The sequence below is a fragment of the Alteromonas infernus genome (genome assembly GCF_902705815.1).
This window is the reverse complement of sequence record NZ_CACSIG010000075.1, coordinates 57,672-115,342: the sequence shown is the minus strand read 5'-3', so window position 1 is coordinate 115,342 and position 57,671 is coordinate 57,672. Positions and strand designations below refer to the sequence as shown.

General features: G+C 41.4%; 52 protein-coding genes (2 of these 52 cut by a window edge). 14 read left to right on the top strand and 38 right to left on the bottom strand.

The genetic code is table 11. The annotated features are described in order from the left end of the window. A protein-coding gene (locus tag ACX5J7_RS17580) for a glycosyltransferase (protein WP_498707705.1) crosses the window boundary here: on the bottom strand, window positions 1-530 show its 5' portion. The gene continues 475 nt to the left of window position 1, outside the view; 530 of the gene's 1,005 nt are visible here — the first part of the coding sequence; its start codon is at window positions 528-530; its stop codon lies off the left edge, out of view. 114 nt (window positions 531-644) lie between these two features. Here ACX5J7_RS17580 and ACX5J7_RS17575 point away from each other — a divergent pair, with 114 nt between their 5' ends. Both ACX5J7_RS17575 and ACX5J7_RS17570 read left to right on the top strand, forming a co-directional pair. After that, window positions 645-1,532: an O-fucosyltransferase family protein gene (locus ACX5J7_RS17575; RefSeq protein ID WP_498707704.1), complete on the top strand. Its 888-nt coding sequence runs from the start codon at window positions 645-647 to the stop codon at window positions 1,530-1,532. Between the two features lie 4 nt (window positions 1,533-1,536). After that, the gene (locus ACX5J7_RS17570; protein WP_498707702.1) at window positions 1,537-2,778 is read left to right on the top strand and encodes a glycosyltransferase; all 1,242 of its coding nucleotides are present in this window, start codon (window positions 1,537-1,539) and stop codon (window positions 2,776-2,778) included. A 38-nt stretch (window positions 2,779-2,816) separates the two neighbouring features. Here the strand turns inward: ACX5J7_RS17570 and ACX5J7_RS17565 are convergent, their stop codons facing one another. The 16 genes from ACX5J7_RS17565 to ACX5J7_RS17490 all read right to left on the bottom strand — a co-directional run bounded on the left by ACX5J7_RS17565 (window position 2,817) and on the right by ACX5J7_RS17490 (window position 19,916). Beyond that, the gene (locus tag ACX5J7_RS17565; protein WP_498707701.1) at window positions 2,817-3,815 is read right to left on the bottom strand and encodes a glycosyltransferase family 2 protein; all 999 of its coding nucleotides are present in this window, start codon (window positions 3,813-3,815) and stop codon (window positions 2,817-2,819) included. Further along, on the bottom strand, window positions 3,808-4,293 hold the full coding sequence (locus ACX5J7_RS17560; RefSeq protein WP_498707699.1) for a serine O-acetyltransferase: 486 nt from the start codon (window positions 4,291-4,293) through the stop codon (window positions 3,808-3,810). Before ACX5J7_RS17560 ends, ACX5J7_RS17565 begins: the two co-directional genes overlap by 8 nt. 69 nt (window positions 4,294-4,362) lie before the next feature. After that, window positions 4,363-5,577: an oligosaccharide flippase family protein gene (locus ACX5J7_RS17555; protein WP_498707698.1), complete on the bottom strand. Its 1,215-nt coding sequence runs from the start codon at window positions 5,575-5,577 to the stop codon at window positions 4,363-4,365. Then, window positions 5,570-6,544, bottom strand: coding sequence for a UDP-N-acetylmuramate dehydrogenase (murB, locus tag ACX5J7_RS17550; RefSeq protein ID WP_498707697.1), 975 nt, complete (start codon window positions 6,542-6,544; stop codon window positions 5,570-5,572). Before murB ends, ACX5J7_RS17555 begins: the two co-directional genes overlap by 8 nt. After that, window positions 6,541-7,815, bottom strand: a complete 1,275-nt coding sequence (locus tag ACX5J7_RS17545; protein WP_498707696.1) for a UDP-N-acetylglucosamine 1-carboxyvinyltransferase — start codon at window positions 7,813-7,815, stop codon at window positions 6,541-6,543. The genes murB and ACX5J7_RS17545 overlap by 4 nt, the downstream gene beginning before the upstream one ends. A 68-nt stretch (window positions 7,816-7,883) precedes the next feature. Next, window positions 7,884-8,645, bottom strand: coding sequence for a glycosyltransferase family 2 protein (locus ACX5J7_RS17540; protein WP_498707694.1), 762 nt, complete (start codon window positions 8,643-8,645; stop codon window positions 7,884-7,886). 17 nt (window positions 8,646-8,662) lie between these two features. Then, a complete protein-coding gene (locus tag ACX5J7_RS17535; protein ID WP_498707693.1) occupies window positions 8,663-9,697 on the bottom strand; it encodes a glycosyltransferase family 4 protein in 1,035 nt (344 codons plus the stop codon). An 8-nt stretch (window positions 9,698-9,705) separates the two neighbouring features. Then, window positions 9,706-10,914 carry a glycosyltransferase gene (locus tag ACX5J7_RS17530; protein WP_498707692.1) on the bottom strand — a complete coding sequence of 403 codons (1,209 nt, stop codon included), beginning with the start codon at window positions 10,912-10,914 and terminating at the stop codon, window positions 9,706-9,708. After that, window positions 10,914-11,900, bottom strand: coding sequence for a glycosyltransferase family 2 protein (locus ACX5J7_RS17525; RefSeq protein ID WP_498707691.1), 987 nt, complete (start codon window positions 11,898-11,900; stop codon window positions 10,914-10,916). Before ACX5J7_RS17525 ends, ACX5J7_RS17530 begins: the two co-directional genes overlap by 1 nt. Before the next feature lie 9 nt (window positions 11,901-11,909). Then, entirely contained in the window at window positions 11,910-12,905 is a 996-nt protein-coding gene (locus ACX5J7_RS17520) for a glycosyltransferase family 2 protein (RefSeq protein ID WP_498707690.1), read from the bottom strand. Further along, entirely contained in the window at window positions 12,902-13,882 is a 981-nt protein-coding gene (locus ACX5J7_RS17515) for a polysaccharide deacetylase family protein (RefSeq protein ID WP_498707689.1), read from the bottom strand. Before ACX5J7_RS17515 ends, ACX5J7_RS17520 begins: the two co-directional genes overlap by 4 nt. Window positions 13,883-13,969: 87 nt before the next feature. After that, window positions 13,970-14,971 carry a glycosyltransferase gene (locus ACX5J7_RS17510; protein ID WP_483380691.1) on the bottom strand — a complete coding sequence of 334 codons (1,002 nt, stop codon included), beginning with the start codon at window positions 14,969-14,971 and terminating at the stop codon, window positions 13,970-13,972. Between the two features lie 71 nt (window positions 14,972-15,042). After that, a complete protein-coding gene (locus tag ACX5J7_RS17505) occupies window positions 15,043-16,776 on the bottom strand; it encodes an arsenate reductase/protein-tyrosine-phosphatase family protein (protein WP_498707688.1) in 1,734 nt (577 codons plus the stop codon). Then, entirely contained in the window at window positions 16,773-17,342 is a 570-nt protein-coding gene (gene gmhB / locus ACX5J7_RS17500) for a D-glycero-beta-D-manno-heptose 1,7-bisphosphate 7-phosphatase (protein ID WP_498707687.1), read from the bottom strand. The genes ACX5J7_RS17505 and gmhB overlap by 4 nt, the downstream gene beginning before the upstream one ends. Further along, entirely contained in the window at window positions 17,339-18,811 is a 1,473-nt protein-coding gene (locus ACX5J7_RS17495) for an oligosaccharide flippase family protein (protein WP_498707686.1), read from the bottom strand. The genes gmhB and ACX5J7_RS17495 overlap by 4 nt, the downstream gene beginning before the upstream one ends. Then, window positions 18,798-19,916: a GNAT family N-acetyltransferase gene (locus ACX5J7_RS17490; protein ID WP_498707685.1), complete on the bottom strand. Its 1,119-nt coding sequence runs from the start codon at window positions 19,914-19,916 to the stop codon at window positions 18,798-18,800. The genes ACX5J7_RS17495 and ACX5J7_RS17490 overlap by 14 nt, the downstream gene beginning before the upstream one ends. A 119-nt stretch (window positions 19,917-20,035) precedes the next feature. Between ACX5J7_RS17490 and ACX5J7_RS17485 the strand changes: the two genes are divergently transcribed. Next, on the top strand, window positions 20,036-21,289 hold the full coding sequence (locus ACX5J7_RS17485) for a hypothetical protein (protein WP_483380716.1): 1,254 nt from the start codon (window positions 20,036-20,038) through the stop codon (window positions 21,287-21,289). Between the two features lie 90 nt (window positions 21,290-21,379). Continuing rightward, window positions 21,380-22,249, top strand: a complete 870-nt coding sequence (locus ACX5J7_RS17480; protein WP_498707684.1) for a ThiF family adenylyltransferase — start codon at window positions 21,380-21,382, stop codon at window positions 22,247-22,249. Window positions 22,250-22,372: 123 nt separating this feature from the next. On the opposite strand, the gene ACX5J7_RS17475 is transcribed toward ACX5J7_RS17480, so the two are convergent. The 5 genes from ACX5J7_RS17475 to ACX5J7_RS17455 form a co-directional block, all read right to left on the bottom strand. Beyond that, window positions 22,373-23,236: a PEP-CTERM sorting domain-containing protein gene (locus ACX5J7_RS17475; RefSeq protein WP_483380715.1), complete on the bottom strand. Its 864-nt coding sequence runs from the start codon at window positions 23,234-23,236 to the stop codon at window positions 22,373-22,375. A 197-nt stretch (window positions 23,237-23,433) separates the two neighbouring features. Further along, window positions 23,434-26,091 carry an XrtA/PEP-CTERM system TPR-repeat protein PrsT gene (prsT, locus tag ACX5J7_RS17470; protein WP_498707683.1) on the bottom strand — a complete coding sequence of 886 codons (2,658 nt, stop codon included), beginning with the start codon at window positions 26,089-26,091 and terminating at the stop codon, window positions 23,434-23,436. Between the two features lie 118 nt (window positions 26,092-26,209). Continuing rightward, window positions 26,210-27,079, bottom strand: coding sequence for a hypothetical protein (locus tag ACX5J7_RS17465; protein ID WP_498707681.1), 870 nt, complete (start codon window positions 27,077-27,079; stop codon window positions 26,210-26,212). Between the two features lie 150 nt (window positions 27,080-27,229). Continuing rightward, a complete protein-coding gene (locus tag ACX5J7_RS17460; RefSeq protein WP_498707680.1) occupies window positions 27,230-28,015 on the bottom strand; it encodes a PEP-CTERM/exosortase system-associated acyltransferase in 786 nt (261 codons plus the stop codon). Window positions 28,016-28,071: 56 nt separating this feature from the next. Beyond that, a complete protein-coding gene (locus ACX5J7_RS17455) occupies window positions 28,072-28,779 on the bottom strand; it encodes a YdcF family protein (RefSeq protein ID WP_498707678.1) in 708 nt (235 codons plus the stop codon). 135 nt (window positions 28,780-28,914) lie between these two features. Between ACX5J7_RS17455 and ACX5J7_RS17450 the strand changes: the two genes are divergently transcribed. From ACX5J7_RS17450 to ACX5J7_RS17430, 5 genes are all read left to right on the top strand, one after another. Beyond that, window positions 28,915-29,703: a S1 family peptidase gene (locus ACX5J7_RS17450; protein ID WP_498707677.1), complete on the top strand. Its 789-nt coding sequence runs from the start codon at window positions 28,915-28,917 to the stop codon at window positions 29,701-29,703. A gap of 172 nt (window positions 29,704-29,875) precedes the next feature. Beyond that, window positions 29,876-30,688: a hypothetical protein gene (locus tag ACX5J7_RS17445; protein ID WP_498707676.1), complete on the top strand. Its 813-nt coding sequence runs from the start codon at window positions 29,876-29,878 to the stop codon at window positions 30,686-30,688. 232 nt (window positions 30,689-30,920) lie between these two features. After that, the gene (locus tag ACX5J7_RS17440) at window positions 30,921-31,793 is read left to right on the top strand and encodes an HprK-related kinase A (protein ID WP_483380706.1); all 873 of its coding nucleotides are present in this window, start codon (window positions 30,921-30,923) and stop codon (window positions 31,791-31,793) included. Further along, window positions 31,777-32,874, top strand: a complete 1,098-nt coding sequence (locus tag ACX5J7_RS17435; protein WP_498707675.1) for a nucleotidyltransferase family protein — start codon at window positions 31,777-31,779, stop codon at window positions 32,872-32,874. Before ACX5J7_RS17440 ends, ACX5J7_RS17435 begins: the two co-directional genes overlap by 17 nt. After that, the gene (locus tag ACX5J7_RS17430; RefSeq protein ID WP_498707673.1) at window positions 32,871-33,887 is read left to right on the top strand and encodes an NAD-dependent epimerase; all 1,017 of its coding nucleotides are present in this window, start codon (window positions 32,871-32,873) and stop codon (window positions 33,885-33,887) included. The genes ACX5J7_RS17435 and ACX5J7_RS17430 overlap by 4 nt, the downstream gene beginning before the upstream one ends. Before the next feature lie 22 nt (window positions 33,888-33,909). Here ACX5J7_RS17430 and ACX5J7_RS17425 read toward each other — a convergent pair whose 3' ends face one another. The 4 genes from ACX5J7_RS17425 to ACX5J7_RS17410 all read right to left on the bottom strand — a co-directional run bounded on the left by ACX5J7_RS17425 (window position 33,910) and on the right by ACX5J7_RS17410 (window position 40,231). Beyond that, window positions 33,910-34,803, bottom strand: coding sequence for a patatin-like phospholipase family protein (locus tag ACX5J7_RS17425; protein WP_498707672.1), 894 nt, complete (start codon window positions 34,801-34,803; stop codon window positions 33,910-33,912). Between the two features lie 311 nt (window positions 34,804-35,114). Then, window positions 35,115-37,310 carry a malate synthase G gene (locus ACX5J7_RS17420; protein ID WP_498707670.1) on the bottom strand — a complete coding sequence of 732 codons (2,196 nt, stop codon included), beginning with the start codon at window positions 37,308-37,310 and terminating at the stop codon, window positions 35,115-35,117. Between the two features lie 98 nt (window positions 37,311-37,408). After that, a complete protein-coding gene (locus tag ACX5J7_RS17415; RefSeq protein WP_012519038.1) occupies window positions 37,409-38,353 on the bottom strand; it encodes a LysR family transcriptional regulator in 945 nt (314 codons plus the stop codon). Window positions 38,354-38,635: 282 nt separating this feature from the next. Further along, the gene (locus tag ACX5J7_RS17410; protein WP_015067634.1) at window positions 38,636-40,231 is read right to left on the bottom strand and encodes an isocitrate lyase; all 1,596 of its coding nucleotides are present in this window, start codon (window positions 40,229-40,231) and stop codon (window positions 38,636-38,638) included. Between the two features lie 359 nt (window positions 40,232-40,590). Between ACX5J7_RS17410 and ACX5J7_RS17405 the strand changes: the two genes are divergently transcribed. The 3 genes from ACX5J7_RS17405 to glsB all read left to right on the top strand — a co-directional run bounded on the left by ACX5J7_RS17405 (window position 40,591) and on the right by glsB (window position 44,310). Then, a complete protein-coding gene (locus ACX5J7_RS17405; RefSeq protein ID WP_012519036.1) occupies window positions 40,591-41,550 on the top strand; it encodes a chemotaxis protein CheV in 960 nt (319 codons plus the stop codon). 224 nt (window positions 41,551-41,774) lie between these two features. Next, window positions 41,775-43,241 carry an alkaline phosphatase gene (locus ACX5J7_RS17400; protein WP_020743958.1) on the top strand — a complete coding sequence of 489 codons (1,467 nt, stop codon included), beginning with the start codon at window positions 41,775-41,777 and terminating at the stop codon, window positions 43,239-43,241. Between the two features lie 160 nt (window positions 43,242-43,401). After that, window positions 43,402-44,310: a glutaminase B gene (gene glsB / locus ACX5J7_RS17395; protein WP_498707767.1), complete on the top strand. Its 909-nt coding sequence runs from the start codon at window positions 43,402-43,404 to the stop codon at window positions 44,308-44,310. A 47-nt stretch (window positions 44,311-44,357) separates the two neighbouring features. Here the strand turns inward: glsB and ACX5J7_RS17390 are convergent, their stop codons facing one another. From ACX5J7_RS17390 to ACX5J7_RS17335, 12 genes are all read right to left on the bottom strand, one after another. Then, window positions 44,358-45,710 (bottom strand): lipocalin-like domain-containing protein, encoded by a 1,353-nt coding sequence (locus ACX5J7_RS17390; RefSeq protein ID WP_024016635.1) that lies wholly within the window; start codon window positions 45,708-45,710, stop codon window positions 44,358-44,360. Further along, window positions 45,707-48,496, bottom strand: coding sequence for an FtsX-like permease family protein (locus tag ACX5J7_RS17385; protein WP_498707669.1), 2,790 nt, complete (start codon window positions 48,494-48,496; stop codon window positions 45,707-45,709). The genes ACX5J7_RS17390 and ACX5J7_RS17385 overlap by 4 nt, the downstream gene beginning before the upstream one ends. 55 nt (window positions 48,497-48,551) lie before the next feature. Next, window positions 48,552-49,244 (bottom strand): ABC transporter ATP-binding protein, encoded by a 693-nt coding sequence (locus tag ACX5J7_RS17380; RefSeq protein WP_043960661.1) that lies wholly within the window; start codon window positions 49,242-49,244, stop codon window positions 48,552-48,554. A 163-nt stretch (window positions 49,245-49,407) separates the two neighbouring features. Continuing rightward, complete coding sequence (locus ACX5J7_RS17375; RefSeq protein WP_024016632.1) at window positions 49,408-50,109, bottom strand: VC0807 family protein; 702 nt, start codon at window positions 50,107-50,109, stop codon at window positions 49,408-49,410. Between the two features lie 46 nt (window positions 50,110-50,155). Beyond that, window positions 50,156-50,695: a rhomboid family intramembrane serine protease gene (locus tag ACX5J7_RS17370; protein ID WP_012519029.1), complete on the bottom strand. Its 540-nt coding sequence runs from the start codon at window positions 50,693-50,695 to the stop codon at window positions 50,156-50,158. 20 nt (window positions 50,696-50,715) lie between these two features. Next, window positions 50,716-51,882, bottom strand: coding sequence for a glutathionylspermidine synthase family protein (locus ACX5J7_RS17365; protein ID WP_024016631.1), 1,167 nt, complete (start codon window positions 51,880-51,882; stop codon window positions 50,716-50,718). A 2-nt stretch (window positions 51,883-51,884) separates the two neighbouring features. Next, a complete protein-coding gene (locus ACX5J7_RS17360; protein ID WP_081365749.1) occupies window positions 51,885-52,553 on the bottom strand; it encodes a DUF1190 family protein in 669 nt (222 codons plus the stop codon). A gap of 10 nt (window positions 52,554-52,563) precedes the next feature. Further along, window positions 52,564-52,980: a DUF350 domain-containing protein gene (locus ACX5J7_RS17355; RefSeq protein ID WP_012519026.1), complete on the bottom strand. Its 417-nt coding sequence runs from the start codon at window positions 52,978-52,980 to the stop codon at window positions 52,564-52,566. Between the two features lie 16 nt (window positions 52,981-52,996). Continuing rightward, a complete protein-coding gene (locus ACX5J7_RS17350; protein WP_012519025.1) occupies window positions 52,997-53,641 on the bottom strand; it encodes a YjfK family protein in 645 nt (214 codons plus the stop codon). 12 nt (window positions 53,642-53,653) lie between these two features. Further along, entirely contained in the window at window positions 53,654-54,709 is a 1,056-nt protein-coding gene (locus ACX5J7_RS17345) for a potassium channel family protein (RefSeq protein WP_012519024.1), read from the bottom strand. Window positions 54,710-54,856: 147 nt separating this feature from the next. Further along, window positions 54,857-55,537: a PspA/IM30 family protein gene (locus tag ACX5J7_RS17340; protein WP_278383973.1), complete on the bottom strand. Its 681-nt coding sequence runs from the start codon at window positions 55,535-55,537 to the stop codon at window positions 54,857-54,859. Between the two features lie 23 nt (window positions 55,538-55,560). Then, entirely contained in the window at window positions 55,561-55,950 is a 390-nt protein-coding gene (locus tag ACX5J7_RS17335; protein ID WP_012519022.1) for a DUF2170 family protein, read from the bottom strand. 271 nt (window positions 55,951-56,221) lie between these two features. Between ACX5J7_RS17335 and ACX5J7_RS17330 the strand changes: the two genes are divergently transcribed. Together ACX5J7_RS17330 and queA are read left to right on the top strand one after the other, a co-directional pair. Then, window positions 56,222-56,488 (top strand): DUF6471 domain-containing protein, encoded by a 267-nt coding sequence (locus tag ACX5J7_RS17330; RefSeq protein ID WP_041703408.1) that lies wholly within the window; start codon window positions 56,222-56,224, stop codon window positions 56,486-56,488. A gap of 411 nt (window positions 56,489-56,899) precedes the next feature. Next, on the top strand, window positions 56,900-57,671 hold the 5' portion of the coding sequence (gene queA, locus ACX5J7_RS17325) for a tRNA preQ1(34) S-adenosylmethionine ribosyltransferase-isomerase QueA (protein ID WP_278383974.1). It continues 275 nt past the right edge of the window; only the first 772 of its 1,047 coding nucleotides appear in the window; its start codon is at window positions 56,900-56,902; its stop codon lies beyond the right edge, outside the window.

The window sequence follows — 57,671 nt, the reverse complement described above, 5'->3', positions numbered from 1 at the left end:
GGCCACTCTGGGTGCTTAGACCAACATTCTAGCACTGCCAAAGTACCTTTTTGAGGGCTTTTGCCTCCTACATGCAAAAACTTGCTGTAGTCTGGCTTTACATTGGGAAGGTTTATATCTTTAGAGGAAAAGCCTAAATAATAGAGTTCAGAAGCTGTACTTTGTACTTTTGTAAGCGCGTACTTACTTTTTACAAAAGTTATTACATCGCTTTTAGCCATTTCCGTAGCACTTAAACTTCGTAGCCATTCTTGATTTGGAATAAAAATGTTCAAATCGTTAAATCGTTTAAAGCCACTTTGCACCTCTTCGAGATGAAATGCGACTTGTTTTCTAAAGGTAAACTTTCGAAAGACGATTCCAATAAGTTGAAAGAAAACGAAGGCAATACCTTTGTTTTTGGATATTATATGGATATTGGTATTAGGGAGGCATGAACACCATGCAGAGGAAAGTATCTCTGCGTCGTTTAACAGCCCTTTCGAAGCGACTGGTAGAAAAATGTTAAGGTGTACTTTAAGGTTTTTCATAAAGCGTTTATTATTTTTGTAGCTATGTTATAACTTGGCGTTCTTTGGAATTAAATGTAAAACTCGTCTTAATATTACACACTTTACTAAGAAAAGGGAGTTTTATGGAGAGTTGTGAATGCCGCAAGTGGCGGTCATAGGTGGGCGATAATGAAAAAAATTATAATTTTTGCACATATTTTTTTGAGGAGATATGTTTTAAGAAGCAGTAGATTACCTGTCCATATAGATTCCTCACACGGTTTGTTTGCACAACTAAATTGGTGTTTGTATATTGCTTACTACTGTGAAAAAAAAGGGCTCAGACCTACTTTTAAACTCACTAATGCCAATTACTTTGATGACAGTTCATGCTTTCTCGGGTGCGTTTTCAAACACGAGGGTTGCTGTGATTCCCGGTTTTTAAAAATTAAACATATTTCTGAATTTCCTATTTCCCCAAGGCTATACCAAGAAATAAGCATTGCAAAAGCCCACTTACTTTTTTTTGATTTATTTTCATTGCAAGAAAAAATAAAAAAGTATACAGACGAGTTTGTATCTAAAAATTTTGGGAAGTCTGTTTTAGGTCTTCATTTAAGAGGTACTGATAAAAAAGCTGAAGCTCCACCACTCACTGAAGAAATGATTTGTCAAAAAGTTGATGCTTACTTGGAAAAAAACAAAGTTGATACAATATTTGTGGCATCAGATGAAGCAAGATTTATATCATTAATCAAAGAGAGTTATGAATCTAATGAAATTCATGTCTGCTTTCATGAGGACCTAATCAAAAGTCAAGGCGGTTTACCTATACACCTCAACAATAATTATGGGGATAAGGAGCAAAAACTGTTTGAAGCTTTGGTCAATAGCCTGTTATTGTCAAGAACTGATTATTTAATAAAGGGCGCATCTTTTCTTTCTGCTTGGTCCTGCATTTTTAATCCTAACCTTTCAGTCGAGTTGATTAATATCCCTTACAAAGAGAGCCTTTGGTTTCCTGATTCTAAATTGATTTGATAATATGAAAATATTGCATGTTTGTACCAGCGACTTAGCTGGAGGGGCTGCTCGGGCGGCATTTAGATTACACCGAGCGCAACGAAAAGCTGGGATGGAAAGCTTTATTCTTGTAGTAAATAAGGCTTCCGACGATCCATTTGTTCTATCCGTCTCAAAAGCGAGATATATCTTTATTACTATAGCCAACGCGTTTCAACGAGTTATAGTGCGCAAGCAAAAGACAAAAAATACCACATTGCACTCAATAAATTTGTTCTCTTGTGGCCTACACAGGGTGATCAACAGTTTCAAACCCGACATAGTAAACTTACATTGGATTTGCGGAGAGATGCTTGCAATCCAAGATGTGAAAAAAATAAAGTCGCCAATAGTGTGGACTATGCACGATATGTGGTCATTTTGTGGAAGTGAACATTATGCTGATGAAGGGCACTTTTTAAGATTTGAAAACGGGTATTCACCTTCAAACCGCTCTGAAGACCACGTTGGTTTTGATATAGATCGCTGGACTTATTCTAGAAAGGTCAAACATTGGAAAAACCTCAAAGTCAACATAGTCACTCCAAGTAAATGGCTTTCTCAATGTATATCAAAAAGCAAATTACTATCAAAACAAAAAATAGAAACGATCAGTAACTGTATTGATCACGGTGTTTTCAAGCCTTTTGATAAATGCGCTGCACGAACTCTATTGAATTTACCGTTAGATAAAAAATTGATACTTTTTGGAGCGTTTAATAGCACTTCAGACCCCCGTAAAGGTGTACATATCTTAAGAGATTCCTTGAAGACCATTGTTAGAGAAGATGTCGAATTGGTCGTATATGGCGCAAGTCGAGGAGATATTGAGACCCAGACTGGTATTAAGACTCATTATCTAGGGGTTTTACATGACGATTTTTCGCTTGCTGCAGCATACAGTGCGGCCGATGTATTCGTAGCTCCTTCATTACAAGATAATTTACCCAATACTCTCGTTGAGTCATTAGCATGCGGGACTCGCTGTATTGCTTTTGATATTGGAGGAATGAGCGACTTAATTCCTAACGACAAATTTGGTCGGTTAGTTTCACGAATTAACTCGGAGGATCTTACAGAAGCTATTTCTCAAGAATTATCGGTCCAATATTCACCTTCCATCGTCGCAAGTCTTTCCGCGGACCTAAGAGACGAAAAACTAATTGTCAAGAAATATATTAAAATATATGAAAAAGCAATAACTAGTTCCACAGATAGAGGTTGACGTTGTTCTACATCTTTTAATATGTAAAACAATTTATGCTAAGAACGGATCCACGTAGTTCGTTTTGGGTGTTTAGAAAGAATCTGCATCAAAAAGTGACCTAGGAAGGGTAAGGATACTAATCGAGTGAGGATATCTACCAGGAACCGTCGCAATGTGTTTTTTTCTTTTCTAGCGAGACACATGAAGTGATATGCGGCTTTTTTGTCACCTTTCACGAGCAATTCCAATACTTGACCTGAAAGAAAGTTAGCCATTGACGCAGTGGGAAGCCTGTAAAATGCAGCTGCATTTCCCTTGGTAGATATTAAGTCTTCATTTAGCGTATTGGATTGCATGAAGCACTGTTTTGCAAGTTCAGCATAGTATGCCTGATCTAATGCTTTCAGTCTGTTTGCTGACACCCCTTCTTTTCCAAAAATTCCCCTCTCATAAAGAAATTCAGGAATTACATAAAAACACCCAAGCCGAGATAGGCGCAACCACAAATCGATATCTTGTGAATACTTAAAAAATTCTCGATAACCACCTACTTCATTGTATGCGGTCTTTCTGAACATAACTTCGCCGTGGCTGAAAGGATTGTTCCCTGATAAAAAGTCTTTCGCTTCTGGACTTAACTTTGGAAAAGTAACTGGGGTTTTTAACTCATTTTCGCAAAGCGCGTGGACATTGTGGTAAAAGCAGCCTACCGCGACTTGTTTGGGATTAGTCGACAATATCTTATGCTGCTTATAAATTCGTTCAGGCAGTGATACATCCCCATTTCCTTGAATTGCAATGAACTCCCCTTGCGAATTATTAATAGCTAACTTGATTGCACCCGTAAAGCCTCTATTCTCTGAAGTTATAATGCGAAAGCGTCTGTCATCAATACTCTGAAGTATGTTACTTACTTTGCTGTCTGTGCTGCCATCATTAACTATGACTACTTCAAATGAGCAAAAGGTTTGGGTTTTTAGTGACTCAATAGTCTTTTCGAGAAATTCGCTTCTGTTAAAAACAGCCATACAAATGGAAACTGTTGGATTACTCATATTTAGCCTCCTTGCTTCTGCCTGGAATTCCAACTATTACGCTATTAGGTTGTACTGAACTCGTGACCACGCTATTAGCACCAAGTGTCGAGCCTTTCCCGATAATTACATCTCCAATGACGACGACGCCAGCAAAAATAGTTACATCATCTTCTATATTAGGATATCTGCCTTCTTTACCCTCACCTAACCTTGCAGCGCCCAAGGTTACGTTTTGGAAAATCGTAACGTTATTTCCTATATTGCACCCTTCACCAATTACGATACCTACAGGGTGAGGAAAACGAATATCTTTCCCGTATTTGGCTTTAGGGTTTATATAGCAACTAAACTTATTCCTTATTTTCTTTTCAAAGTACCTTTCTCGAATGTCATTAATAAAAGAATAACGTCCAACAACTAGCATTTTTCGAAGATAATCTTCTAAGCTCGAATCATTAAATATATAGTTAATAAGGCGTCGTTTAATATTCTTCATATTTTTATGCTTTTTATATCATTAGACTGGATAATAATGAATTCCCCAATAGGTATGCGTCCAGTTTTTTTAAAAAAAATAAATGGTTATTAGTGCTGAAACGATGTAACTGGAACTAGTTGAAATTGCTGCTCCAATTGCGCCTAGTGATGGTATTAATAGGATATTTAACCCGATATTGACTAATACCGAAGTGAGCATTATGTATATTCCATACTGAGGCTCTCCCTGACCCGCGTAAAATGCATTGATAACTTTAAAGTAAACACCAAACGCAATACCGGGAATGAGCCAAAGCATTACATCAGGAACATGCTTGAATGATTCTCCAAATATCGGCACCGTTAGCCAGAAGGCCCCAATGTATACAGATAGGCTGCAGATTAACGTAGCCCAAAATGTTAGTCTTGCAGATTTTGCTACGGTTGAATAAAGGTCTTGAGTTGTACTGGAAGAACTTGCTGACATTAATGCAAAAACAACGGCGGTGACGAGTTGCCAATTCAATTCCGAGAGTTGTACGCTAAGAGCATATAGTCCTAATTCATGTTCTGACGACAAGTAAGTCATGAGCAAAATGTCAGCTTTGTAATTAGCATCAATCAGAAACAATGCTACAGCATACACGATACCTTTTTTAAACATCTCACTAAAGACATGCCGTGAAACTTTGAGAGATTTCTTTTCGCTTTTAGCAAAATATAAGTACAAGGTTAAACTGAAGTTCAGTAATGAAGAGACAAGTGTGCTCAGCACTGCGAGAAATACTGATAAACCAAAGACGACTTCAAACAAAATAAGTAAGAGTAAGTTCAAAGCTTTCTGCCACCAAACTACTCTGTTAAAGGCTGAAATTGCGCCTTTCCCTAGGAATACACCACGAAAAGCATTTACTGAGAGAGTTAAAGGTAGTGTACTCGCAGCCGCGACTATCAGGGAAAGTGTGAGGTACTCAGGTCCGAACAAGTACATTGTCATAATAACTAAGCCAGTACCGAGAGAGCCAGCCATCACTATGTAAACGAATAGGCACCCTAAAATGGTGTCATCCTCAGCTAATTTTTTACCAGTAAAGTACATAGCTGCCTGACGCATGCCGCCTTCGACCAGAGCGCTGAAAAGCTGTGGGTAAACAAATACAGCCGCTAGCATACCTCTACCTTCTGTACCCAAAAAACGTGCGACGATTATTGTTGAGAGCAGGCCAACAAGAAGTGATAGCATTTGGGTTGAAAAGATAGAGGTTATATTTTTAAAAAGGGGCGATGAGCGGTTCTTATCCATATTTAAGTTCGGCAATTATATGGGCTGGAGTTAATCCACCAAAAGAGTCAACGTAATGGGCTTCTGCATCCATTAGATAACCTGTTTTTTGGAAAACGGCTTTGCGCGACAAATGGATTAGGTAAAGAATATCGTCGCTTGAAGCTTGCCCATTGTTAACTATGAAATTAGCGTGAACCTCAGAGATTTGCGCCCCGCCTCTGCTAAACCCTTTTAAGCCTGCCTTTTCAATCATCATGCCTGGAGGTCCGAATTCTTCGTACATCTTTGGATTACTTATGAATACTGAGCCACAACTTGGTAGCTTTCTTGGAAATTTAGCTGAACGAGCCCTCAAAATTGCTAGCATATCTCTTTTAATTTGTTTTGAAACGCCCGATTTAAGCTGCATCTTCGCCGAAACAATAATCTCACTATTCTTTTGAAAGAGGGATTGGCGATAAGAAAAATTACAATCTTTGACATCTCGCTCAATTGTATCGCCTCTGGGGGTGAGTGATTTTACTGACAAAAGAGTTTCAGATATCGATCTTCTCAGGCTTCCTCCGTTCATGTAAATTAATCCGCCAAAAGTCCCGGGAATCCCACAAATATGTTCAACACCTTTAAGGCCTTTTTCCGCCAAGTTACGTGCAAGTTTAGGTACCCAAACACTACTACCAACTAAAACTAAATTCGGCTCTAACAAACTAATCACGTTTAAAGCTTTAGTCATCACGATGATAGGAACCTTTATCATGTCATCCGTAAACAAAAGGTTCGAAGTGCAGCCCACTAGAAGGTAGGGCAGGCCCTCCTCATCACACTTTATCAGCGCACATTTAAGTTGCTCGATGTTCTGTGGAACAATTACTAACTCAGCTTTTCCGCCAGCTTTCCAGTAACTATATTCGCTTAAATTAACATTGCAAAACGACTCTCCGATATTAGAGCTGCTTTTTAAAAATAGATTCTGGAGAGGTGTCATTTTATGATTTCTATTTTTGCGCCCAGTGAACGCATTTTTTCGTAGAAACGGTCATAGCCTCTTCCAATTTGCCAGGCGTCGTCAATCAAAGTCGTACCATCAGCAATAAGACCTCCAAGGCTTAGTGCGATACCTGCTCTCAAGTCTAATGCTTTGACCTCAGCAGCAGACAGTGATTCACCGCCGTTAACCACAAGCATATTGCCATTTTCAAAAGAGTTTAATCCCATTTTATTTAGCTCTTTTGCGTACGCATAACGACCGGGAAATCGGAGGTCTACGAATTTAGATTGACCTTTTGCCTTTGCTGCATACACAGCTAATATTGGTTGCATATCAGAATTAATGCCGGGGTAGGGGCCAGTACTCAACTCAAGGGGAAAACAGCGAGAGCCCTTTACGATCATCGAATTTTTGTGCTTATAAATTTTCGCCCCCGATTCTCTCAGGTAAATCAAGGGAACCTCAAGGTGCTCATATGGAAAATCAAGAATCTCAACTTCTCCATTTGTAATCGATGCGCCTACAAGCCAAGTCAACGCTTCGACATTATCAGGGATAACCTCATGAGTAGCACCTCTTAGATAGGGTTTTCCTCTAACTTCGATGTGCTCTTGTCCATGGACTATAATTTCGGCACCCATAGAATTTAGAAGCGAAATTAAGTCTAAGATTTCGGGTCGCACATGAGGATTCCAAATTCTTGATGTACCCTCAGCCAAGCTACTTATCAAAATCGCATTCTCTGTAGCACCTGTCGAGCGCATAGGTAATTTTACCTCACAGGCCTTTGTCCGTCCTTTGTATTTTTTCTCTGCAATTAAAAAACCATTAACTTCGGACACACTCGCGCCGAAGGCTTCAAGTACCGTAATATGTATGTCATAAGCTCTGGATGATCCTTTCTCACCAATACTACATCCCCCAGGCAATGGAACCGCACCATAACCGAACCGAGTAAAAAGAGTACCTAAAATCAGTAATGTATTTCTAATAGAGCGACCATCCCAGTCTAGCGTTGTCTTACACTCTTTCTGCTCCGACACAATAAGCGTATCACCGAGTACATGAGTAGTTTTACCTAGCTCATTAAGCATTTCTTTATGGACTTGTGCATCCAATAATGACGCTGGGTAGTTGCTTATTGAAACATCTTCATTAGTCAGTAACGTTGCAGCCATCAACCTAAGGACAGAGTTTTTTGCACCACTAACTTTTACAGTTCCTTGTAGTGTAGAATTTTGGATCGCAATTTTATTGAACGTTTTCATCTTCTTCCGTTTATAGTATTTGAATTTTTTATCAAACTAACCAAAAAATTGTCATTACGTTAGTGCATTCAACGTGGGGGTTGTTGGTATTGGAAAATGTGTCTAATTTTTCTGTATGGAAAATAAAGGCACCAGTATAGTCCGTAAAGGAACTTCATTGGAACTGAATTGGCGTGAATACTGTGGATTTTTTTCTCATCATTAAATCGTTTTTTTAGTGTTTCCCAGTCATTTCTAGAACTAATGCCTGTATCACGCATCACGGCTAGAATATGTGGGCAAAAAGCCACACGAACATCCTTTAAGTACAATCTCAAAAAAAACTCGTAGTCCATTGCTATCGGAATGTCTTTGTTGAAACTACCATGCTTTGTAAAAACACTTCTAGCGCATAGGCAGCCCTGATGCCATATACCAGTTTTGAATCTTGTTAGCCAATCTAAACCGCGAGAGGTCTTACGTAAAAGACTCTTGCCGTACAAAATGTCACAGAGTAACAAGTCATTTCCATTCTCAATATAAGGAGCTACTTTCTCAAGTGCGTATTTATCATGCATATAGTCATCTGCATGGATAAAAGCTATATATTCCCCGGTAGCTAGGTTTATTGCTTTGTTCATAGCGTCAGCGATACCGTCGTCTTTTTCAGATACTACGATGTCCACTTTCTCCTTATATCTTTCAATGATCGCTGGGGTAGAGTCTGTGGAATTTCCATCAATAATGATGTACTCAAAATTCGTGTACGTTTGCGATATTACACTTTTAATGCAGCATTCTAAATGCGATTCATTGTTATAAACAACTGTTACTATTGATATTTTTTTCATTCGGCATTCTTCTGCTACTATTTGAATCGCTTTGAAACACTGTGGTAGAGCTCTATGTAACGCTGAGTCATATTATCGATAAGGAAGTTTTCAGAAGCGAAATTAAAGTTTTGTCTGCCAATCTTATCTCGAAGCTCTGAATTTAAACTGAGCTTTTCAATTTTTTCTACGAAACTATTAACACAATTTAAGTCGCACAGTAGCTCTCGTTGCGGCACTATTTCCGGCAGTGAAGAAATATTATGTGTTACGACAGGTTTAGCGCATAACATTGCTTCGACTGCCGTCAAGCCAAACCCTTCCATGCGAGAGGGAAATAAAAATATGTCACAGTAATTATAAAAGTCATTCAGTTGTTTTTGACTAAGTTTTCCAATAGATACAATCTTAGGAGAGACACGTTTTCTTGCTTTTGTTCTGAGCCCAGCAGTAGTTAATAAAATGAATCTATCATCTAGCTTTTCAATAATTTTCTCTAATAAATCGAAGCCTTTTCTTTCCGTTTGATTGCCGACGTATAGCAGTTTTATCTTATCACTTATATTTGGAACTAGTTCACTATCAATTTTTTTTCTGTAAAAAACGTCGGCACTTACACCGTTGTGAATTGGCACACATTTCTTTTGAAAAATACTATAAACCTCTCTCGCTGCATAATGACTAACGGCCGTGATAGCGTCAGCACTATTGAATGATGATTTTTCAAAATTTTTAACAAGAAATTTGTGGAAAGTCTTTTGTGGTAAGCTTTTATATTTATCAAGCTCTTTATTATGAACTACAAGATGCTCAGTAACAATTAACGGCTTATTTCTTTGTTTGAATGCAAATCCGTTCCAACTATTAGTGTGGATTATGTCTGCATCTGTTTTAAAGTTTCTTTTTATCAGCCAAGGTACATATTGATAAAAGTGTGGGTATTTTCTTATTTCCACCTTTAAACCGTTTTCAGTCAAAGACTTTGCTATGTTATATGTCCAAACGTCGCTTCCAGAGCCACATTCGACTAGAGGAAAACATATTTTGAGATTGTTATTTTTGTCAGAACGCATGATCAAACTTAAAAGTTATTTAGATTAATATTAAATTTCTTTACAGTGTTCTTGACAAGATAGTGCTTAGTAGCGAATTCAAAAGCTTCAGAAGTCACATATTTGCCCTTGTAAGAAAGAGCTAGCGCCAGCGCATTTTTAAGGCTTTCGGAGTTTCCTGGCTCAGCTAACCAGCCAGTTTTCTCATGAATTACCGCATCAGGTATACCACCGCTATTTGTCCCAACTACCTTGCACCCGGCAAGCATTGCTTCTACAAATGTTAAACCTTGTGCTTCTATCCAGCCATCGTCAGATTGTTTCGAAGGTCCAGCAAATACATCTGCCGCAGCGTAATAGTAATAAATTTCCGAACTGTCGATCCATCCAATAAATGTTACTTCTTTCTCAACGCCAAGGTTTTTAGCTAACTCTTTGAAGCGGTCTTCATCATGCCCGCTTCCTACGATAGCTAAATGTACTGCCTTTTCATTATCACGAAGCTTTTTCGTTGCTTCAATTAACTCTCCAACGCCTTTCTCTTCGTTTACGCGCCCCACAAAGAGAATTAAGTGTTCAGCCCCTTTAGGCAGCAACGATGCTCTTAAGCTTTCTATTTTATCACTGTTCAGATGAGGTAAAGGTAAAATGCCAGTGGGAAGTAACAACAAGTTGTCTGAAGAACATGGTGATAGTTCTTCAGCTTTGGCTCTAGTTACTGAACTATTGACTGTCACTATATTTGAGTGCTTGAGAGTGAATGCTTTAAATTTTCTAAGAATATTGCTATCTAGGGCTAGTACGTCGCCACCGTGAATTGTTGCAACGTGCTTTGTTTTTGTCAGTAACGCGACAAGCGCACATACAAAACCTTGTGGTACAAGCCAGTGAGAATTTATCCAAGTGGGTTTCCAAACTAATGTTTGAAGTAGGGTATAGAAAAATTCGCAGGTCACTAAAACAGGTAACTTAATTTTATTAAGCCAGCTTTTTTGCAAGTTACCCAGTGCGCCACCTTGGTAGCATACTGTTTGGCCTGATTCAGGTAGCCAATATCGAAAGCGGCGTATTTCAACACCATCCATTTCTTCTTTGGTTTTGGCGCCTGTATAGTGCGGTGCTAAAACTCTTACTTTAATCCCCTGCGTAACAAGTTCTTTTGCGAAATTATGAACAAAAGGGGTTGTGCTATCACCTTCCCAGCGAGGGTAATTGGAGGTAACAATAAGAATTTTCATCAAGAACGATTCTTCAAGTTATCGTCACGTGCTTTTTTTTCATCAAGCATTTGTAACTCCATTCGTCTCACTTTTTCTAGTGTTTGTTCAATGAGTTGACGATTAAAGTTAATGAGGTCGGCTATGATCGCAATTAAGAATGTGATTATACCTAGTAAAGTAAGCACTCCACCTAATATTAAAGACTGTATGTGACCATCTCCATCCCCCATTATGTAGAAGATGAGGAAACGGACTATAGGAATAAGGCCAATTAAAGTGATCAATGCACCAAGTAACACAAATACCCTGAGTGGTTGGTACATGGTGTACATTCGTAAAATCGTAGTTACCTGACGCTCGATGAATTTAGGAATACTTGTGAAAAGGCGAGACTCTCGCGTTTTAGCGTTAGTTTCAACTGGCACATGAGTTACAGCCATATGCTTTTTACCTGATTGAATCAGTGCCTCAATGGTATAGCTAAACGGACTTATAATGTTCAGTTGCAACGCAGCTTCTCTGCTGTAGGCGCGAAATCCACTCACAGCATCCGGAACCTTTACACCAGATACTTTTTTGACGACATAACTGCCTACACGTTGCAGTAGTTTTTTCAATGGCGAAAAGTGTTCAATATCGTTTGTTTTTCTATCCCCAACTACAACATCAGCTTTCCCTTCAAGAATAGGAACAACTAGTTTTGCAACGTTCCATCCTGCATACTGGTTATCACCATCGGTGTTAACGATTATGTCGGCACCACGTTTTAAGCATTCATCCAAGCCTTTTCTGAATGTTCTTGCTAGCCCTTTGTTATTCTTATTAACGACAATATGGTGCACACCAAGAGATCTTGCTACTTCAATCGTTTTATCAGTGGAGCCATCATCAATAATCATATACTCGATTTCATCGATCCCCTCTATTTGATTAGGTAAATCATTAACCGTTTGGGGTAATGTGTGCTCTTCGTTGTAGCAAGGTATTTGAATAATTAGTTTCATAGTATCCACTTAGCTAAGCAGTGCTTTTGTTTTCAACCAATATGTAAATACAAGCCATTTGATGCTAAATCGACAGGCAAGTGCTTTTGATGCGTATGATGAAGCTTCTTTTACACGATTGGTAGAAAGTAATTCGTGAGTAATGTGTTGATAAATAAATCCTAAATACGCCAGGCAATAGGTACGCAGTGAAGAACGTTTTAACAGTAAGGTTCCTTTTTGAAATACCGTTACCTGATACAAGCGTTTTTCCAGCATATTTACCATGGTTGTCATATTTTCTTTTTTACTTGTATCAGGGATGAGATGTCGAGACACTACGCAGGGGTTGTATAGTATTTTATCTGCTCGGTCTAAAGTTCGAAGATATAGGTCTCGGTCGCATTCCCAACGGATGTTTTCATCCATACCGTTTATGCACAAATAAAGCTCGCGCCTTATAATAGAGCAATTCAAATGGGCAAAGCCATGGCTTTCGAGCAGTTCAGAAACGCTCACGTCCATCGTTCCCCGTACGTCAGATTGCTTATATTGAAGTTTTTCAGCTAAATCTTCTAGCCATATCGGTCCCTGCTTTACTACACCGTCTACAAATACTGCTGTTTGATTCGTGTAATAAGCATCTACCGTACTATCACTATTTGATATGCTTTCATATGCTCGTGCTAGGTGTTCAGAGTCAATCCATTCATCGTCATCATCGAGGAAACATAGGTATTTACCAGCACCAACAAGAGCGCCAGTATTCATAGAGTAACTTTGGCCATGCCCATTTGGGCGTTTTATTTGATATCTAAAATAAACGTTTGAAGGCGTTTCCTTTTCAAATTGCTTGTAAGCTTCAAGAGACTCTTTATCAGAACCATCATTTACAACAATTACTTCAAAGTTAGTGAATGTCTGAGATAAAACAGAGTTTAGGGCTTTTTTAAACAAGTCGACCCTATTTCGAGTGGGGATTACGACACTAAAAAATGGGGTGTTTTTTACATCAGTGTTGGTCATAGTTTACGTACCAATAGGTGTTCGTTGATAGTAATAAATTCACCATTCATTGATTCTTCAAACCAATTAACGAAAGACAATATTTTTTCTATAAACTCGCCACGTTCCCTATCATTTTTGACATAGGGAGTAAGCCCAGCTTTCACGCTAGGTGAGTGAAAAGATAAAATAAAATAGGTTTGTCCGAGAGTATTTTGAAATTTTGTGAGGTTCTTCATGTCAGTAAGCGAAAAGCCCTCTGGAGAGAGTCTATGTAGCTTGGCTCGAAAAATTTTCTTCAATACTTTTATAAACAAACTTTCACTTGAATAAGAAGTTGGCGAAGAGTTGAAATAGTTGCGAACAAAAGAGAAGGGCGAAACAATAGCACTCGAATGTGGCCAGCTTAAGATGTTGTTTTCAAGTGATATATCGTTATTAAAGTTTCTAAAGTCAGGGCCATGTTGATGACGGTAATCAGCGAAAGGGCTAATACTTACGTCAATCTTGTAGTCCAATTCATTTAAAACCTGATGCGTGTTATCGCCGATACCGTATCTACCCGCGAGGTAAGTTACGGGGCGAGTTCCAGTTTGCTCGGTGATTTTATTGGTTAGTTCTGCTAGTTTTGCGCGTTCTTGTTCGTAATCTAAATTACCTGGATAAGATAGATGCTCCGGAACGAAGCCACCACTTTTTTTAAACGGAGGGTTGACCCATGGATGCAGGTGAGCTCCAAACTCAACTTTCTTCGATATCTCTTTACTTGCCTTAATATTGGCAATGCAATGCTGGCCTTGCACACTACTTACAAATGGATAGTCCATTGCGAGCGTTGTTTTAGCGCCCATTGAAGAAAGAGACTGAACTAGCCCAAATAACTCTTCGCCATGAGTCACAGAAGTAGCGTCCACGTTAAAGCCGCCTCCCCAGTCAAACTCTTCTTCCGTGTGAATGACTACCGCTAACTTAGGAGGGCATACATCGCCATCAGTCACTATAACTTTATTCCGTGTTTTAAGGTAAAAAGTAATCGTATCTATTCTTCAAATAGGAGTAAAGTGCAAGCTATAACAACTGAGCGTTTATTTTAGCTTTACTAGGTTTGCCGAACTCGTATCGACGCATTCTTTTAAGAGTTTTATAAAATTTCTATCGAATGCTAGCTTTTGCTCTTCGTATTGAATTCTATTTTTTCTACCAATATCTTTTAGCTTATCTAAGCCTGTTGATTGTATAAGTTCAATTGTATTCTCTATATCTTCGATAGAGCATTTGTTGACGCTACTGAAATAGCGAGTACTCTTACGTGAAACGTTGAAAAGAAACAGGTCTTCACCAAACTCATTCATAGGAGCTGCATTAGTTACAGCTACAACCGCATTGGTAGACATTGCCTCGTTGATGCTGTGACCGAACCCTTCAGCTTCAGATGGGCACAAATGAACGCCGCATTTATTCATCAAAAACTCCAGTTCATCTTGAGGCAAATATGAGCTTATAAACCTCACATTTTTTGCCTTATACTTCTGGTGCTCACTTAGTCGACTTACCACAGTAAGAGTCGGCCACTCAGGGTGTTTTTGCCAAGCCTGCAATAGTGGGATGGTGCCTTTTTGTTCGCTTTTCCCTGCAACGTGAAGATATTTGCAGTAATCTTTCTCAATAGTTTTATCTTGAAGGTTTTTAGAAGTGAACCCCGTGAACTCGCAATGTAGCCACTTGGCACTGAGTTGTTTTAATGCGTACTGTGTTTTACAAAATACATGCACATTGTCGTTTATTCTTTGCTGAGTTTTACTGCGTAACCATTCTTGATTGGGAAAAAATATATTAACGTGAGAGTTAACCATTATCTCGCTATAGATTTCTTCAAAATGAATGGTAAGTTGTTTTTTTCCTAGGAAAAAAGAAGAGAAAAGCTTTTTAGAAAGATTCCAGCAGTTTATAGAAAGGTGTTTGGCGCCATCAAACTCTCTTATTGTACTATTTGGAAAATGTTCCTTTATTACTTTACTTATGATTAAAGCATCATTTTTGAGCCCTTGTGAGGAACCGAATACAACATTTATTTGCCAGTCGTCCATGAACTAAATCCAAACCATTGGTTGTTTTTTGTTCGATTTAGATTAACTTAAGTTGCGTCAAAATTTATATATTATTTTGTTATAGAACCTGCTGCAGTTAGAGTGATTAAAAGTTCGTCCAGTGCACTATTTATATTTAAATAGCATTGCTCAAGAGCATCGGGAGATCCGTCATAGGGGTCAACGATTTCTTTTAATGGCCCAGCGGGAGGCGGTACGAAGTGAGCTAAATTTAAAGCTCTGTAATTATTATAATAACTGTCTAATAAATACTCATGCTTCAAGTCAAAGTATATAATCAATTGTCCATGACTTTTTATCATGGACTGTGACAACCATCTAGAACGATGGTCGTTCAGGTCTACATCCCACTTATTAGCTTCCAATATACATCGTTCGGGAGAAGGACGGTTTTCTAGTTGATGAAATCCTGCACCGTTTACAGCTACATGAGTTCCAAGCTGCTGAAGCTTTTTCTTTAATAGGTTTACTGCAAACGGAGAACGCATAATATTCCCATAGCAGATAACTAAAATCTCATTGATTGGTTCAGCTAGTAAATTAGCGTATTGCTCTAGATTGTTAGAATATTTTGAAATCTTAAGTCCGCGTTTTAGTTTTTTCCCTATAAGATCATTAATCTCACTGAAAAACGGTTGTGTATCGCCCCATTGGAAGGTATCAATAGTATCGTTCCCAGTCAGCAGCCTGAAAAAGCCGAACAAGCGTGGAAAAGTTTTAGACAAAGCTTTAGCAGTTCCGTTTTTTGTCCTGCTGCGTTCAAAGCTCGCTTTTATATCGTATAGATCAGAAGTTAAACTTCTGGCGTGCGCTTTTAAATTGTACGTAAGCTTATGGTTTTTTTCTTTAGTTAACAAATAAGTAGCGAGAATTTTTGGGAAATCAACGCCCGCGAAAATAGCGAGCGGAAGGCTGCCCCAGAAGCGTGCATTAATTTCGATGAGTATCCATTCATTTGAGCTATTGTTATGTTTAAACTCAAACATAGCTACACCGCTATAGTTCAAGTGAATACAAATTTTTTGACAGGCATCAAGCATATCTGGCGGTAATAGGCATGCCTTCCTATATGAACTTCCACCACCGTGTTCAGGCTCAGACACTCGTTTATGAGCAAATGCTGCCCGTATTTTACCTTTCCAAGAAAAGACAGATACTCCCATGCCTGTTCCTTCAAAATACTGCTCGACCAAGCACTGATCATTTTGCTGTTTAAATAGTTCAATATCAGAGGTTGAGCGGGCTATAAGCACCGTGTTTCTTCTATTGAGTTGTTCACTTTCGTATGATTTGGTAGGTTTCAAAACAAGAGGGAGTGAATATTTAGAAATTAAGGCTTCCGTAGAAGTCTCATTAAACTCACAGTGTTCTCCAGAGGCGACACTAATTCCCAGTTCTTCGGCTAATTTTCTAGTTTCTTCTTTGTCAAATAGGGGGCCGAGAATACTCCGGTCAGGGATAGCAAAAATCGCTCGTGTTATTTTAGATGCTTGAATGTCTAATAGTGGATACAACGATCTTTCATCACAAGGAATAATTAAATCATAATCCCCATCCTCTATAATTGCAGTTACTTTCTCCGACCATTCAATTTGAGTAAATGCCTGATAATTAAGCTTATAAGCCTTGTTAACATACTTCGAGCTGAGGGCCGGGGTAGTATTTATAAGCGTAACTATATCTACTTCCATTCCGGCTGCCCCTAGAGAGCGAATTACAGAAAGAAAGCTTCTAGTATCTTCACCTAAAACTAACACACGTTTTTGTACAAGTAACCGAGTCACGCTAAAAAATCCTGATTGAGTTTCTTGGCAAAAGAATAAAGATTATCAAAAATTTGCCATCTTAAAGGTGTGTTTTCTGGCTGGAAAGCATGCCCTGACTTTACGAGTATGCACTGTTTGATACCAGCTGCTTCAGCGGCTTCTAAGTCGCTAAACTTGTCACCTACCATGAAGCTTTTACTCACATCTACAGAATGTTTACCAATGAGATTTAAAAACATCCCAGGATTAGGCTTCCGGCATTCACAGTTCCTTTTGTAAATGCCATTCGCACCTGTTGGATGATGCGGGCAAAATTCGATATCAGTGATAGTAACACCGTGTTTTGCAAGTTCTGCGTTAAGCCAGTTCATTAAGTTTTGAAAATCTGATTCAGAGTAATATCCTCGTCCAATACCGGCTTGGTTAGTCACAACTAATAACTTATATCCAGCGCTCTGTAAGAGTTTTAGGGCACTAATGCAATTGTCAGTAAATTTGAAGTCCTCGATTTTGTGAAGGTAGTTAACTTCTTGGTTTATTACTCCGTCACGATCAAGGAAGATGGCTTTTTGCTTAATACTCATTGTAAAGCCTTATTATACAGCTTATTTCTTATAGAGAGTGCCACTTGGTTCAACAGCTTTCTGTCTTCGGGAGAAAAAAGAGGCAAAAGAGTGGCTAAGAATATTGATATAAAATAAGTTCCCGCGCCAACAATTGAGGTGAATAGAATTCTTATAATTAGACTGTCAAAAATGTTGCAGGCCATTAGGACACAGAACGACATAATTATTCCACAAATGAAGATAACGCTGCACATTCTAATCAAACGTTTCGCACTTATTTTAACCACTGCTGAAAGCCAAGCTAAGCTGCTCAAAAACATAAATACGCTAAATAACGCCCTAAATTTTGCCAGTGAATCAGGGCTGGTAAGAAGTTGATAAGTGAAGTAAAGAGATATAAGGGCTACAAAAAGTGTAATTAAGTCGTAGAAGAACACATGTCTTATTAGGCCGCGAGACAATAAAGCATCGCTGACAAAGTCTCCTGTTGTAGCGCTAAGTGTTAATATTGCTAGTGTAGCTAAGATAGGCGCATACGCTACCCATTGTTCACCAAGTAGCAATAACGTTATGTCTTTTGAGAGTAGAAAAATGCCTATCGACATAGGAGTACAAAGAAGTAGCATAATGAAGCATGTTGCATAAATGCGATCAAAACCTTTTTCTTGCCTGTTGCCCATGGACATAAATGAAAAAAATACTTGGAACAAAGGGCCTACAAGTTCTCTCGACGGTAGCATAGCAATATCTTTTAAAGTGTTGTAACCGCCGACATTAGATAGACTGAAAAACGAAGCAGCTAACCATACGTCGAATTTCGCGCGGACATGAGCAACACCATTTCTCAACAGTAACCATTTTCCAAAATGTAGAGGTTTTCTGAAATATTTGAAAGTGAAAGTCGTACGCTCTTTTAAAAATACATAACTCACACAACACTGAGCTATAGCGTTGGTTAACATTCCTGTCACGAGTGCCCAGTGATTCGTATAAAAGTAAGCAATGGTAATCGATATAACGCTACCTGCAATTTGTCCGAATACTGCAAACTTTGCAAAGTAGTGAAACGACAACTCGCGTTTCAAATGAATAATAAAACCATTGTTAGCAGCATTGACTAGCGGTAAAAAACTTAGAGTAATAAGAGGGAACAATAAATCTTCCCTTTTTAGCAGTGTTACAACAAAAGGCGAGAGACATATAAGCAAAGTAGTAAGACTTGTTTTAATTCCAAAATTTAAAGTCCAGCAAGCACACAGCTCTTCTTTTGATACCTTTAATTTTTGAATGTAATACTGGTCAACGCCGATATCAGTGAAAACGCTCGTAGCCTGAATAACTAGTAGTAATACAGCGAAGGCACCAAAGTCTTCTGGGGTAAGTAGCCTAGCCAAAAGGAAAACGGAAAGAAAGCCTAAAATTCGGTTAAACCAAGCTGCACCTAACACCCAAGTGGAACTCTGTAATAGTAAATTACCCTCGCTCATTTAAAAGACTGTCCGAAAGCCTAAAACGGGATCTAGATTCGTCAATCCAGCGTTTTAAAAGTAGCAGGGGGCGTTTTCTTTGGAAGCTAGTGATTAACAAAGTCTCTTCATTACTACACAATGAAGCTTTGTACTGACCTCTTCCACCCATAAAATCATATGTAGTTTTGCCTTCTCCGGCATAAAGAGATATCGCAAGAGCATGGGCTACCAAACCTGGTTTTAGCTTGTTGTCATCTTCATATTTTATGCCTGATAAGTAGAAATATACATAACCATGGTGTATAAAATTATAGAGAAAGCAAGCAGGTACACCGTTAACATTTAAAGATAATATATCAATGCATCCGCTACTAAAGTTACGTTTTATCAGCTCGTAGTGAAAATCTCTAAATAGAGGGTTATTGAACCCACTTTTACTTCCTTTCCATCTCAAGCGATGAAGTTGTCCCGCGTCCGAAAGCATTCTTAAGGCTTCTTCCAGAGAATCTGCACGTTTTAATTTTACGTCACCTTTTTTATTTAGAAGTTTTATTGAACGTCTGATCTGATGCCTTGTGTTCTTTGATAATGTAGTAAGGTAGTTATCTAAATACCCAAATTCAGGTTTGAGTGTAGTTGAATAACTCTTGGTTTCCCAGATTGTTCTTGGAAAGAGGTTTGTAGAGCAGGGTGTTTCAGAAATTTCTTGTCGGCTAACCCCCAAAACGAATTCATCTACAAATGGATATTCTGCGGTCAGATAGTCTAATACAACGGTCCGGATAGACCATTCTCTTCCTCTTGGGCATAGTATGTCATTGTATTCACTCCATATTTGGTCAAAATTTTGTTTCCCAGTTCTGTTTATCCAAAGTTGGTTCGTAGAGTAAAAGGTTCTGTTTTCTTTATGGATAGAAAAAAATGCCATACCAACAACCTGGTTGTGCTCATAAACAGTAATCAAATTAGTATCGTAGTTGACCATTTTTAGCCAACAACCGATCCACTTCCAGCTAGTAAAAAAGCTTTTACTCGAAAGTTTTTCCAATTTGAGCCATTCATCTGCAATATAGGTTAACTGCTCTTTTTCTAATTTTTTAGTTGTTACGGCTAGAGAGTTCATAAGAAGTGCAGTCTTTTGCTTATCCAATCCATTTTTTAGGTTTCTAGAATAGAGCCATTAGAGATTTTAAGCAATCGCGGTCTCGCTCAGTTTAGCATTCACCATACTTTGGAGCTTCGATGAAATTTTTATTTCAGCTGCTTGTAGTTTTCTTGACTGTGTCAACAGTGTTTATTGTGTTGACAATTTCCACAAAGCCTATCTTGATCAATAGTGAAAAAGTCTCTGGCAGTGTTGTTAAAAAAGCGTATAGCTCTCTTACAGAACTAAGAGAACAGTTGCTAAATGACGACCAAGATTTTGCAGTCAGTCTGTCTGAAGAAGAGCTTAATAGCATGCTTTTATTAGCCAATGACCTAGCGAGTGTCAATATGAGGATAAATCTTGGTGTAAATAATGGGATTTTTGTTTTTCAATTGGGTACTAGAATACTCAGCCAGCCTTTTTACATAAATGGGTTTTGTATATTAGGTGGGGCCGCAGAGAGATTAATAGATGAGTGCAAAATAGGGTTAATTCCGATTAGTGGAAAAGTGATGGAGTTTTCTATTGCTAAAAGCGCTCAACTTCTAGGAGGGAGAGAATTGGCGGAGTTAGTTAAAGATTCATTCAGTTCGGTGCAAGTAGATCAAGGTTATCTGATTGGGAAAATGAGAAAGTCTCAATTACTAGGAGAGAACATTCGCCAACGAAAGAGACAATTCGTTAACGTATCTAAAAGGTTATTTCAAAATGCTACTATACACAAAGACGCTGTAGCAGTTTATATTGATGCATTAAATTCTATTCCACATTCTGAAACCCGTTTAAGCGTCTATATAGCTCAAGCTTTTAAAACTGCTAAAGCTTCGCCAAATGCTTTGCCACCGAAAAAAGAAAATGAAGCTGCCCTGTGGGCAGTTGCGATCTTAGTTGGGTCAAACCAGTTTGCCGATATGATTGGACTAGATAATTTGCCCCTTAACTTAAGAAGCACTCAAATAAATGGCCGTTTCGACCATAGCCTACATTATGTTTATTCCATGATTATCGAACTTACCACAAATGTTTCGTTGAGCAATAAAGTAGGTTTGTACAAAGAGCTGCTAGACAGTGAAGGTGGAAGTGGTTTTAGTTTTGATGACTTGGTTGCCGATAGAGCAGGAACAAAGTTAGCTCACGTTGCTACATTGGACAATAAGCATGCAGTTCATATACAGGCATGGTTTGCTTCTAATGAAATAATTCTTCTGCCTAAATTAGACTTCCCTAATAACCAATTACAAAGAAACAATTTTAAGAAATATTTCGGAGGGGCTAAGAATAGCGAACTTGACACAATAATAGAACAAATTGAAGCTGCCATTGATAATTTAGAAACATATAAGCTTTAGGTTAGGTAGTAATTTTAACCAGTACGATTATTAGCTAAAGAGTGCTATAACTAAATAACACGCTATTTATCTTTAATGAGGGAGTATGAAGTGGGGTTTGACTACAATGAAGCCTTTTCTAGAAATATCGGATGGGTAACCGAAGAAGAGCAAACAAAGCTGAAAAATGCCAAGGTAGCAATTGGCGGGTTAGGTGGTGTTGGTGGTGATCATGCGATTGTCCTAGCGCGTTTAGGAATCGGTCATTTTCATATCTCTGATATGGACGCCTACGATTATGTTAACTTCAATCGACAAGCTGGCGCAAATGTAAATACGGTTGGTAAAGACAAATCGTTAGTTATGGAAGAGACGCTGACTTCTATAAACCCATCAGGAAGTTTAAAGAACTTTCCTAGCGGGATCTCTGAAGATAATTTAGATGAATTTCTAGATGGCGTTGATTTATATGTAGATAGCTTAGATATTTTCAAAGTTGATATACGTCGCAAAGTTTTTCAAGCATGTTACGACAAAGGTATTCCTGCTATTTCCGCAGCGCCAATGGGTATGGGCACAGCCTTGATGTGTTTTTTACCAAACAAAATGAGCTTCGAAGAGTATTTTTGTTTAGAGGGTGTCGATTTCGAAGAGCAAATACTTAGATTTGTGGTAGGTATGTCACCGAGTATGTTGCAGAGGCATTACCTTGTAAAAAAAGCGAGTGTTAATTTCACCGAGAAAGAGTCTAAAGTACCCTCTACTTGTATGGGAATATCTCTTGCCGCAGGAGTGCTATGTACTAACGCGTTAAAAATCTTACTTGGAAGGGGGGAGGTAATCCATGCACCGCAAGGGCTTCATTTTGATGCTTACTTAAATAAGCTTGTCAAAACCAATCGGCCAGGTGGGAACAAGCACTGGAAACAGCGCTTTATGTGTTGGTATTTAAGAAGGCTTCTTGCAAAAGGTGATGATTAGTACGTTTTGAGTACCCCCACCTAGCAAAGCTTGAATTTTAGAGAAAGGTAAAATAAAAAGCCCCAATGGTTATACGTTGGGGCTTTTTTTTCAATTTAAAAAACAGCTATATCGTTGACTTAATTACTTGCGACGACGGCGGCTAGTACTTACTAAACCAAGCAGACCTAAGCTCATAATTGCTATCGTTGAAGGTTCTGGAACCGCAGCAAAAGATATAGAACCGTCGTGAAGTCCTCTTAACGTTGATGTGCCATCACCGTTATCATCGATCTGAACCTGCGATGCATCAGTGTTGTAGTCAACACTTGCAACTACGTTAACAAAAGATGTAATCAAGTCATTAAACGAGCCTGTGGCAAAATTGAACATATCACCGACCATAACGCCGTTTACTGTCCCTGTTCCTACCGAGCTCAAAACGCCAGCTAGGTTTTGACCGCCAGCTGGTGTATTAATAGTATCATACACATCTATTGTAAATAGCTCAGTAAATGTGTCAGCTATTGTTGCTTCAAACGAATCATAGTAGTAAAACGTTATAGCTCCACTATCGTAGTCTGTTATTAACTCACTGCCAGAAATTGTGCCACTTAAATCGAATTGAAAAGTAAGACCCCAATCTTGTGAATAGTTGTTATCACTAGGACCAGCCTGATTGAGGGTGTCCTGAGGCGATAAGTCACTGATTCCGTTCAGGCCTAACGAAGCTATTGCATCATTCACCGAGCCAGAAAAATTTACGCCACCGAACGTGTTAATGTTGCACCCTGTGGAAAGTGACAGTGCACCACAGTCTGCCACAGTGGTTGATTGATAGTTATATAGTAATTCGCTTAACCAGCCAGTTGTAGTTGACCCAGCAGCTGTGTTTGGGTTTAGGCCGCCATCGAAGTCTACACCTACATCTATATAAAACTCTTCAGCAGATACTGCTGAAGTCGCGAGCGTTAGTGCTGCGCCTATTGCAATGTGTTTTAATTTCATTTGTGAATCCTTGTAACAAAACTAAAAATTTTAGTAAGGCTGCTACATCAAAATACTTCAAATCCTTTATGCAGCCGTTCAGTAACATACTATGCTAAAAGCGCGCCAAGTAATTAATCTATATAAATCATGACTCTACAAGAAAGGTGATTGATGGTTGTAAAACTTTCTGACAAAGCGAATACCTTGAAAACGAATTAGCTCGCGTTTTTTGCAGAGCTAGCTTCATTTAAATGATTTATAATTTGTTCATTGTCCGGGTCAATTCCTAAAGCCTCTTTTAAAATAAGAATTGCTTGTTCAATGTCGTCGTTTTTTAAAAGTGCGTAACCATAGGTGTCTAAAACAGTCGCACTTTCCGGTGCTATCGCGAAAGCCCTCTCAGCAAACTTCAGTGCTTCCTCAAAATTCTCGTGTTTAATCAATTGCCAAGATAAGTTATTCAGAATAATGAAATTGTTAGGTTCTGAATTCGCTAGTACTCGATAATGCTTGATGGATTTTGTCACATCGAATTTTGAAAAAATACTTGCCAAGGTTAGTCTTATAGTTGCGTCATCAGGCCGTATTTCAAGGTGTTTTTCTAGAAATTTAACCCCCTGTTCTGGGGTGTTATTGTTGACGTTTGCGCTATATATAATCGAAGCCGTTCTTGAGGAGTTAGAATAGTTATAATATTCAGTCAGAGCCTTAATTGCCGAAGGGAAGTTTCCGTTTGCATAAGCTATATGCCCCAGAATACTTTTATACTCAGGAGTATTTTTCGATTCTTCGCTAAGCAGATCGACAGCTCTTTTCGCTTCTTTAATTTGCTTATTTAAGATTAGATAGTGCGCTCGCAATAGTTGAAATTGTGTAGATCTAGGAAATCTTACCAGCGCTTTTTCAGTCTCGCGAAGCGCTTTATCAAACTTACCAGTTTTGTCAAATAACATGACAGGGAACAGCCATGGCTTAATGTTTGATGGGGATGTGCTCCTCCAATCCTGATAAACACCTAGTGCTTGTAACTCATCCCCGTTGATTAAAAAAGCTTCGGCCCATAATTGCCAGAACTGGTCAGGAGCGTTTCTCCTCGATTTTACTAGTTCGAAGGCATCTATAAGCTGTTGTGACTTACCGTCAGATAGTAATGCTTGCGCATAACTCGTAATATATTGAAAATTTTCTGGCGACTCCTCAATTTTTTTTCGATAGATGGAAAGCGCCGATTCTATTTCTCCATATTCTTTCTCTAACAAAAAATAATTAAACAAAGTAGTGCCTGTTGCTTTTTTAGATTTGGCTAACATTTTTTGTAGTTCGATAGCCTTATCGAAGTTTTTCTTTTCAATTGCCTTCTTCGTATAAAAATTGATCGAATATAAATTCAAGCTATCGAGTGAAAGAGCTTTGGCATGTATTTCTTCTACTTTTTTGAGGTCACCTAGTTTTGCATAAACTGTTGCGGCAGTATTAAGCGCTTGTACATTGTCGGGGGATTTAAGTAGCCAATCATCGACTTGTTCTTTTGCTAATGTTAGTTGGTCTGTATTAATGTAACCTTCAATTAATGCGAACCTCGTGATAGTTTCATCATCTATCAGTAATGACTTTTCTAAATCAGAAATACCACTTGCGTCGTTTAAACTCAATTTGAGAATACCAACTTTCGCTAAAGACTTAGCATCATTTAAGTCATTGGTTTTTATTTTCTTTATCAGGCCTTTTGCTTCGTCAGTCATTCCTTTATTAACAAGTTCAGCGCTCAATTTGAATAAAAGTTGCTTGTCATTATCGTCGATGAAGGAATAGTTACCCATATCTTTCAGAGCATCTGAGGTGTAACCTAAGTTTATCTTAATATCAGATAAAATTTTGTTAACTGGGTGAGTGGCAACTACGTTCTTGCTGACTGGAAGTAAGTACTCAAATGCTTGTTCGTTTTTCCCTAAGTTATAAGCTGCCACTCCAGCATATAGTTTCGCAATAGCATCATCGGGCTCACTTAAAAGCGCTGTATCCATATGTCTAATCGTCGATTCGAAATTTTCCTTATTGAACAATACGATACCTTTCAATATGTTTGTATAGTGATGATTGGGAAACGACGATAGAATTTGATCAATGAGAGGGGTTGCTTTCTCAAATTGGGCTGTTTTTGTATAGCTGTCAGCTAATAGAAGCTTCCCTTTTTCGTTTGATGGTTGGTCTTCATTAAACTGTTCAAAGTTTTTTACTGCACTTTCGAAATCACCATCTTTAGCGTACAGTTGCCCTAAAAGAAGCCGTGCCTCATAAAACGATTCATTAGTGCTAAGTAATTCCTCAAGCAATATCTGAGCATTAGTGTAGGAACCCTGCTGACTTAAAAGAAAAGCTTTTCCGAAGGAAGTGTAGTCTGCTTCACCGGAAACAATCTCGGCTTGTTCTAAAGCTCGTTTAGCTTTGATATGTTCATCTAGCGCAGCGAATGCGATAGAGCGATATACATAAATCTGCGTAGTTAACGCGTTTGAAGTATCTGGTAGGGTTTCTGACTTTTCTATTATGCCTTCGTAATCTTCCTGAAAATACAGGACGCGATAGAAGGACTCTAATACCTTATCGTTGTTTTCTTTATTTGAAAGGATAAACTCTAACTCTTTTCTTGCATTAGCGTACTGGCCACTTTGCAGATAGACATTTGCAAGTATTTCTCTAGCTTCAAGAGAATCAGGTGTTTCTTTTACGAGATTCTTAAGCTTTATTTCTGCTGTTCTAAAGTCCCCTGACTCTAATGACTTCTTAGCATCACCCAACAATTCCTGCGGACTCTGCTGAGAGCAACCTACAGTGAGTGCAAGGCATACAAGAAATATCAGTAATTTGTCCATGTTCATTCCTTCGAAAAGCGTCAAAGCTAATAACAGATGATACTAACAGTTAATTCTTATAAAACAAAAAGCTCGCCTAAGCGAGCTTTATATCGTCATCGAATCTTACGGTCGCTTATTACTTCATAGCTTTCTTACGAGAAAAAGCGCTAATTACAAACAATGATAAACCAAACATAGCTACCGAAAATGGCTCTGGTACTACCGCGAAACTAACTGAACCATCATGGGTACCACTTAAAGAAGTAGTGCCATCGCCGTTATCATTAATTGTCACGAGATTAGCATCAGTGTTGTAATCAATATTCACAACGATGTCTTGCTGATTTTCTAATATTGATGCGAAAGTTCCAGAGCTTACATTAAAAAAGTCGGTAATCGCTACGCCGTTTATTGAACCTGAACCAAATGAAGATACCAAGCCCTGAAGTATTTGTCCGCCAGGAGAGTTAAAGGTTCCAAATACGTCAACAGTGAAAAGTTCAATCAAAGCTGTTGAAACGTCACCGGTTGCAAGTGTCGTTAAGTCATAATAGTAAAAATTTACAGTGCCACTATTGTAGTCTGTAACTAAATCTGGTCCTTGAATAGTTCCTTCTATGTCAAAACTGAATGTGATTCCCCAGCTTTCAGAATAACCATTATCACTTGGCCCAGAGACATCGAGAACGTCCAAAGGGCTAAGGTCAGTAACGCCATTAGTTCCTAGTGAGCTCAAAAACGCGGCAAATGACGTGAGATCTGCGCCCCCGGATGTGTTAACGGTGCAACCTCCAGCAAGTTCTGCAGCAGAACAAAAGGCAGTAGTATTTGAATCATACTTATGGAGGAGTTCAGTAACCCAACCAGTGGTGTTTTGGTCTATCGCAACGTCACTGTTTTTCGATGCATCGAAATCAGCTCCATTATCTATGTAAAATTCATCGGCTGTGGATGAAAGTGAAACTATGGGCAGAACGAGTGTTGCTAAAAGTTTAAATAAACGCATGATTTACCTCGATACATCAACAAAAAATCATATTCGGTTTTCTGGTATGGCGATGCAAAAAATGAACCATACTTCCAAGTGTATGAATACGAAACCTTTTAAACTATGTTCCAAGTCGCTCAGTTAACAGCTTGTAAAAAAATTTGACATTCAAGGGTGGAGCTTATTTTGTGGAAGGGGGGATTTGATTAGGGCGCTTCTACTACTAGAAATATCGTTTTGAATCTCGGTGAGTAGTTCACCGAAACCTCTTCTTAAGTTCGCAGGCACTTCCATGGGATTAATAATAAATGGCGCTCTCTGACCATGATAGTCTACTACTGAACCTATTTGTTTGAAAGGTAGCCCAACTAATCTCATGCTCCTTGCTAGCCTCGGCTCAACCATTACGTAACAATGATGAATATTTTTTTCAATTAGAACCGCTGTTGCTGAAAGGTATAACCCTACAGCAATAAATGGAAAGCACCGTAACTCAGTTTCTGAGTAAGTATGTTCATTGATTGCACCGATAGCTGCGCCGTCGAACTCATCCATTTGTCTTCTACGGAAGTGTTCAGGTACTGCTAATCTGGAAATTTCTACAATATCTTTACGTTCGAAGTTTGATGGTAAGAATTCTTCATCTTCTATACTTTCATTGCAGAAGACTTCGATTGGTAGCTTCTCTTTTTCAGATTGAGAGGTAATTATGCGAACAGTTCCGGCAAATGTAGAGGAAAGTCGGTGCTTTATAAGGCAGTGGATCGAATGCGAGTCAAAATCGTCGGTTTCAAGTTTATTCGCTCTTATTGGCTCAAGTTTGAGTTCTTCAGCATATACGTTATGTCGTATACCAAATGAAGCTTTGACACTTTCCTCGCTATTAGAAACATCAGGCTCAAAATAGGTGGCGAAATGTGATGCAATTGATTCGGCGTCTTGTCGGTTTCTCATTTTGATATTCTCTACATTTGTCGTTATAAATTTTAATATGCATTCAGCAATAGCTACTAAGTAAACCAAATCTTTTTTTTGAGTTTAAATTCGACTAGGCCGAAATATTCATGTAAAGCTCTTTTGATTATAGTTAAGTTCGAGGGATCTGGTAAATTGAGCTTAAGTACAATTTTGGGTTTTACTAAAAAGTCGGTAGGAGCAGCGTGAATATTTACCCCACATAACTTGAAGTAACTACTGGCTCTTAACATATGGCTCGCCGACGTGACCAAAGTTAAAGATGAGGGGTGAATATTTTTCACAATTCCCTGAATTTCGGATTCAGTGTCTTTGCCTATTGGAACTTCAATAATATCTTTGCTCTCCACACTGCGACGTTTGAGAAATTCGCGAGCGTAGCGACTATAAGCGCTTGGCCACTCGCCAAATTTACCGCCAGCAACAATTATCTTGTATTCATGAGTTTGATATATATCTGCTGCGTGTGATAATCGTAAATAAGAGCATGGTGGCCATCTGTTTGCATATGGAATAGTCATTTCATCGTAATAGTTGCATGCCATTACCACAATAATGCGCTGTCCATTGCCAGTGTTTTTTTCATTTTTATCGTGTTTGCTATTGATTGAGTGTTGCTCCAGTGGATGTAATAAAGCTGAAGAAAGAAAAGATTGACTACATGAAAACAGCAAAATAAAAGCAAATAAGATAGTATGAAAAGAGTACTTATTCTTTTTAACTAATAACAATAGCCCTGACATTAGCACTAGGATAAAGAAATGTATCAAAGGACTGGTTATTATATTAGCGAAAGTACTCAATGTCTTATTCTTGATTTAATTAACCTTTGCTATTGTTTTACCACTCATTTATGCAAAAACACCAGAGATAAAATTATGAAACTCACGTTTTTTCTATTTCTTTTGTCTATATTCAACATCCTTAACACCGTTCATGCTAGTGATACTCTCTCACTACCTTCAGTTATAAAAAAAGTACAGCCATCGGTAGTAGGTGTAGGGTTGCTTACCCCTATCGAAGGAAATTTAGCACAACTAAAAGGTACAGGGTTTGTTATTGGAGGAGGGCGCTACATTGTCACAAACTATCACGTTGTATCAGAAACACTTTCCCAAGATAAAATTCAGAAGCGTGTTGTTTTCGTTGGTACTGGTCGTAAATTTGAATTGTATGAAGTAGAAATAATAGATTTTGATCCAGTGTTTGACTTGGCAATTCTAAAAATTTTGACTGATAAAGTTGTACTTCCTTCTAAGTTCACATTTCGCAAAACTGAAAGCATGGTTGAACCGGGGGAAGAAATAGCCTTCACGGGTTTTCCGATTGGTAGTATACTTGGATTGTATCCAGCTACTCATAAAGGAATTATTGCGGCAGTAACTCCTGATGCCACTCCAGCAAGCTCTTCGTCTCAACTCAATTCCCAGTTAATTACTAGGTTACAGCAAAAATTCGATGTTTATCAATTAGACGCTACTGCATTTCCAGGGAATAGCGGAAGTGCGCTATATGTAGCTAATTCAGGTGAAGTGATTGGCATTATAAATAAAGTAATGGTTCAAGGTGGAAAAGAGTACGCACTATCTTCCCCGAGCGGGATTACCTACGCAATACCTGTAAAGCATTTGCGAAATTTAGCAACTAGGAATAATATTGACTTGTAAAGACAAGGAATCGTCAAATTTCTTTACACTTTTTGTAGATGTCGCAACTAACCTATTGTTTGCTCGATCAAAATTATTTGGCTAGTTTTTTGCATCTAAAGGGTTTGTTTAGATAAAAGTTATCAACTGATAGGTTCGGATTAGATTTATGCAAAAGTTATCAAGACGTAAATTGTTAAAAGGGACAGTTAAAACTGCACCATTGCTTACCTTAGCGAGCAGTAAGTCGGTTTGGGCGTCTAGCTGTATGTCTATGTCGGGTTCACTATCAAACAATTTCTCGAACAAAGTCACTTATGAGTGCAATGGGTCGGCAGGGTGTACACCAGGCTTTTGGAAAAATCACATTCAAGCATGGCCTAAATTCCTTTTTCCTGGGATATTTTTGTTTTCAAACGATAAGTTTAAAGTCGCTTGGGATTGGACAATGGGCTCGCATGATTATCTAGACGGAAGCAAAAAGTATTACGGTTGGAGTGATAAGTCGTTAAGAAAATATGCGAAAATGGATAATCATGGTAGCTACGCCCAAACTTGGACCGCACTATTGGAAAGCATGTGTCCGAGCTTTATTACTAAAGAAACATTATGGCAATCACTAAATGAAGGATACGAGGGTGGAGAGAAAGAAGCCGAGTATCACATGGCGGCAGCTTTGTTGAATGCTGCTCACAGTGACATAGACTATGGATATGATATGGTCCAGCTACTTACTTTCTGTAAAAAGGCTGAAGAGTCGAATAGTAAACAGACATTGCATCGTTTCATAGATTCTATAGTATCTTTGAATGAGCGTGGAAATATAGATGCTCCGGAAGTTCAGACTTTTTCCACGTCGGACCTCTCGGAATGTTTCAAGTCCGAGAAGAGGGCATCAAGTAGAAGCTATTCTGTTAGAAGTTTTGCTACCTTTGAAAGCTCAGAAGCTTCAATTGATACCTCTAACATCATTGGTGACGCCTCGGATTACCCCTCTACAAGATAGTTGTTTTGTTAAATAAATTCGTTGAAGTAACTCATACCGATTCTATTGTTGTTTTGTATCATAGAGGAACAGGACAAACATTAGTTTTTGGTATTGATATAATGCCTCTCTTAATATTTGAGGGTTCATCTAATCAACTAGATGAGCCCCAGTTTGCTAAATATCATATAACGATAAGCACCCTTAGAAAATTTGATATGTTGGAAGACTGATAAGAAAACGGAGTTTATTGGTGCGTAATAACAGTTGTATAGTTAAAACTTCCCCATTTTCTTTTAAAGTATCTTCACATTTTCCGTCTGTTATAAAAAACCTGTCCACGCTATACCCTGACTCGCTGTTGACGTCTAGTGGTACTGCAGATTTTAACGTCTCAGTAAATATGCCTTTCGTCTCGGCCATCCCTCTTTTCAAACGAGCATTGTTTTCTTTAGATGGTTTTGCTCCATTTACTCGAGGGCCTATTGATCATAGTCACGCATTACTCGAATGGGGAATGAATTGGTGTGTGTCTAAATATGGGGCGGACAGGCTTATTATTCATGCTGCTTGCGTTGCAAGGAAACAGAAAGCCGTCTTATTATCTGGTGATTCAGGTAGTGGCAAAAGCACATTATCTTGCGCATTAATGAATGAATCTTATCGGCTATTAACAGATGAATTGACTCTTGTTAATTTGGAAAACTCATTAGTAACACCTTTTGTAAGGCCAGTTAGCCTAAAGGATAAAGCGATAGATGTAATTCAAAAACGATACCCTTCTGCTGTGATAGGGCTCGTCGCTCATAACACCCATAAAGGGACAGTAAGTCACTGCCGTCCATCTGACCTGAGCTGGTCGACAATGATGGAACCAGCCGAAATCCGTGGTATTGTCTTTCCTAAATACAACGCACTAGCAACAGATATTAAAGTCTCTCAAATTTCGAGTTTAGATTCGTTCACAAAGTTACTTGAGCAAGCTTTTAACATCCATATTTTGGGTTCGAAAGCAATTAACATGCTTCAACAGATATGTGAACGGACACCAGCATTTGAAATAACCTATTCCGATACGCAGCATGCAATTGATTTTGTAAATGAGTTATATGAAAGTGATAAGTAGTAATCTCTTAATTGACCTTGTCACAAACAAAAAGAGCACGCTTCAGTTGGAAAAAAGTGAGTGGTGTGATGTCGTAGCATTGTCAAGACAGCTAGGTTTTCTCCCTTTTCTTTACCAGATTTCCCGCGAAGAAAATACTCTTACATTAATGCCTATGAGTGTAGCTAGTCAGCTCAAAAGTGCATATTACGAGTTACTTAAGCAGCATGACTCGATTAATTGGCACTTGTTACAGCTGCGCAAAAACAACCCTGGAGATTTAAAAATAACTTTGCTCAAAGGTGCCGCTTATATTATGGCTGGCAAAAAAAATGCTAAGTACAGACTCTTGTCAGATATTGATTTGCTCGTAGAAAAAAACTTCCTAGATGATGCAGAGTTTTGGTTGTTTATAAATGGTTTTGCAGTTTCAGTTTCTGATGAATATGACGACTATTACTATCGGCAGTGGATGCATGAATTACCCCCATTTGTAAATTCAAAAAGTGGTCTAGTCGTAGACTTGCATCACAATTTACTTCCTATCAGCTCCAAGCGTCATATTAATGCTTCACTAATAGTAGATAACGGCGTGGAGTTAGAGCAAAACTTAATAGTGCCCAACGATGAAGATTTGATAATTCACTCAGCTGTGCATCTAATTCAGGATAGTGTTTTTAATCGTTCACTGCGTGATTTGTGCGACCAATATTGGTTGCTTAAGGACTTCATTGAACAAAATGGAACGAGCGCCTCTTTACTTGAAAGAGCTAAAAGCTTGTCGTTGGGCATTGATCTTGCAAAATCTCTTTCTTTGATGAGCGAAGTTTTAGGAAGGTCCCTTTCGACTGAAGAGTTGGCATTTGTAGGGCAAATGTTGAGGCGAAAGCGATTATGGATTGTAGAGAAAAAATGCTACGTTATTATGCTCCATCAGCCAGTGGTATCAGAATGGAAAGCAAAGCATCATGCTGCATCACTTTATTTATTCGTCAAAAGTCATTTAATAAAAATGCCTATCAAGTTGCTTGTCAAACATGCGGTAATAAAGTCGTATAAAAGGATTATTGGTTTGTTTAAAAAACAAGAGAAGAGTTTATGAAAATCTTAGTCACCGGAGCAGCTGGTTTTATTGGTGCAGCTGTATCGCAATACCTTATCAATCGTGGTGACCAAGTTGTCGGGATTGACAACATTAACGATTATTACGATGTAAATCTAAAGCACGCTCGTCTAGACGAGATCAAATCATCATCTGCAGCTGACCTGTTCTCATTCACAGAAATGGGCGTTGAAGAGCGCGAGAAAATGGCAGCGCTTTTTGAAGAACATAAGTTTGATAGAGTAGTGCATTTAGCCGCGCAAGCTGGCGTGCGTTATTCCCTCGAAAACCCGAATGCTTATGTCGATTCCAATATCGTCGGTTTTGTGAATATTCTAGAAGGGTGTCGCCATAATAAAGTCGAGCACTTAGTGTATGCGTCATCTAGCTCGGTCTACGGCGCGAATGAAACCATGCCGTTTTCAGAACAGCACAATGTCGATCATCAGGTTAGCTTGTACGCCGCCTCTAAAAAAGCCAACGAGCTAATGGCACACACTTATAGCCACTTGTATAACTTACCTACAACTGGGCTGCGATTTTTCACCGTGTACGGCCCTTGGGGGCGCCCAGACATGGCGCTGTTCAAGTTCACTAAAGCCATTTTGGAAGGCAAAACAATACAGGTTTACAACTACGGCAATCACCGTCGTGATTTCACCTATATTGATGATATCGTTCAAGGCGTCATTCGCTCGCTTGATAATGTGGCTAAACCGAATGAAAACTGGGATGGTAGCAATCCTGACCCAAGCACGAGTAAGGCGCCATATAAGGTGTATAATATTGGTGCACAAACGCCAGTACATTTGTTGAAGTTCATTGAAACGCTGGAAAGCGCATTAGGGATTGAAGCCCAAAAAGAGCTGCTTCCAATGCAGCCAGGCGATGTGCCAGATACCTATGCTGATGTATCTTCTTTAGTTGCTGATACCGGCTATCAGCCTTCTGCTGACGTCGAAACCGGCGTAAAAGCGTTTGTCGATTGGTACCGCAACTTCTACAAAGTGTAAATGAAAGGGCGTCTCGAAGAAATTAAGACACGTCGAATGCACTGCTTCTCATAAATCCCGCACACTTTTTGGGCAGGAATTCCTTGGTAGTGGAATATCCCAGTTCAAAAAGTGTGTTTTTAATTTCCGGCGTTAGCGAAAAGTCTACCGCAGAAACTTCTCCCGTATTGACCACTACCGTATTGTGCCAATACTTTGCATTCACATACTCCCGCGATATCGCCGTTATAAACGTACGGATAAGCATGCCCAGATATTGTGGAAGTTGCAGTAAGTTTTTCTTAATGGCTTTACGCTTTTGCTCCGTGCTTTGAAGTCTAAAGCATACCGACGGCGTGCCGTCTCCTCGCCAGTCTTCAAACAGCGCATCTTCAGACAATATCGCACCGTCCACCAACAAATACTCTTTAAAGGGTTTGAATGAAAATATTAGCGGGATAGACATGGAGTAGCGCACCGCCTCTGATACCTTCATGTAAGGCGTAGCGTGCTTGTTGAATAAAACCGGGCCGCCGCCGTTTACATCTGTGGCGAGTATGTTTAAATCGAGCGGCATGTCGGCAAATACCGCGCCTTCAAGCTGTTCATCTATCCAGTTTTGAAATACATCACCCGAGGAGAGTCCGCCTTCACGTAATAATCTTACAAGTGAGAATTCAGTAAATTGCTTAAAGTCGGTGACAAGCGCCAGCTCTCGCATTTGTTCAACGCTATAACCTTTAGCATAGAGCGAGGCAATAATGGAACCGCCTGATACGCCTACAAGCGTATCAAAGCCAACTTTCATATCATGCAGGGCTTTTATAATGCCTATGTGAGCGCTTAAACGTGTGCCGCCTCCTGAGAAAATAGGAACGATTTGCGTTAAGTCTGAGGTTGATAGGTTATTGGGTATCGCTGCCGAGGCTACCTGCATATGCATACTCCGTTTTATTAAGGCTAAAGCGTATGCAGTTTAATTTTTCATTGAGCACAACCGCGTCGCCTTTTAATAGAAGCTTAGTTGACAGGCTTTATAACGGCAAAATAGCGAAGGGCTTTTCGTTCATCTCTTTAGTCTAAGGTGTTGCTGTTTCGCTACATTGTGTGAATAACGCTATTTGGAATGTGTTAATTGTCACAGCGCGAGTTCTAAAAAATTTGATTAATAAAAAAGCCCACTCCTATTTAAATAGCGAGTGAGCTTGATTTGTGTGGTATCAGGAATTTAAGTTTAAAAGGCTAAGCCTAATTACCTGCCAGCTTCGCCTTCATCTCGCGTCGACGGGCGTGCAATAAAGGTTCGGTGTAACCGCTAGGCTGCTCTTTACCTTTGAAGATGAGGTCGCTTGCAGCTAAGAAGCCGATTGAGCTATCTAAATCAGGCGTCATAGGAATATATTCAGGGTCACCTGCGTTTTGCTCATCTACCAGTACCGCCATGCGTGCTAAAGATTCTTTTACCTGATCTACACTTACAATGCCGTGCTCTAACCAGTTTGCGATATGCTGCGATGAAATACGTAAGGTCGCGCGATCTTCCATAAGGCCAACATTGTTGATGTCTGGAACTTTTGAGCAGCCTACACCTTGGTGAACCCAGCGTACAACGTAGCCTAAAATGCCCTGAACGTTATTGTCGATTTCACGCTTTATACTTTCACGTGTAAGCGTTGAGGCATCTTCTAACAAAGGAATAGTGAGTATATCGCTTAACCCATCAAAATTCGCATCTAGCGACTTTTGAACGTCAAACACATTCACGTCGTGATAATGAAGCGCGTGCAGTGTTGCTGCAGTAGGAGAGGGCACCCATGCAGTATTTGCCCCAGCCTTCGGGTGACCAATTTTAGCATCCATCATATTTTGCATTTCATCAGGTATCGGCCACATGCCTTTACCAATTTGCGCTTTACCAGAAAGGCCACAGCGAAGACCTACGGCAACGTTTGCGGTTTCGTAAGCTTTAATCCATGGCATAGCTTTAAGGGCGGCTTTTTCTGCAAACGGCGCGGCAAGCATTGAGGTATGTATTTCATCACCCGTTCTGTCCAAAAAGCCTGTGTTGATGAACACAACCCGCGAGGTTGCTTCAGCGATACACGCTTGTAGATTAACACTCGTACGACGTTCTTCATCCATAATGCCCATTTTAAGGGTGTTGGTGGGAACGTCGATGATAGGCTCGATAGCGCCAAATAGTGCGTTAGAGAATGCGACTTCTTCTGGCCCGTGCATTTTAGGTTTAACGATATAAATACTGCCCTCGCGGCTGTTTTTATATTTGCTGTTTCCTAAAAGATCATGCTTTGCGATAAGTGAAGTGACTAAACCGTCCATGATCCCTTCTGGCACTTCTTCACCGTCAAAAAGCATGGCGTCGTTGGTCATAAGGTGACCGACGTTTCGAACGAACATTAGGCTTCGGCCAGAAAGAACAAGCTCTCCGTCTTTTAACTGATTCTTTGCAGCGTGTTTAGAGGGCTGATACCTTCTATCGTCATGCATGGCGCGAACAAGTTGCTTACCGCCTTTTGTCATTTCAATGCTGAGCGTGCCTTTCATCAAACCTAACCAGTTGCTGTACACCAAGGTTTTGTCTTCAGCGTCAACAGCGGCAACGGAATCTTCGCAGTCCATAATGGTAGTCAGAGCGGCTTCAACCAGCACGTCTTTTACGTTCGCTGGATCACTCTCGCCAATCGGGTGAGTAGGGTCAATTTGAATTTCAAAGTGCAGGCCATTGTGCGCAAAAAGCAGGCTTGATGGGGCACTGATATCGCCTTGGTATCCTTGCCATTGTTCAGTATTCGCTAGGGTGGTTTCATCGCCATCGGTAAGCGTGATAGCCAGTTTACCCGTATCAATTTTATACTGTGTAACGTCTGCGTGGCTGCCTTTCGCTAGCGGTATCATGTTATCTAGGTAGGTTTTCGCTTTCGCTACTACTTTAGCGCCACGAACAGGGTTATAACTTTTCCCTGCTTCTGCGCCGCCTTCATCGCTTATAACGTCAGTGCCGTACAATGCATCATACAGGCTTCCCCAGCGAGCGTTTACCGCGTTAAGTGCATAGCGAGCATTATTAATAGGTACTACAAGCTGTGGCCCCGCCATAGTAGCAATTTCTGCATCTACGTTTTGTGTGTCGGCGGTAACGTTCGCAGGCTGCTCAACGAGATACCCAATGTTTTTAAGGAAGTCTGTGTATTCGCTACCACCTACCGGGTTCCCAGCTTTGTGGTAGTCATCAATAGCGCGCTGAAGTTGCTCTCGCTTTTCTAGTAGCGCGCGATTTTGAGGTATGAATTTTTCGAAGAGAGCTTCAGCGCCTTGCCAAAACGCCTCTTGGTCGACGCCAGTGCCAGGAAGTGCCTGTTCGTTGATAAAGTTATCGAGTTGTTCGGCAACCTGTAGTCGGCCCTTTGTGATATATCCTTGCATAACTACCTCTATACATTTGTCTGTTAACCCAGTGTAGTGTGTATAGAGATAGTTTTTTAATTTATGGTTTGTATTTTTGCCATATATTTAGTGAATGTTTAGCCCGCATTCATTTCGCTGGCCACATCGCTTATCAATCGGCGTAACCAAATGTGGCCTGCGTCGTGGTGAAGTAGGGCACTCCACGCCATTTTTAGGGCTATAGGCGGTATATCAAAAGGTGGCTCTTTAATTACCACATCAGGGTCGTGTTTAAATAAACGGGCAGCTTTACTTGGCAAAGTTGCAATAAGTTTTTGCTTTTTCGCAATTTGAAGGGCTGCGTGATAGTGGCGTGTAAACACACGAATAGCACGTTGCTTTCCAATTTTAGTTAACTCGGCATCAACCCACCCCAGTTTTTGTACTTCATTGGGGTCAATACCCACGCCCACACCAAACCCTGTTTTACTTACCCAAATGTGTTGAGCGCTTAAGTAGCCTTCAAGGTTACATTTTTCAACAAGTGGGTGGTCGGCACTCATTACACAACTGAATGTGTCGTACCAAATCACTTTTTGGTGAAATGACAAGGGAAGTTCCTCGAAGCGGTTAATCGCCATATCCACTTTCCCTTGTTCTACATCGTGGAACGTTACGTCGCTGGGAGTAATAAGATCTAGCGTGATGTTTGGGGCCAAGTCAGCAAGTCTTCCCACTAACTCAAGCAGCAGCGTACTTTCTGCATAATCACTGGTCATAATGCGGAAGGTTCTGTCGCTGGTCAGCGGGTCGAAGTCAGTTTCTGGCTGAATAGAGCTTTCTAACCGGCTAAGCACGTCGCGAATAATTGGCTGCAGTTCGAGGGCACGCTTGGTGGGGGTCATTCCGTCGCTAGTGCGAACGAGTAAAGGGTCTTTGAAGAGGTCGCGAAGGCGTTTTAGGCCGTTGCTCATTGCAGGCTGTGTAATACTTAGCTGATTTGCGGCTTTTGTCACACTGCCTTCGCGCAACAGCACATCTAAGTACACTAATAAATTCAGGTCGACCTTCGCTATATTCATTATTCTAATGCTCTTTTGAAACCTAATTAAACAGGTCTATTATAAAGGGTTTCTATTTGAATGTCAGATAAGCGTTTAGTCTTAATATAGGCTTTTATATAGCTATAAGCTATTGAATTTTCGTTGTTATGTCAGCCGTTTATGCGTTTCTTAAAAAGATGCATTTGTTTACTTTTTCAAGTTGATATAAATAGGCTGAATAAAAGGCGCAAAAAAGGGCACCCGAAGGTGCCCTGTAGGAAAGGTTGGGATGCTTTCCGTTTAACTCATTGCTGGTTCGCGTTATACGTCAAACTGATTCATGGTGTTATCTTCACCAGACGCTTTAAGTGCACCTTCACCAGAGAAGTACTCTTTGTGCGTATCACCTAGGTCAGAACCTGCCATCGCTTGGTGTTTAACACACGCAAGGCCTTGGCGAATTTCTTGACGCTGAACACCGCGTACATAAGCAAGCATACCTTCTTCACCGAAATAGCCTTTCGCAAGGTTGTCAGTAGACAGTGCTGCAGTGTGGTAAGTAGGTAGCGTGATAAGGTGGTGGAAGATACCGGCTTCACGTGCCGCGTCAGCTTGGAAGCTCTTAATCTTCTCATCAGCTTCTGCTGCAAGTTCGCTATCATCGTAATCTGCTGACATAAGCTTCGCACGGTCGTAACCCGACACATCTTTACCTTCTTCTGTCCAAGCATCAAATACTTGCTGACGGAAGTTAAGTGTCCAGTTGAACGATGGAGAGTTGTTGTATACCAGCTTAGCGTTTGGTACTTGCTCGCGAATAGCGTTAACCATTTCAGCAATTTGACCAACGTGAGGCTTTTCAGTCTCAATCCAAAGTAGGTCAGCACCGTGCTTAAGCGACGTAACACAGTCAAGTACTACGCGGTCAAAACCTGTGTTGTCTTTAAAGCGGAACAAACCGTTTGGCAAACGCTCTGGCTTAACTAGCTTGCCACCTTGTTTAAGAACTAGGTCACCTTCAGTTAGGTCGTCTGCGCCAGCAATGTCGGTAGTCTTAAGGAAGGCGTTGTACTGAGCTGCTAGATCGCCTTCTGACTGAGATACTGGGATCTTCTGGGTAAGACCCGCACCTAGTGAGTCAGTACGTGCAACAATAACGCCGTCGTCAACACCGAGTTCAAGGAATGCATAGCGTACAGCGTTGATTTTTGCTAGGAAGTCTTCGTGTGGCACGGTTACTTTACCGTCTTGGTGACCACATTGCTTCGCATCTGACACTTGGTTTTCGATTTGGATACAGCATGCACCTGCTTCAATCATTTGCTTTGCAAGTAGATAAGTTGCTTCTTCGTTACCAAAACCTGCGTCGATATCCGCAATAATTGGTACTACGTGAGTTTCGTAGTTGTCGATTTCAGCTTGGATAGCCGCTACATCGCCGCCGTTTTTCTTCGCGTCGTCTAGTTTGTGGAAAAGGTCGCCTAATTCACGGGCATCTGCCTGGCGAAGGAAGGTGTAAAGCTCTTCGATAAGGGCAGAAACTGACGTTTTTTCGTGCATTGATTGGTCAGGTAGCGGACCAAATTCAGAGCGAAGCGCCGCTACCATCCAACCAGATAGGTAAAGGTAGCTTTTGCTGGTTGTACCTTGGTGCTTTTTAACTGAAAGCATTTTTTGCTGGCCTACAAAGCCATGCCAGCAGCCTAGTGACTGTGTGTACTGAGACGAATCTGCGTCGTATTCAGCCATGTCTTTACGCATGATGCCTGCAGTATAACGGGCAATGTCTAAGCCAGTTTTGAAACGATTTTGAACTTTCATGCGAGCAGCGAACTCTGGGTTTATACCTTCCCACGTTCCTTTCTGTGCTGCCTTTAAGGTGGCGAAGTTATCAATGTCTTGTTGATATTGCGACATGAGCGTCTCTCCCGACTATAATTAAAATACTTAACGTTGTTTGTGTTTACGCTGTAGGGCGTTCCCGTTGATTCCATTTCATCCTAGTGCGTGGTTTGGAATAATAGAAATATATATTTTGCATTGCGGTCATTTATTTCGTGAATGTGCAGTGGTGGCAGGTGGCAGGTGGCAGTGGTGTAAGTCAGTTGTAAGTGCGAGCGTGCCACGCACTGTTGTTTATGTAGTCTGTCTATTAGCTGAAAGAGTAATAGCTTTGCCAAATTGGGCGAGGTAGGGTTAAGTGCAAAAAATCTTGCTGGGTAGCTGAAGGCCTATGTGTATCTAGCTTTTTGATTATAAAGTAAAAAGTGAGTTTTATGAGTAGCAGTGTATTGTCGTCGGTTGACCAAAGAACCAAGCTTGTTGGAGAAAACCGGCTTGAACTTTTGATGTTTCAACTTGGAACGCGGCACATATTTGCAATGAACGTCTTTAAAATTAAAGAGGTTATCAATGTGCCTAAGCTCAATATCATGCCTGGATCTCACCAGAACCTTAAAGGCGTGATGAACTATCGCGGCAGCTCAATACCCATTATTGATTTACGTCAGGCTATAAAAATTCGAGGGGGAGCCACCGAAGACACCGCTAAGAATGTGATCATTACTGAATATAATAGAAGCGTTCAGGGGTTTATAATTGGCAACGTTAAAAACATTGTGAACACGTCCTGGGGAACAATTCAGCCTCCTCCCTCCGGCATAGGGAAAGCAAACTATTTAACCGCCATAACTCAGGTGAATGTTGAGGGTAAACAAGAGCTGGTGGAGATCATCGATGTAGAGAAAGTGCTCGCTGAAATCATAGATTACGACACTTCTATCTCTGAAGAAGTCCTTGATAAGGACATCGTCAATCACTTTTTAGGGAAAAAGGTACTTATTGTCGACGACTCAAGTACGGCGAGAAAACAAATTAGAGACACATTAGAACAGCTTGGCGTCACCATCATTGAACGCAAAAATGGTGCAGAAGCTCTATCACTGTTGAAAAAGTGGGCTGATGAAGGGATAAACCCAACAGACGAAATACTTTTAATGTTCACTGACGCCGAGATGCCTGAAATGGACGGGTATCGATTGACCTCTGAAGTGCGTAATGACCCAAGAATGGCCGATTTGTTTATAGCCCTAAATACCTCCCTAAGCGGAAGCTTCAACGATGCAATGGTTGAAAAAGTCGGTTGTAATAGATTTATATCGAAATTTCAGCCAGATATGCTTGTTGACGTGGCTCAGCAACGCATGCGCGAGTACCTATCTTCATCTACGAAATAAATATTATAACGTCCACGTCATAGTACACGTTACCAAGGGGGCCGGCTGGTCGCCCTGTCCCGTGTTTATTTTATCCAAAAGCTTTGAGCATAGCGCTTGCCTGATTTACACTAATACGCCTTATCGCTAAACAAACATCACAAAATTATTCGCGATAGTGTCGTTTTTTGCATCTAGACTTCATCAACACATCTAGATGCCTTTACTTACTCAGGGAAGTTTAAATGATTAAACAATTTGTTCGCACATCCATTCTAAGCTGTGCGTCTATCGCCGTTCTAGCGGGTTGTGGTATCACTGAATCCGCACACCAGCCAGCCAATCACAATCGCGCCCAGCTACAGGGCGTGCCAAAGAATATCATTATGGTTGTGGCAGATGGTATGGGCCCGGCCTACACAACGGCATATCGAAACTATGTTGACGACCCAACTACACCAAACATAGAGCCCGTAGTGTTTGATGACATTTTAGTCGGAAATGCATCCACGTATCCGGCTCAAGTGTCTGGTTATGTTACCGATTCGGCTGCAGCAGCAACAGCACTGGCTTCGGGTGTGAAATCATATAATGGCGCTATAGGCGTAGATGTAAACAAACAACCTGTTAATTCGGTTATGTACTATGCGAAAAGCAAGAGCATGCGAACGGGTCTTGCAGTAACGTCTCAAATTGTTCATGCCACGCCGGCTTCGTATATTGCTCATAATGAAAGCCGCAAAAACTATAATGAGATTGCTGACGACTTTTTTGATGTGCGCGTAAACGGTGAGTTTGTCGCAGATGTAATGTTAGGTGGTGGTACGTCTTATTTTGAGAGAGAAGATCGCGATATTTTGGCTCAGTTTATCGACGCAGGCTATGAATATGCTGATTCATATAATCGCCTAGCTTCTGTGCCTGCCGGTAGTAATGTTTTGGGCTTATTTGCCCCAGTGGCGTTGCCCGCTGTTCTCGACGATAAGCGTAAGAACCGTCTTAAGTATCTAACAAAAAATGCCATTAAACATTTAGAAAATGATAACGGCTTCTTCCTATTAGTTGAAGCAAGCCAAGTAGACTGGGCAGGACACGCTAACGATATTGCTTCTGCTATGGCTGAAATGCATGATCTTGCTATTACCATGGAGTATTTGCGTGACTATGTAGAAGCGAACCCAGACACCTTGGTGGTATTGACGGCTGATCATAGTACCGGCGGTTTGACCATTGGCGCGAATGGCGACTATCGCTGGAGCCCGGAGCACCTTAAATCGCTTTCTGCATCGGTAATGACAATTGCACTTGAAATGGCAAACGAAGAAAACCCTGGCGAATTCGTCGCCGCTAAATTAGGCCTGTCACTAACCGAACAAGAGTTAGCTACGTTAAATAGCATATCGAACCAGGACGACAAAACGCGCTTTAGTGCTGTTAAAACGTTTCTTGACACCAAGACAAACACAGGCTGGACCACAGGCGGTCACACAGGCGTAGATGTTGAAGTGTTTGCCTTTGGCGCGGGTTATCAGTCGTTTATGGGGCAAATTGACAACACAGATATTGCGAAGAAAATTTTTAGCTTTATTGATAAAAAACAACCCGCAAAAATCGCTTTTCCGTCAAAGAAAGTATCAACTAACATTGAGCTTACTTCAGATGAAGATGACGACGAGCTTTGTGACTTTAAAGAAGACTGGCGCTGTAATTAACGGTCAGTTTAGCGTTTTGCTGAAGTGCTAATAGGGCATCGCGCTTAAAACAAAGTGCACTAAGCTGTAATCGATTGAATAAAGCGCCAATGTTTTTTAAAGCTGGCGCTTTATTTTTATCTGTTGGGAAATAAGGTAAAAGGAAAACATGAAAAGCGAAATGCTGTCGTTACTTCAAGATATATACGATGAAGTTGAACCTATGTTGGGTATGGGCAAGGTTGCAGATTACATACCCGCCCTGGCTACGGTAAACCCGAGGCAGTTTGGCATTTCAATTTGTGATACCCAAGGTCATATAACCTCTATTGGCGATGCCAGCGTGCCTTTCTCAATTCAGAGTATTTCAAAGGTGTTTAATTTGGTGTTATCCATTAACCACTATGGGGAAACTATGTGGGATAAGGTAGGGTGCGAGCCATCCGGTTTGCCTTTTAACTCATTAGTGCAGTTAGAGTACGAGCATGGTCTTCCTCGTAACCCCTTTATCAACGCCGGCGCGTTGGTGGTAAGTGATATGGTACAGTCTCGTTTTGCCTCACCGCATATTGCAATGAGAGACTTCGTTAGGCGCTTAAGCTGTAATGGCGAAATTGTGGTGAATAAAGAAGTGGCAGAATCGGAATTTGAGCACCGTTCTCGTAACGCAGCCATGGCGTATTTGATGAAAGCTTACGGTAACTTTGAGAACGAGGTTGAAGACGTACTTCGTAACTATTTCCATAATTGTGCGTTAGAAATGAGCTGTGAAGATTTAGCCCGCTCCACTAGTTTCCTAGCCAACGGCGGCTTCTCAACTTGTGCTAATGAGCAGGTATTAACGCCTTACCAAACGAAACAAGTTAACGCGCTTTTAGCAACCAGCGGCATGTACGACGAAGCAGGTAGCTTCGCCTTTAAGGTAGGCCTGCCGGGTAAAAGTGGTGTGGGCGGAGGTATTGTTGCCGTTGTGCCGGGCCGTTTTTCAATTTGCGTTTTCTCACCGGCACTTAATAGTGTGGGCAATTCACAACTTGGTGTAGCGGCATTAACCTCGCTCAGTGAGCGAATAAACTGGTCTATTTATTAGTGGGGGGAAACGGAGCGGGGCGTTAAATGGTGGAGTAACGTGCAGTATTAGTAGCCCGTTAGCTCCATAAAGCCGCTGCCTGAGTGTGAACCACTTATTTTAACGCGCCCTTCATAGTAGGGGAAAAGGCTGTCGTTCCACTGGTTTTTCTTAAATGCGGCAACAGTTGCGTTGATGTTCTTTTTTGGTATGCGTATTTGCCAAGCGGTTGGGACTGTTCGGTTAGTTTCACCAGATTTAATCGTTTCGTATTTCACCGGTGTTATAGATATGCTCGCTTGGTCGATGGTTTCTTTTATACCCTCTGTAGTAATATAGCTGGCGGTCGTGTAAACCTCGTTTTTTTCGTTTTTGCTGCGTCCAGTGCTTGCATGCATGCGAAAAGCCATGAGTTTACTGCCATCGTCTAGGTGCAGTGAAAACCAATCCCACCCCATTGCTTGGCTATTGGCTAAATGGCTCGTCCACTCGTGATCAAACCAGCCTTTACCGCTTACCTTTAGCGTTTTACCTTCGATGTTTACGGTGCCATTCGCCTGAATAAAAGGCTGGCTGTAATAATACGAGCGCAAGCGCCCGTCTTCTGTTTTCTTGCTATAGCCGTTATCGCCATGTTTTATAAACGGGCCTGTGGCACTTAAGTTTAGTGACACGCTAACCGCGTTATTATCTAAGGTGTATTGTGATGAAGGTGATGTTGCCGTTGGTAGCGCTGCATTCATTGCCACTACGCTGCTCTTTGCGTTTTTCTTTTCATTGCCAAACGTAAATAATAACGAAGAGGGGAACATCCCATTACTTTCACTCGCGGCTTCTTTACTGTTATTAGTCGCAGGGCTTTTCCATTGCCAATCGTCAATGACAGCTGTAAAGGGCTGTCTTTTTACGTAAGCATTACCCACGTTGCCGGCAGCAAAACGCTCTTCGAAATAATGTCTGTTTTTTGTATGCAGCGATGCATGTCCCATCCACTGTTGGGTATTCGCCCAATGGCTTTTGGCGTGTTGCTGGTCGCCCCTACTATCGGTATTAAAGCGGAAAAGCGTATATTGAAGGCCTAACTCTTCACCTGTATCGCTTGTTAGCACAAAGGTTAGGTACCACCATTCTAACTGAAAATCGGGATGGCTTTCGTGGTCAGAAGGTAAAGATAGATAATTATCGCGCTCAACGGTAGCGAATACCTCGCTTGACTTTATATCGCCAAAAAAACGGTTTGGCGCGCTGCTTTCTTCACCTCTGATGTCTCTCAATGCCGCATTGCCTTCAACAGGTGCGCTATCGCAGGCGTTAAGCAAACAGCACGCGGCAAATAACACTAACAGCGTGAATGAAAAGCGTGTAAGCGGTTTTAAACAAAGCGCGCTAAGCATTTTATTAGCAGGTCCACCTTGTGTCATAGCTGCGCCTCCTGTCTAAGATCAATTTTGGGCCTTAGTTTTCCTAAGGGAAGCAAAAGCACGAGCGATACAATAAGTAGTGATACTCCTACGCTTGCGAACAGTACCTGAGTGTTTATAGCAAGCGGGTACACCCAATTAAATGCATACCTATTTACCAAGTTAATAAACACATACGCCAGATAAATACCGAAAGGAATAGCGAGTAGTGCCGAAAGCAAACACAGCAACATGTATTGCATAAAAAGCGCTAACTTTACTTTGAACTGGCTTACGCCAAGCGCCCTTAACACAGATAGCTCGGCAGCACTTCCTAAGGTAAGTACGGTAAGGGAAACAGCAAACGCAATGCCAGCAACGAGTAAAGTAGTAATATTAAGGCCATCAGTTAATACAAAGGTACGGTCGAAAGTTTGCATGGAAATATCCAGCAGCTCTTGCTTTGCATAAAGAGAGTATTCCCCCTCCTTTGCCTTCAGCGCGCTTAACGCATCGTCAACTTTTGTGTTAGGTGTAGCATTTTGCTTGGCCATGCCATTAAATAAAACGCTATTACCGGTGTCTTGGTTGGCGGGGTACAGGGCCATTACTCCAGAAAATAGCGCGTTTTTGATAACGTCGTTGTCTTGGGAAAAGTAGGGGAGGGGCACTAATATTTGGCCGTTCAAATTGCCGTAATCAGGATAGATACCCAAGACTTTCCACGTTGGTGTGGTAGAAAAAATGTCGGAAACCTCCTCCAAAGCGCCCGGTTTGGAGGAGGTTTGCGCAAAGCTCGCAGAGGAAGGAGAATCGCGCAGCCTAATGTTTTCAATACGTAGCGTATTGCCTAATTCAATACCGTGGGCAAAAGCCAGTTGCTGGTTGATAAATACCCCTTTTCCTGTCACAAATTTACTCCACGCAGCATCTAGGCTCAGCTCGGTGAGTGCATCAAGTACTAGGGCGTTTTTACCCGTTTGATGCACCGGGTAACTGCTTATTGATACCGCCGAAGGAGGCGTATTGGCAGCTATTTTTTTCGAGCTATTAGGGTAAACGCCTAACACTTCACCTTGCGCTTTAAGTAGCGGTGTTGAAGAAAGGGATGGCGGGAGTGTGACCTTCGACAGCGGTAAATCGGTGTACAGGTAGTAGGGAGAATAAAGTCTTTGAGTTAACCACTGCTCAGTTGCGTTTCTAAAACTGTCGGTCATGGTGTTCATGCCAATGTTGGCCGTTAACGCAATGAAAAAAGCACACACGGCTAACCGGGTTTTGCCCGAGAGCAAGTGCATGTTTGCAATAACATAATAAAATACCGGCCACTTTTGGGGAGCCATGCTCGCCAAGCCTTTAGATAGTATTGGCAGCCAAAGTAATACCAGTGCGCAGCTGAATAACAGCAGTAACGCAACGAACAGCAGCGCTGTTGCGGTCGAAGCAATAAGCTTTTCAATAAGGATTAGAAACACGACAGCCGTTACAGACGCCACAAGTACTACAACCAAAGGTAGGCTTTTCCCTTCTTTTGCCCCTTTTAAGGTTAATGCATTAGAAAGTGTTTTAATGGGAACTAACGCAAACAGGACTAACGATGAAAAGGTTACGGTAAGGGCGAGGGTAAACAAAGCAAGTAAGTTTACATCTGGGTTCACGAACACCGCACTGAACAGCGATGTAAAGGTGCCACTTATAATGGGCGACAAGAAAGAGGCGGCTTGAAAGCCGACGAAAATGCCTAACGGGGTGCTCACTATGCAATATAAAAACAGTTCTACATATAGGGCGCTGATCAGTGTCGCGGTAGAGACGCCAAGCTGACGCAGCCGAATGATATTGGGCAGGCGAGCGCGGTACATTAAATTGAGCGCATTAAGTACAATAAACAGGGCTACCACGCCCATAAGTGCGCTCATGGCCCACAGGTTTAGCCTAAAGCTCTCTGGCAGCGAGCCCGTTTCGTTGATTGCATCGCCGCCGGCCAAAGACACTCTTGTGCCAAGGAGCGCTTCTAAATGACGGATATCTTCTTCGGTAAGGGAAACGAACGAGATGAACCCCGCAAGCGGCACCTGTATTGACGTTGGTTCCTCACGAGAAGCGTGATTCGCTGCATCGTTGGCTATGCGTACTTCCCCTTTGTAAAAATCAGCAATAGCAATTAAAAGGGTATTGTGGGGCACAGTGCTTGTCGTTACCGCGGTAACCGATGCAGGCCATAGCGGGGGCTTATCCACTTCGCTTAACACCTTGTGACAAGAAAGCTTCGCGCTGGTCGCAGGGTGAATAAGCCCTTTGACGGGAAACGAAGGTGAGCGTGCTGGTCTAAATACTCGGGTGTTACTGTTTACCTGGGGTGACGTTGAAGCCGCTTGTGAAGCCATACTTTGAAGGCGATTTACTTCACGTTGGGGTAAACCTTTAAAAGTGCTGCCTAAGAAGGGCTGCGTGTCTACGCCGATGAGTTTGAGCATTACCGGGCTTTTTTCATTGTCTTTGCAGGTTAAAACGACGTTTCTTTCGGCAAATGCAATAAGTTGAGTAAAGCCACTTTGTCGAATTAGCGCGTATTGTTCTTTGCTGAAGTGGGTAGCCTTATCAGCAGGTACAATGATGTTGTTAGAAAGTAGCCCTTGCTCGCGCTGTAACAGTTCTCCCTGGGTAGCGCCTTCGTTTATAAGTAATACGGTGATAAGCCCAGCGTTTGCTAACAGTATTGCAAACATAATAAGCAGTGGCTCCCAAGGCCGCTTTCTCGCCATGGCAAACAGGGCCGATGTGGTTAGAAGCAACGTACGCAACATTTTCTCCTTTGGCGTCTTACTATCTCGGTAAGCTTACGTGTAGCAAGAGTAGACACTAACGAGCTGTGGTTAGTGTGGCATTGTCAATGTTAGCGCGTTCAAGCACGCCTTGATGTAACTGCAGTGCACGATCGGCTTTTACCGCTACTTCATTACTGTGTGTAACCACTACAAGCGTGGTGTTAGTGTGTCTACAGGTTTCAAAGAGCAAGTCAGATACTGTATCGCTGGTGGCTTCATCAAGATTACCGGTGGGCTCGTCGGCAAGGACAAGGGCTGGGCGGTGAACCAGCGCTCGTGCAATAGCGCACCGTTGCTGTTCGCCCCCAGATAAGTTACTTATGGGGTGTTGAGCAAGAGATAAAATACCGAGCTGCTTCATAAGCGCAAGCTGGTAGTCTTTATCAACGTTTCCTTTAAGCCTTGAGGTAAAGGCAATGTTGTCCCACGCGTTGAAACAATCGAACAGGTTAAAGCTCTGAAAGACAATACCAAGGTTTTCTTTGCGAAAATTATCAATTTTTTTGGGGTTGCTGCCGTTATTCACAATCGACAAGTTATTAACCAAAATGTCGCCGCTATCTGGCTTCTCGAAACCTGCTATTAATGAAAGCAATGTGGATTTTCCGCAGCCTGATGCCCCCTGAATGCTAATCGACTCGCCCTTTCGTGTGTTAAGAGAAAGGTTATTAAGCAATGGTGTTCCGGCGTCTGAAAATGATTTTTTGAGCTCTTTTATAATTAGCATACGTAGGCTTTGTCGTTGTAGTTTTGGGTCGTAGTCGTTATTTAGCGCGTTTAGTATTTTAAGTATCAGTATACGTAGGGTAAAAGTATTTCGGTTAAAACGGCGAGGTGGTTTTTTATTGGCAATAAAAAAGGGGCTTACCGCCCCTTATCATTATTTGAATTTACTGGTTTATGAAGTTATCGAGTTCTTCGCCCGTAATTTTTTTGATTTGGGCAAATAAATACCAAAGCGCTGCAATAAGCAAAATCATGCTGGGAATAACAATGACGGGGTAGCTTAACGCGGTCATGCGTCCAAGTTCTTCGGTGTAGGCCGTGGTACCCGGCTCACTGACCAGGATCATTTTTGCCAAAATATAGTTAAGTGCTGATGAAAGGAAAAATGAGCTCGCTACGATATACGAGCTTACTGCAATTTTCTTTTTGAATTCGGGTTGTTTCCCTTTAGCGTCAAGTACCTGATTCAAGTGCGGCCAGTTTATTATCTGGTCGTTCAAGATAAGCATTTTCACTAACGGCTTATTAGAGTACTGCGTAGCGAGGACGGCAATACCGATAAGGCCCGGAATAGCGGCCTCTTTGATGGCGATATATTCAGCCGGAAGCTTGAGTAAACTAAACCCGCCGGTTAGTAGTACGCTGATAATACCCAAAACGGAAAAGCCGTTAACTTTGCCGGACTCTTTTAAATCCCACAAACCATAGCCTATTGGGAAGCTAAGGGCTGCGACTATACTCCAGGCTGGGCCTAAGTAATCTTCTGAACTTGCATAGCTCATTAGCACGACAGGAATAACAATGTTAAACGCTAAGTTGCCGAAAAAGCCTTGGTTCTTCTGTGTAGGTTGTTGTACTGCTGACATAACTTTTTTTAACGTCTTATCTTAAGGCCAATTATACGTAAACTAATTAGCGTGCCCAGTGCCATGCGGCAAATAAGCCGCCTAGAAAGCCAAACAGATGATATTCAAAGGAAATAAATTTTGAAGTTGGCAGCACACCCACCAGCATCCCACCATAAAGCGCGGCCACCACTAAGGAGATAAGCAAATAGCGTATTTTATTGCTGCGAAATCCGGCTAAAACCAGAAAGCCAAAGTAGCCGTAAACCATGCCGCTAGCGCCTATATGCGTAGCGCTTCGTCCGAAAAGCCACACGCCTACGCCACCTACAAGCAACGCGCTTAACGTGGCAATTAAAAACGTGCGTCGCCCCCATTGCATAGTAAGCCACATAAACAACAGCAACGGGACTAAGTTAGCCATTAAATGCGTTGGCGTACCGTGTAAAAAAGGCGCCGTAAAGATATAGGGCAGGTGGGATAGCGTGCGAGGTACAACACCGAATTGGTTGAGGCTATTACCGGTAAGCAGGTTGGCCACTTCAATCACAATAAGCAGTGCGCCTAAGGTCAGTAAAACTCGAATTTGAAATGAAAGCGACTTCATTTAATAACCCTTCACGTCAATTAAAGAATGATATGGGGAAGGTAGCGGGATAAATCTTGTGTGATGGCAGACGCGTCTTCTCTTACAGAGATGCCTGCTGGCATATCGTCCACTAACCAACTACCAATAAGTGTATGGTTACCCTCGAAAACCGGCAAAGGTTCAAATGATTGGACAATAAACCCTTCCTCACCGTAAGGGCCGTCACTAAGTAGGTTTTCGACACCATCTTCAATAATAGACACGTTTGCTCCTTCCCTGGAAAACAGCGGTTTTTTAATCCACTTCCCCGACAAGCCATTATTGCTTACTTCATCTGAAAAAAAGGCCGGCAGAAGGTTAGGGTGTCCTTCAAATTTTTTCCAAAGCTGGGGCAGCAATGCTTTGTTTGAAATTATCGACTTCCACGGCGGCTCAATCCAATTGACTTGCGCGTCTTCCAATACGTCACCAAACTCTTCCCGCAGCATAAATTCCCATGGGTAAAGCTTAAAACAGTCTGTTATTGGGGCGTCTTTTAGGTCGGTGAACACGCCCGTATCGGCAAGCCCGATATCTTCAATAAACACAAAGTCTGCCTGAAGCCCCGCTTCTTTCGCGCAATCTTGAAGGTATTGCACCGTGCCTCGGTCTTCCACTGTGTCCTCACAGCACGCCATGTGCATCTGGTTAATGCCATAGTGAAGCGTAATTTCACGAAAGCGATGAACCAACTTTTCTTGCAAACTATTGAATTGGTCGGCGTGCAAAGGGAGCTTACCGGCATCTACATTTTGCGAAAGCCATAGCCACTGCCAGAACCCCGATTCATACAAGCTGGTGGGCGTATCTGCATTATTTTCCAGTAGTTTGGCTGGGCCCTTTCCGTTATAAACGAGATCTAAGCGTGAATACAGACTTGGGTCGCGGTCAAGCCAGCTATGTCTAACCAAATCCCAATGCTTCTCGGGAATGCGAAATCGACGAAGTAATGCTTCACTGTTAACCACATCTTCGGTTACTGCCAAGCACATCTGGTGTAACTCGGCGGTGGGGTCTTCAATGTCGTTTTCAATTTGTGCTAGCGTGAATTGATAATAAGCCGTTTCATCCCAGTAGGGCTCGCCATACATGGTGTGAAAGTGAAAACCGAATTCATTGGCCAACTGCTGCCAGCCTTTGCGTGGCTGACAAGGCATTCTAAACATATTTAGCCGCCCCAGCCGCCTTTACGGCTGCTGCTTCCCCATGAGGATTTTGCTCGTACGCTGCTGCCAAAGCCGCCTCGTTTCATCGTTTTATTAACCGTGGGTTTAGGCTTGTAAACATCTTTGTTTACACGGTAGTTGCGCTTGCGAATGTCACCATCAAATACATACCCATCGGCAGTTATCCAACGTGAACGAAACGGTGAATTGTACGAATAAGAGGTATACAAAGGCTGTGAGTAGTAACGATTTGGCGAAAGCAATGAGCTCACCATATATCCCGCCATAAACGGCATGAAGAAGCTGCCACTGTTATTATTCACTTGTTGGCACTGGTTGGGACCAAATTCGTGCTCACAGTCGTATTCGGAGTTAAAGCGAGGACTTGTGCGCATCGCCTCATCTACGGCAGTTTGATACGCGGCTTCACAGCGCTCAACAGCATCGGGATAATCTTGTTTACAGTCTTCTAGCGACGTGTAAATGGTGGCGTCTTCTTTTTCAGCGCCACAGCCACTTAATATCACGCTGGCTACACCTAAGGCCAATGGCTTTACGCTAAACCCTTTGCGCATGGTATTAAGGTTGATGTGTTTGGTGCGCTTCATCGTAGGCTTCGCCGCGCGCTCGCGGTCGGTTACCTGAATTTCAATTTTGCTTTTATCGGTCATCGCTGCCCCCTTAGTAGGTCATGCAAGCGGCATTTAATAAGCCTACGGCAATCGACATACTGGCAAGCATTACGCCAGCAGAAACTTCATTATTGTTAATGCGTTCGGCGATTTTAGGCATAAAGCTAAAACGCAACAGCGCAAACGCTAACGACTGGGCAATAACAGCAACCAGGGCCCAAATGGCAAAATCAATAATGGCAACAGAGTTTGACGCTGCACTGCCTAGCGCAATAGCAAAGCCAATAATCGCGCCGCCGAAACCGATAGCCGCCGCAACGTTTTTCTCTTCTTTCACCAGCTTCCACTCATCATGAGGGGTAACAAGAGCGTACACCAACTTAAAAATGAAAAGAAAGACAATCGATAAGCCAAAATAAAGTGCAAAGTTATCTAGGCCAGCCAAAGATTGCATGATGGTATCCATAGTTATTCCTTTTTAATTAACCGTTTATCGTGATATCTGCAGGTTCAACATCAAACCCTGTAGAAATCACTAAGCATCTGTCTAAATTATTGCCCACTTGCTTTTCTTCACCAACAACGAGCAGAGTCTCAACCCTATTGTTTCCTATAGGACGTTCGTACAACATCATAAACTGGTCTGTTTTACTTACATCACCATCTTCTTCATAGGTAGTTTCGGTCACCGCAACTGGCGGCGATTCGTCACCTACTGAATCCCACACCCGGGTAAACACCTTACCGTCAAGCTCGTAGGTAGGCTGACTAATCACGTTTTTTAAACACGCATTCCATTGTGCGGTATTGCCAATAGTTTGGGTCTCGTAAAAATGCCACAGCTTCACATCAGTAATGTGGTTTTCTGACAGGCCGCCGTCAGTCACTACTTGTAAAAAGCCATCATCGTCGGTGTAAAAGCGCAACAGGGTGCCGCCCGTATCTAAAGGTGCTTCACCAACCGCCTGAATAAGCTGAGAACGGGCTGCTCCTTCAATGGTAAGTTCTGGTTCTAATAACGAGAGCTTTAAATGGTCCAATTCAAATGACCCCCCTAAATAGAGGCCCATAATTTCTGGCGTTTTAGGTTTCTTGGGTTCTGACTTTTTAAATAGCTTACTAAACATTGTTTGTGCCTTTTAGTCCGCGTCTAAAGACGACCAGTTAATGGCATTTATACGCCGCTCTGCAATATAGAAAAGGGTATCGCCTGGGTTTAACGTAGCATCTAGCGACGGATTAACTACCATCTCTTTTACCATGCCGTTAGGGGCGTAACCAATAAATATGGCGTCGTGTTTGCGTTTCAAGTTAACAAATAGCTTGGCGACGGAAATTGTTGGGCTAGTCTGTGGAATCTTTACAGAAAATTGTGCTTGCCCCTCATCAATGCTCAATAAATCGTGATGAAGCATGCTTGAGCCTGGGTCAAATGCGGCCTTAACCAGCATCTCTATGGCAACGCTTGGCGTGCATTCGACTTTTGGACAATGATCCTGAAGTAGGCTAACTAAGCTGTCGTCATCAAAATAAGCCACTTGGTGCGCGTCTGGATTACGCTTCGTGCAGTACAGCGCTGTAGTCATGGTGACGTCGTCTTGGGGGTTATCAATAAGAATGGTTCTCGCTGTTGCTACACAAGCGCGATCCATGTCTTCGTCTTTGTTAAACGAGTCGACTTTTACAAACTCTATTACACCGGGTAGTGGGTTGGTGATATCCGCTTTTACGCACAGTACAATATCGGGGCGTTCAGGCATGGCGTCACGCTCTTGCAGAATTAAATCAAGCAGCAGCATGGTGCGCTGCTCGTTCCATCCTATTACTAAGATGTGACCGTCAAGCATTAAGCTATTCATACCCATAAACCCTTTTTTCCATTGAAGTGAAACCCAAGCTGCAATTCGACCAATCACCATGGCGAAAATACTTAACCCTAGCGGAATAACGTAAAGCGCTACGACAAGCTTTCCGGCAGGGGTAACGGGCGATAGATCGCCATAACCCACTGTTGAAGCAGTAACGGCAAGCCAGTAAACAAAGTCAGTATGTGCAATGAGGTCGTGTTCATTGGCAGCGTAAAGCAGCCAATAGCTTGTTACTGCGTAAAAAGCGGTGGCACCGACAATGGTATACCAGCGTGACTCTGCAAAATATTGCAGCATGATTTTTCGCAGTTTTATCCATGGAGACATAAAAGAAACAGCCCTTGTTATGCGTGCCCTTACTCTGCCTTGAAGTGCTTGATTTGTCTAGGTAAGCTTGCTGCTATACCGCTATATTTGAAGATAATTTTGTAACAAGCATTAAAAATGGGAGCACTGGGCTCCCATGTGTTTTACTTACTTGCCAAGAATTCGCGCTAGTTCGTCGTCGGCAGAGGTTTTACCCCCTTTGATCCCCGCTTCTGCTAGGCGCTTTTCAAGGTCGCTACTCGATTCTTCGCTAGCAAGCTCTTCTGCCGCCTGTAGCTCTGCGTTGCGCATCTTTTGCTTATCTTGAATACGAGACAGCGACTCTGTTGCTGTTTTCATCTTACTATTTGCGCCCATGTGGCGTGAAGATACGGCAACTTGTGCTTTTTGCACGCTTTCGGTTGCTTTAACCATATCAACCTGCTGTTCAAGGCGACGCAAGTTTGCTTTAGCCTGTTGGATATTGCTGGCAAGCTGCTTTTCTGATTGCTTGAACTGGTCAAGATAGGTTTGCTCTTGTTCACGTTCTTCTTTTAGCTCAGAAACTTTTTGCGCACAATCTAGGGCCAGCTGTCGATCGTTATCAATCGCTTTACGGGCGTGTTCTTCGTACTCAGCAATCGACGAATCAAAGCTGTCTACTTTCTGTTGAGAAAGTTTACATTTCGCCAAAATTTGTGTGCGTGCATGATCTGATTTGCGCAATTCTTCTTTGGCTTCTCTGATTTCTTGTTCCAGAATTCGAATAGCCTGACTGTCTGCAACAGACTGCGCAGCTTCGGTAGCACCACCTTTTACTGCAGTAATTAATTTTTTCCACACTGACATTCGCTTCTCCTTAGAAGTAAATTTTAAATTAGGTGTGTTTCGTAGGCATCTAGGAACGATGCTACATTCTGAAACAGAGTTTCCACTTCAATAACAATACTTTCGGCTTTCGATTGGGCGCTTAATGCACCAAAAGCCGTGTAATACTCTTCGCCACTAATCGTCGAGATGCCTACTGTGGTAAGAGGGAAGACCATATGAGTTGAGAGTATTTCATGGTCTAACGCCGGCTTATCTTTTACTTCAGACGCTGAAAATAAAAGACTTTCAACTAAAATCTGTTCTCCGCTTATGGCAAGCCACGCATCGATACCGTCTTGATTGGCAATCTGCAAGCAGCCCTCTTCACGTGTTACCACAAAGTCATCGTGCTCTTTAAACAGGGCTTCGATGCTTTCTAGTTCCCAGCTCATACCTATCTCCTTTAATTATTGAAGCGATAATTTCGAAAGTGAATGTCGTGTCAGTCGTGTTTACCTTTGTGCGCCTCTCAACAATGATACAAGGCGCTATAAGGTGAATAACACTGGCTGTACTGTAACGACTATTTTCACTTTCGCCAATATCTTGACTTGCAGTGTAGACCTAGTGTGCCATAATCGTCAATATCAAATGCGTTCTTTAAGTGTAAAAAAATGTGTTTTTGTAAAATATATATCACATTTGTATGGTTTTGGGGGTTGTGTGAACACTAAAAATGGGTGGCGACAAACGGTTGCACGGGTGGTCAAATCAGAAATGTCTGTGCGCGGTGTGAAATATCAAGCCTTAAGCCAAAGGTTGCAAGAAATTGGTGTAGAGCAGAGCGCTGACAACCTGCGCAATAAGGTGAACAAAGGTATTATGGGAGCGGATTTATTGCTTCAAATACTGTACGTATTAAAAGCACGCCCCATAGATGCCGCGCTTTTAGAAGAAATCTTAACTGATCTTGAGCGCCAAAACGCGTAAAATACCGTTACTTTGAAATTTGGCTGTGGTTGAAAAGTACGAAAGGGAAACCGTACTATAAAAATAGCGCGCAGCAAGGTTTAAAACGTGCAGATAAAAAAATACCCAGCAAGTGCTGGGTACGAATGATAAGGAATGTTTATGGGAGAACATCATCACTATCTGGGCGTATCTTAAGCGATTAAGTAATTAAGTGCTATCGAATAAATGAATTTGTCCGTATGTTGTTCGATAAGTAGTTATCTAAAAATATACATGTCAACTCAAGCGTTTGAAATTATTTAATTAAATTTTTTATTTAATGCAGGGTATCTTGAGTTCGTGTAGGGTTTCTTAACCTTTAGTAGTAACTTAAAAGAAACTTAATCTAGTACTTTTGTCTAACAGTAAGACCTCAATATTGTCGTAATTATGAAATTATCTGATTTTAGCTTTGTTCTACCCGAAAACCTTATTGCCAAATATCCAACGCAACAGCGCACTGCCAGTCGTTTGCTACATTTAGACGGTAAAAACGGCAAGGTTGAACATACCATGTTTGCAGACATGCTTAAATTTGTAGAGCCGGGTGATTTACTGGTTTTTAATAACACCCGTGTTATACCTGCGCGCCTTTTAGGTAAAAAAGAAACCGGCGGTCACGTGGAGGTGCTCATTGAGCGCATTACATCTGACACCACCGCACTTGCCCATGTGCGCGCAAGCAAAGCGCCGAAACCGGGTACTAAGCTCATTCTAGAAGAAAAAGTGAATGTAACTGTTACCGGTCGAGACGACGCACTGTTTATACTGCAGTTTGACCACGATGAAACCGTATTAACGCTGTTGGAAGCCCACGGTCATATGCCGTTACCGCCTTATATCGACCGTCCGGATGAAAACTCGGATAAAGAGCGTTACCAAACGGTGTACAACGAAAAGCCTGGTGCTGTAGCGGCACCTACCGCAGGGTTACATTTTGACGACAGTATTTTAAACGCGTTAAAAGAAAAGGGGGTTAACCTAGCCTTCGTTACCTTGCATGTAGGCGCGGGCACGTTTCAGCCCGTTCGTGTTGATAATATTCAAGAGCATAAAATGCACGCTGAATTTGCCGAAGTGCCTCAAGATGTGGTTGATGCCGTGTTAAACACAAAAGCAAATGGCAAAAGGGTAATTGCAGTAGGGACCACTTCGGTACGCT

Bases quoted from the DNA above. Each gene is read 5' to 3' on its own strand.
- ACX5J7_RS17570 (WP_498707702.1), top strand. From the start codon at position 1,537: ATGAAAATATTGCATGTTTGTACCAGCGACTTAGCTGGAGGGGCTGCT.
- ACX5J7_RS17565 (WP_498707701.1), bottom strand. From the start codon at position 3,815: ATGAGTAATCCAACAGTTTCCATTTGTATGGCTGTTTTTAACAGAAGC.
- ACX5J7_RS17560 (WP_498707699.1), bottom strand. From the start codon at position 4,293: ATGAAGAATATTAAACGACGCCTTATTAACTATATATTTAATGATTCG.
- ACX5J7_RS17555 (WP_498707698.1), bottom strand. From the start codon at position 5,577: ATGGATAAGAACCGCTCATCGCCCCTTTTTAAAAATATAACCTCTATC.
- murB (WP_498707697.1), bottom strand. From the start codon at position 6,544: ATGACACCTCTCCAGAATCTATTTTTAAAAAGCAGCTCTAATATCGGA.
- ACX5J7_RS17545 (WP_498707696.1), bottom strand. From the start codon at position 7,815: ATGAAAACGTTCAATAAAATTGCGATCCAAAATTCTACACTACAAGGA.
- ACX5J7_RS17540 (WP_498707694.1), bottom strand. From the start codon at position 8,645: ATGAAAAAAATATCAATAGTAACAGTTGTTTATAACAATGAATCGCAT.
- ACX5J7_RS17535 (WP_498707693.1), bottom strand. From the start codon at position 9,697: ATGCGTTCTGACAAAAATAACAATCTCAAAATATGTTTTCCTCTAGTC.
- ACX5J7_RS17530 (WP_498707692.1), bottom strand. From the start codon at position 10,914: ATGAAAATTCTTATTGTTACCTCCAATTACCCTCGCTGGGAAGGTGAT.
- ACX5J7_RS17525 (WP_498707691.1), bottom strand. From the start codon at position 11,900: ATGAAACTAATTATTCAAATACCTTGCTACAACGAAGAGCACACATTA.
- ACX5J7_RS17520 (WP_498707690.1), bottom strand. From the start codon at position 12,905: ATGACCAACACTGATGTAAAAAACACCCCATTTTTTAGTGTCGTAATC.
- ACX5J7_RS17510 (WP_483380691.1), bottom strand. From the start codon at position 14,971: ATGGACGACTGGCAAATAAATGTTGTATTCGGTTCCTCACAAGGGCTC.
- gmhB (WP_498707687.1), bottom strand. From the start codon at position 17,342: ATGAGTATTAAGCAAAAAGCCATCTTCCTTGATCGTGACGGAGTAATA.
- ACX5J7_RS17495 (WP_498707686.1), bottom strand. From the start codon at position 18,811: ATGAGCGAGGGTAATTTACTATTACAGAGTTCCACTTGGGTGTTAGGT.
- ACX5J7_RS17490 (WP_498707685.1), bottom strand. From the start codon at position 19,916: ATGAACTCTCTAGCCGTAACAACTAAAAAATTAGAAAAAGAGCAGTTA.
- ACX5J7_RS17485 (WP_483380716.1), top strand. From the start codon at position 20,036: ATGAAATTTTTATTTCAGCTGCTTGTAGTTTTCTTGACTGTGTCAACA.
- ACX5J7_RS17475 (WP_483380715.1), bottom strand. From the start codon at position 23,236: ATGAAATTAAAACACATTGCAATAGGCGCAGCACTAACGCTCGCGACT.
- prsT (WP_498707683.1), bottom strand. From the start codon at position 26,091: ATGGACAAATTACTGATATTTCTTGTATGCCTTGCACTCACTGTAGGT.
- ACX5J7_RS17465 (WP_498707681.1), bottom strand. From the start codon at position 27,079: ATGCGTTTATTTAAACTTTTAGCAACACTCGTTCTGCCCATAGTTTCA.
- ACX5J7_RS17460 (WP_498707680.1), bottom strand. From the start codon at position 28,015: ATGAGAAACCGACAAGACGCCGAATCAATTGCATCACATTTCGCCACC.
- ACX5J7_RS17455 (WP_498707678.1), bottom strand. From the start codon at position 28,779: ATGTCAGGGCTATTGTTATTAGTTAAAAAGAATAAGTACTCTTTTCAT.
- ACX5J7_RS17450 (WP_498707677.1), top strand. From the start codon at position 28,915: ATGAAACTCACGTTTTTTCTATTTCTTTTGTCTATATTCAACATCCTT.
- ACX5J7_RS17435 (WP_498707675.1), top strand. From the start codon at position 31,777: ATGAAAGTGATAAGTAGTAATCTCTTAATTGACCTTGTCACAAACAAA.
- ACX5J7_RS17430 (WP_498707673.1), top strand. From the start codon at position 32,871: ATGAAAATCTTAGTCACCGGAGCAGCTGGTTTTATTGGTGCAGCTGTA.
- ACX5J7_RS17425 (WP_498707672.1), bottom strand. From the start codon at position 34,803: ATGCAGGTAGCCTCGGCAGCGATACCCAATAACCTATCAACCTCAGAC.
- ACX5J7_RS17420 (WP_498707670.1), bottom strand. From the start codon at position 37,310: ATGCAAGGATATATCACAAAGGGCCGACTACAGGTTGCCGAACAACTC.
- ACX5J7_RS17415 (WP_012519038.1), bottom strand. From the start codon at position 38,353: ATGAATATAGCGAAGGTCGACCTGAATTTATTAGTGTACTTAGATGTG.
- ACX5J7_RS17410 (WP_015067634.1), bottom strand. From the start codon at position 40,231: ATGTCGCAATATCAACAAGACATTGATAACTTCGCCACCTTAAAGGCA.
- ACX5J7_RS17405 (WP_012519036.1), top strand. From the start codon at position 40,591: ATGAGTAGCAGTGTATTGTCGTCGGTTGACCAAAGAACCAAGCTTGTT.
- ACX5J7_RS17400 (WP_020743958.1), top strand. From the start codon at position 41,775: ATGATTAAACAATTTGTTCGCACATCCATTCTAAGCTGTGCGTCTATC.
- glsB (WP_498707767.1), top strand. From the start codon at position 43,402: ATGCTGTCGTTACTTCAAGATATATACGATGAAGTTGAACCTATGTTG.
- ACX5J7_RS17390 (WP_024016635.1), bottom strand. From the start codon at position 45,710: ATGACACAAGGTGGACCTGCTAATAAAATGCTTAGCGCGCTTTGTTTA.
- ACX5J7_RS17385 (WP_498707669.1), bottom strand. From the start codon at position 48,496: ATGTTGCGTACGTTGCTTCTAACCACATCGGCCCTGTTTGCCATGGCG.
- ACX5J7_RS17380 (WP_043960661.1), bottom strand. From the start codon at position 49,244: ATGCTAATTATAAAAGAGCTCAAAAAATCATTTTCAGACGCCGGAACA.
- ACX5J7_RS17375 (WP_024016632.1), bottom strand. From the start codon at position 50,109: ATGTCAGCAGTACAACAACCTACACAGAAGAACCAAGGCTTTTTCGGC.
- ACX5J7_RS17370 (WP_012519029.1), bottom strand. From the start codon at position 50,695: ATGAAGTCGCTTTCATTTCAAATTCGAGTTTTACTGACCTTAGGCGCA.
- ACX5J7_RS17365 (WP_024016631.1), bottom strand. From the start codon at position 51,882: ATGTTTAGAATGCCTTGTCAGCCACGCAAAGGCTGGCAGCAGTTGGCC.
- ACX5J7_RS17360 (WP_081365749.1), bottom strand. From the start codon at position 52,553: ATGACCGATAAAAGCAAAATTGAAATTCAGGTAACCGACCGCGAGCGC.
- ACX5J7_RS17355 (WP_012519026.1), bottom strand. From the start codon at position 52,980: ATGGATACCATCATGCAATCTTTGGCTGGCCTAGATAACTTTGCACTT.
- ACX5J7_RS17350 (WP_012519025.1), bottom strand. From the start codon at position 53,641: ATGTTTAGTAAGCTATTTAAAAAGTCAGAACCCAAGAAACCTAAAACG.
- ACX5J7_RS17345 (WP_012519024.1), bottom strand. From the start codon at position 54,709: ATGTCTCCATGGATAAAACTGCGAAAAATCATGCTGCAATATTTTGCA.
- ACX5J7_RS17340 (WP_278383973.1), bottom strand. From the start codon at position 55,537: ATGTCAGTGTGGAAAAAATTAATTACTGCAGTAAAAGGTGGTGCTACC.
- ACX5J7_RS17335 (WP_012519022.1), bottom strand. From the start codon at position 55,950: ATGAGCTGGGAACTAGAAAGCATCGAAGCCCTGTTTAAAGAGCACGAT.